Raw genomic sequence first — 57,671 nt, 5'->3', positions numbered from 1 at the left:
GTGCCTTTTGCTGCCAAGGAGACCGGTTATTTTACGGCAGTGAAGGATGATTTGTTCATCATTGCGGACGCAGGGGCTTCGTGTCCCGACTTTTTGCCTGCCCATGCGCATGCGGATTTCGGCAGCTTCGAGCTGTCGGTCGGAACGAGACGATGGATTGTAGATTCGGGAGTCTATCATTATCAAGGGGAATATCGCAACGTCTTCCGGGGAACGGCTGCTCATAACTGCTTGATGATCAACCAGACCAATCAATCCGACGTCTGGGGTAACTTCCGGCTGGCGAGCAGGGCAAAGCCTACCTACGTGCAATGGGAAGACAAGCCGGACATTTGGTCGATTTCGGCTGTCCATAATGGTTATCGTCGATTTGGCGTAACTCCGATTAGAAAGATGTTTTTGCTGAATCGGAATATCTTGATCGTTCTGGACGAGATCACCGGGAAGAAAGGCTTTGAGGCGAACAGTCTTGTACATTTTCATTCGGGTATTGAAGTCGTCCCGTCGGGATCGTTCTTTCAATCAGTGGCAGACGATCGAACGATGTTCATATACCCGTTCGGAAGCGACCGGTTGAATGCTAAGCTGCAGACCGGGATGTATTCGCCTCAATTCGGGAAAAAAGCGGACAACGCGGTATTGAATATCGAGGCTAAGGGGGATGCCGGGCGTCAAGTCGTCGGGTATGTTCTCTCTGCGGAACAGGTTAACGTACGTTTCGCGAAATCCAAGACGGATCATTATTCGCTCGAAATCGGCAACTCCCTGCTAAAGATCAAATTCGGACCGCGGCTCGACTACCGTATTCAAGAATAATGAGGGGTTATCCAATGAAGATCGTCGTGATTTGCCATTATTTTTATCCCGAGATCGGCGCGCCTTCGGCAAGATTGTTCGAGATGGCTAAGAGATGGGTAGATCAGGGCCATGAGGTGCAAGTCGTGACGTGTTTTCCTAACCACCCTACGGGGATAATTCCCGAGAACTATCGAGGAAACCGATATATGGCGGAAGTGGTCGAAGGGATAAAGATTCATCGCAACTACGTGTATGCAACGCCGAATGAAGGGTTTTTCAAAAAAACGCTCGGTCATGTCTCGTTCATGATTTCTTCCATATGCCTGAGTCTGTTCCGCATATCCAAACCGGATGTAATCATCGTTAGCTCGCCGACTTTGTTCTCGGTGATTTCGGGTTATATATTCAGTTTGTTTAAAAGAAAGCCTTACATCTTCGAGGTGCGCGACCTATGGCCGGACGCGATAATTAAGCTTGGCGTGCTTAAAAATAAAATGATCATTAAAACGCTCACGGTCATGGAAATGTTCCTATACAAGAGGAGCAAGAAGGTCGTCGTCGTGACGAATAGCTTCAAGGAAGATCTAGTATCGCGCGGTGTACCGCCCGGCAAAGTCGATGTCATCACCAATGGCGTGGACACCACGATCTTCAATCGAGACGACATGCCGGCGGTAGAGCCATTGCGTCAGGAATTCGGATGGGGCGACAAGAAAGTGCTCTTGTACGTCGGCGCTCACGGAATATCGCAAGGGCTCGGCACGATTATCGAAGCCGCGAAAGAGATGCTCAACGATTCCGATGTTCTATTCGTCTTTGTAGGCGAAGGAGCCGAGAAGAAGAAGCTGATCGATCTTGCGGCCGGTTACGGACTTTCTAACGTCCAGTTCATCTCTCCCCAGGACAAGCATCGTATCCCGCTGTTTTATAAGGCCTCCTATCTGAGCTTCGTGCCCTTGCGGAATTTGCCTATGTTCGATGCCTACATTCCATCTAAAATGTTCGAAATACTCGGTAGCGGATGCCCGATCGTGGCGTCGATTTCCGGTGAATCGGCAGAGATCCTCGAACGCTCCGGCGGTGCGCTGGTCGTGGAGCCGGAGAACGTGTCAGCGATCGTCCAATCGGTTCGAAAGCTGTTAAGCGATTCCGAGCTGAGAGAGAAACTAAGCCATCAAGGCTCGGAATTCGTTAACGGTCATTATTCGCGCATGGCATTAGCGGATAAGTATATCGGTATCATGAAAGAAGTCACGGAGGTGAACAGCCGATGATTCTTGTCACCGGTGCAACGGGTTTCACGGGCAGCCACTTTATTCGCAAATTAGTCGAAACGGATGCAGAGATTCGGTGTTTGGTTCGGAAAGACAGCGATATCTCCCAGTTGGATCCCAAACGCGTCGAAATCGTGTATGGATCGTTCGAGGATAAGGATTCTTACCGCAAAGCGTTAGTCGGAGCGGACAAGCTCGTGAATATCGCCTCGCTTGGATTCGGACATGCGGAAACGATCGTGAACGGTGCCGTGGATGCAGGCGTGAACCGCGCGATATTTGTGAGTACGACGGCGATTTTCACGAATTTGCCTGCTAAAACGAAAGCGGTAAGAATGGCAGCGGAAAAAGCGGTTACCGATAGCCGATTGAATTATACGATATTGCGGCCAACGATGATTTTCGGAACGGAAAAGGACCGCAATATGACAAGGCTGGTTCGATTCTTGAATCGATTTCCCGCGATGCCGATCGTTGGCGACGGGAATTCCAAGCAACAGCCGATTTACGTCGAGGATTTGGCGCAGGGGATATTGAACAGCTTATTGTCGGACCAATGCAACAGAAAGTCTTTCAATTTATCCGGCAAGGAGCCGCTAACGTTTAACGAAGTTATCGATACGATTGCGGGCTTGTTGGGTAAAAGAGTGTTTAAGCTCCACTTTCCACTCGGTATGACGCTTCCGATCGTGAGTTTCTACAATCGCCTTTCGAAGAACCCGAAGATCAAAACGGAGCAGTTGCTTCGTCTGAACGAGGATAAGGTGTTCGATCACTCCGAGGCGGCGCAAACCTTCCAGTTTAACCCTGTCACGTTCAAGCAAGGCATCGCGAAACAAATTGAGCGAATGAGATCGTTACGGATGATTTGATAGGCTGGTGGAAAAAAGTCGTTGTTTTGTTGCCTAATGCAACAAAACAACGACTTTTTTTGTTTTTCCTTTTTAAGCTGTGGGTTTTAGATCCTGAATCATTTTTACGATTCCTACGTTTTGCTCATTCCAAGAAAGCTGCAGTTGACGGATCGTCTGAAGGTGAGTTTCCATAGTAGATTCATTTTCAATCCAAACCCCGAAGTCATTATGCAATCGTTCATCATTGATCGCAAGCATTCTTTCTAAAACCATTTTCCCGACGTTTTTGCGGTAATGCGTGGAATCCCAATAATTTTGCATTTGATTCGTTATGGGTTCGCTGGTAATGCTGTTGTATCCCGAAAAGTCCCACAAAGGCGTGATTTCCACCAGCTTGCGTTTCCATTGTTCATAATTGTCCCATTGTCCGGCTACGCGGATCGATTCCACTAAGGAAGCATGGGAGGGGGAAACGAAGACGAGCAGTTTAATGCGCTTATCTTTGCAAAGCTCGACAATAGCTTTAAAGTCATCTAAATACTGTTCGGATAGCTCGTAAGTTTTATAGGTCTCGGTACTGTTCATAGAGGCAGACCAGTAACCGGCGAATATATCAATCATATTGCGGCCGCCGTTCTCCGCTTGCAATGATTGTTCTGTTCTCTTTCCGTTTCGGTTGAACACATTCTCTGGATAATTGCTGTCTTTATTGGCTTTTATCGTGTTGATGCTTTCCTTGATGGCGTCTAAAGTAATCGTTGTTTTAAAGAAGTCCGGAGATAACAACAACGACGGAATTTGCAGCCTTGCTTCGTCATAGTCGGGAGTTACGGGCCGAAAACGGTTAAAGGAGCGGAAGTCGAGTCCTATGACGACCGTATTCAAGCTTGGTTGATTGTAAAGAGCATGCTTTAAATAAGCCAGCTGCTCGGACATGACCGCACCGCCCATCCCTAAATTGTATGCGGGCTTGCCCGTTAAGCGAAAATAGTCGTCCGGTTCGAGACCGTTTTGCACTTTGGATGATCCAAGAAAGACGACCTTAGGCTTATCATGAATGATATCGGCGGCTTTCAGCATTCTTTGATGCGTAAACAGATTGGGCTTTTTAAGGTTTAGGTTTCGATCGACAGGACTTCTCCAAACCCCGTAAGGATCGACCAGCAGGTTAAGTAGGATAATCACTAGCAGAACGCTGGCGCATCCAACTATAAAAATCCTATTAAAGGATCGATAACGTCTTTTCATCGGGATGCACCCCTTAGAATTGAAAGTATAAAAACTCCGAAACTTTGTTCATTTGAAGCATGCTTATTACCGCCAAGACGATTAACAGCACGGCTCCCCACCTACTGGAGCTTATTCTCTTCACGACTTGCTGCGTATTTGGAACATACACAACCCCAATAAGAAGAACGACAATCAGCAGCAATTCCGTCGGAAACTTTTGCGGCCAAGCCGAACCGTGCATCCCAACCAGAGCCTGAACGATATGCCAGGCTTCGGCAACGGAGTGAGCGCGGAAGAAAATCCAAGCCAGCATGACGGAACCGAAGGTAAGAAGCCACGCGATTATTTTAGGCAGCCGAATATTGAATTTCTTCCAGGTGTGGTTAATAACTAAGTATACCCCGTGCAACGTTCCCCAGATGATAAAGGTCCAGCCGGCTCCGTGCCATAATCCGCCGATCATCATCGTGATGAGCAAATTGCGCATGCGCTTGGCATGGCCTTTGCGATTGCCGCCTAAAGGAATATATAAATAATCTTTTAAGAAAGTCGACAACGTGATATGCCACCTTCTCCAAAAATCGATGATCGAAAGAGATTGATAAGGAGAATTGAAGTTAATCGGAAGCTTGATATTCAATAACAGCCCGAGTCCGATTGCCATGTCGCAGTAGCCGGAGAAATCAAAATAGATTTGCAAGGTATAAGCCAATGCGCCGATCCAAGATTCTATTAGCTGCACGGAAGCGGCATTATCAAAAACCGGCGAGACGGATTGGGCTACGGTGTCGGCAATGATAACCTTTTTGAACAAACCCAGCGCAAAGAACGTCAAGCCCATCGCGAAGTTTTTATGACGGAACAAATAGCTTCTAAGCCGCCTGAATTGCGGGATTACATTCTTGTGCTGCAAGAGGGGGCCGGCGATTAAATGCGGGAAAAAGGTGACGAACAAGCTATAAGAAAGCAGACTGTATTTTTTGGTTTCTCCCCTGTACGCATCTGCTAAATAGGCGATTTGCGTGAACGTAAAAAACGAAATTCCCAGCGGCAGGATGATGCTCGGATTGAGTATTTGCGCATGAAGCGCGGAGTTAAGGTTATCGATAAAGAAGTTATAATACTTAAAATAGCCGAGCAGCAGCAGATCCGTACCGATTCCTAGGAGTAAGACGTATTCAGCGCGCTTATCCGTTCGGCGATCGATCGACCGGGTAGACTCCAAATATCGTCCAACCCCGTAATTGAATAAGATGGAAGCGATCAGCAGCGGAACGTACTTCAAGCTCCAGTACCCGTAGAAGGCTAAGGACGCTGCGACTAGGGACAGCGTGGCTATATCGAATAAACGAAACTTAGCGAGCGAATAATATACGATTAGCACTATCGGCATAAAGATGAATAGGAAAGGATAGGAGTTGAATAACAAAAATAGCATCTCCTTATATTGAATAAATGATGCGACGGCACATTGTAAACGTCTTAAGCCGATAGAAAAACTGTCACATGCAGTGACAGTTCTCTACCTTCTATATTGGGTTAACCATCTAATCGATCATATATCTAACTGTGTAGGGTGGTCTTTATAAAACTTTTTGATATCATCTGCCGTTGGGACGAATGCGTCCTCCCAACCCGTAGCTTCGTTTGGCAACGCGAGGATAAGCTCCTTGGCCGGGACATAGAACAGATACGCGCTAATACCGTGGGACGACCAACTTAAGTTTTTAATGTGAGGGATAGATGCACCTTTGCTATCTACAATTTGCGATGCTTACTCGTGTATTGCTAATGTCCGCTCGGGGGCAGTGCGAGCTGATCGAAAGATATCTTCACGTATTTGATACCCGAAGCTGATAAATCGAGACGCCAATCTAATTCTTCATTCAAAGTTTGGCGAGCGATACCGCTATTATTCTCATCAGGAGTTGCGGAACTGAAGTAGATTTTATTCAAGCAGCTTATTTTCGGATGCTTATCGTCATGAAAATCTTCCGGAAGACATCCGACTTTCTTAGGGTCGAAAGAGCCATAATAAGGGATGTTGAATTTTAGGGCGGTATCGATGATCAAAGTTTCTTCGATTCGTATATGATCTTTTATGGAAGCGGGCTCGTTTTCATCGGAAAAAATAATCGGTTGATAAGGTGTCATGACGATAAAGGATTCGATCCCAAGAGATTTCAACGTGCTAACCATTTTCCCGAACGCTTTGATCGTATCCGGATCTGCATGCTTGTCGGAAATTTTATAAATAACGTTGAAAAATGATGGGGAATCATCATAGGAATCGGGATAAATAAACGATCCGTCATTCAATAGGACGGCGGTAGAAGTGCCCTTTCCACCAACTATAAAAGAAGAGAGAGCAAGCGACGAGAGAGAGTCTGGCTGCTCTAGGCTGTTTAAATTTGTTTAATATGAAGTAAATGGCGAAAGTGACCGGTAAAAACAGAAAAATAAAAGGCAACGTATTGAACAGCAAGCAGTTTTACTTAAATGTCGTTTAGACAATATACAGATTTATTCTTCTAAGACCGTTGGGACATTATCGAGTGAATTTCCTGTGGCAATTCTAAACTGTTCCATCGCGTTATCTTCTGAGATGTTGCCTAGGAGCTTATTATTAATACCATGAACTAATATTCCCCTGCTTTCGTTCTCGTAGACGCTATTATTCCGTACCATGTTACGGTCTGCACCAAAGTCTAAGAATATACCGTTTCCACTGTTATATCTGGCAACGTTATTTTCTATAATATTGTTTTTGGCGTCCGTCAAATAAACTCCGCTTGTTATTCCCGCTATGAATTGATTGTTTGAAATCGTATTTCGTTCGGCTCCGCCCAGCAACCAAATGCCATAACAATTGGGCCGTAGAATCGTGTTGTACGAAATTAGATTTTCGATTCCTCCATCCACGGTTATAGCATCATTGTTCGTTGGTCCGGTATCATTGGCATAATTATTTATGACCTTAGTATACTGATTATTCGTTATATTAATGGGGCCGCTTTGCGTAATGGTATTATCCATGATCTTAGCCGCGAAATTTGCTTGGCTTCCGATCGCGTAATCGCCTTTTTCAACCCTGCCGCTTTGAATGAAAGAATTTCCTGTAATCGATGGAGTTAGAGACTGATCGATAAAGATCGGGGTCGCAGTCACTTTGGTGAAATTGACGTTCTCGATTTTCAAGCGATCCGTATACATGCCTCGAATGGCTGCATGCTGGGGCTCTCCGCTGACTTTGGCTAATGATGTAAAACTCATATCTTGGATGGTTACATCAGGCAATAGAGACACTTTAATGAGCTTAAGCTTTTTAGCCGCCTCGTACTTCTCCGTAATATTGTCCACTAGCGTAACATTATTACCGTCAATGGATCGGATGTAATTATAGCTGAATTTTTTTGAAGTTCCCTGAACGATCTTGACTTGATCGCCGACGCGTAGATTGCGGCTATCCGCGACTTGCAAAACCGGATTCTGATAGTCTAATCCGCCGCCGGGTTTTAGATCGTTTAATATTGTCGTCGCCGTTGATTCGCTGCCCTTCACAACAATAATGCTTGTGTCTGATTTTGCGCCAACCAATACGGTGCTGTTGCCTTGGCCCTTTAAAATCACGTTAGGCTTCGTTATTACGATAGACTTGGAGATATTGTACGTGCCCGACGGGATTTCTACGGTGCCTCCGTTTTTTCCTAGCGAATCAATGGTTTTTTGTATATCGAATTTGGTTTCGGCATTCGAAACGATTGAGAGCAGCGGAAAAAGCAATAGGAACGATAGGATTAGTTTTTTCAACATTAGCACCTCGAAGTTGTTTATTCCATTCGACAAATTATAGCATACAAACTAAACATGAATTTACACAAATGATACATTCAAAGCGCAACAATACTGTCTTAGGCTGCGTATCAATTGAGTAGAATATGTCGAACGGGAGAGATGAAATTGCCTATATCGAGAAAATGGGCCACATGGGGAATGACGGCAGTCTTCGCGATCGGAGTAGGGGCGGCAGGGATATGGACAACTGTACAAGCGGATAGCCCAGGATCGACCCCTGGTTCAGCAGACGATCCAATCGTCACCAAGGGCTATGTGGATAGCTCGGTAGCAAAGTTAGTTCAACAAGAACTTGAGAAGCTCGGACCGATTTCCGGCGGCGGGGAATCCAGCAAGTTGGAAGTCGTCACGGTACCGTTCGGTTCCAAATTGATCGTATCCGACGGTGGGGAGATGATCGTACGGACGGGAAAAGCGATTGCCGTAAGCTCCGACGCGAACGGCTTGTCAGACTTGACGGACGGACTAGACATTAAGCCAGGCAAGCCGATTACGAACAATCACCTGATTCTGAATCCTCGCGATAAGAGGGGAATCGAACCTGACCCGAAGCAGACGAAGGGATTAATCGTTCTCGTTCGCGGCGCTTATACTATTCAATAGATTCGTTACTCGCGGAAGCCTCTTTGCAGGCTTCTTTTTTATGCCCATGGCATCTCTTCGGCTCCGGGAATATACATATAGGATGCCGAATCGTTCGGTAAATGTGGCGTTAAGGTGATTCGTATGAAGATGTATGAAACGAAACTGCAAGGAATATTCCTGATCGAACCGACAGTGTTCGGCGACAACCGCGGGTTCTTCATGGAGAGCTATAACGCGGAGAGATTTAACCGGCATGGCATATCCATGACGTTCGTGCAAGATAACCACTCCCTATCCGTCGAGAAGGGAGTAATCAGAGGCATGCACTACCAGCTTGCTCCGATGGCCCAGACGAAGTTGGTCAGAGTCACGGTCGGTGCGATCTACGACGTCGTCGTAGACATCCGGGTCGACTCTCCCACTTTCGGGCAGTGGGAAGGCTTCGAGTTATCTGTGGACAATAAGCTGCAGTTGCTTGTGCCCGCGGGCTTCGCGCACGGCTTCTGCACGCTCGTTCCGAATACGGAAGTTCAATACAAAGTAGACTGCCGCTACTCGTTGGAACATGATCGCGGGATTGCATGGGACGACCCGGCGATCGGAATCGAATGGCCAACGGATAGTCCAATTCTATCGGCGAAGGATTCAAGACATCCATTGCTCGCGGATGCGGATAATAACTTCGCCTACGAAGAGAGGAGACCGACTTGAGACTACTCATAACCGGCGGAGCGGGATTCATTGGCAGCAACTTCATACGTTATATGCTGGGACGACACCCGGACTATCAATTGGTCAATGTCGATCTATTGACTTACGCCGGCAACCTAGATAACTTGGCGGGATTGGAGAATCATCGGCAGTACCGCTTCGTTCATGCCGATATCGCGGATAGCGCCGCGCTTGAGCCGTTGTTCCAAGAGGGTATCGACGCAATATTAAACTTCGCCGCGGAATCGCATGTCGATAACAGTATTAAGAATCCGGGGGTTTTTGTTCGCAGCAATGTGCTCGGAACGCAAGTGCTTCTGGATCTGGCCTTGAAATATAAGTTTTCCAAGTATGTACAGGTGTCCACCGACGAAGTCTACGGAACGCTTGGCGCGGATGGATTTTTCACCGAGGAAACGCCGCTGGCGCCAAACAGCCCTTACTCGGCAAGCAAAGCGGGAGCCGATCTGCTCGCGAGGGCCTATCATGAAACCTTCGGTCTGCCGGTCTCTATTACGCGATGCTCTAATAACTACGGACCCTATCAATTTCCGGAAAAACTGATACCGCTCATGATCCGCAACGCTCTAGCCGACCAACCGTTGCCCGTATACGGCGATGGACAGAACGTCAGGGATTGGTTGTACGTCGAAGACCATTGCAACGCGATCGATCTCGTGCTTCATAAGGGACGTAATGGGGAAGTATATAATGTAGGCGGCAACAACGAACGCACCAATCTGCATGTCGTGCGTACGATCCTTCGACGGTTAGGGAAACCCGATAACCTGATTCAATTCGTGGAAGACCGTCTCGGACATGACCGCAGGTACGCGATCGACGCGACGAAAATTACGAACGAGCTGGGGTGGTCGCCGAAGTATCGGTACGAAACCGGCATCGAAGCAACGATCGATTGGTACCTGTCGCACGGCAAATGGATGGAACGAATCCTGTCGGGAGCTTATCGCCGATGATTGTCGAATCGAGAACCGATTATACGATTGCGGTGACTGGGGCGGGAGGGCAACTGGGGCAAGAACTGACGCGATTGTCGATGCCGAACGCGCGTATTATCGGGTTTGATCGCTATCAGCTGGATATTACTGATGCCGATCAATGCAAACGAGTCATTGCGGGGATCAAACCCGACGCGATCATACATGCGGCGGCCTACACGGCCGTCGACCGAGCGGAATCAGATCCGGACGGGGCGTATCTCGTGAACGTCGTAGGAACGCGCAACGTCGCCAATGCCGCCGAATCCGTCGGAGCTAAGTTGTGCTATGTAAGCACGGATTATGTATTCGATGGCCAAGGGACTAAGCCATACGGTGAAATGGATATAACGGCACCGCAATCCGTATACGGCAAGACGAAGCTCGAAGGTGAAAGACAGGCGGTTATGCATTGCTCGAGAGCGTTTATCGCACGAACTTCCTGGGTGTATGGCCAATACGGCAATAACTTCGTTCGGACGATGCTGCAATTCGCGAGCAAAAATACAGTGCTGAAAGTCGTTAACGATCAGACCGGAAGTCCGACGTATACATTAGATTTAGCAATGTTGCTCGTACGACTTGTCGAGACGGACTACTTCGGCACCTATCATGCGACGAATACCGGGCAGTGCACCTGGTACGAGTTCGCTAAGGCTATCTTCGAAGAAGCGGGGTTAACCGAGATAGTTGTCCTACCATGCACCACGGAGGAATTCCCGCGCCCTGCGCCAAGACCGTCGTATTCCGTGCTAGGGCAACAAGCCCTCGCGAACGCCGGGTTGCATCCGTTGCGTCATTGGCGCGAAGCGTTAAGCGAATATATTAGCAACGCTCGGACGGATTAGAACATTTTCCCCGATCGACCATTAACTCATACGCCTTGAGCGTGAGGATGCCGCACATACTATGTCCATCACACATCAAGGAGGCACATTGACATCATGGCGAATCGCAGCAAGCTTGTACCGGAGTGCGCGAACGCGCTGAATCAAATGAAATACGAAGTCGCATCGGAACTTGGCGTATCGATGAGCCAGGGTTCGTCAGGATTGGACACGGAATTCGCGGGCGAATTGGGAAGCGTAGGCGGGGTAAGTTATCAGAAGCAATACTTTGGTAACCTAACCTCCAGGGAGACGGGTTCGATCGGCGGAGAAATTACGAAGCGTCTCGTGAGGCAAGCTCAAAATACGGTCGTTTAAAGGCTGAGAGGATCAACGTTCGCACATTGACACCCTTCGACAAACACGGTATCATTTATCCGAAGGTTACACTTAACAGCCTTTTCCAGTCGGAAAAGGTTCATTTTTTGTATATGGAGGTTGAAGACTGTGTCGATTAAAGGACGGCATCTCTTCACATCCGAATCGGTCACCGAAGGCCATCCGGATAAAATTTGCGACCAGATCTCCGATGCGGTTCTCGATGCATTCTTGGAAGCGGACCCGAACGCGCGCGTTGCGTGCGAAGTCTCCGTAGCGACTGGTCTTGTACTAGTTATTGGCGAAATTTCGAGCAAAGCGGATTATGTCGATATCTCGGCGATCGCGCGTCGTACGATCAAAGAAATCGGCTACACGCGCGCGAAGTACGGCTTCGACTCCAGCACGTGTGCCGTGCTTACATCCCTGAACGAACAGTCCGCGGATATCGCGCAAGGCGTTAACGCCGCGCTCGAGTCGCGCGACGGCAAAGATATGAAGCAAGAGAACGAAGACATCGGAGCGGGCGATCAAGGCTTGATGTTCGGTTTCGCGACGAACGAGACGCCGGAGTACATGCCGCTGCCGATCGCGCTTGCGCACCGTCTGTCCCGCCGCCTGTCCGAAGTTCGCAAGAACGATACGCTGGCGTATCTTCGTCCGGACGGCAAGACGCAAGTCACGATCGAGTACGTGGATGGCAAGCCGGTTCGCGTCGATACGATCGTCATCTCCACGCAGCACTCGGAGGACGTATCGCTCGAGCAAATTCAGCACGATATCCGCGAGCATGTTATATCTTCCGTCGTTCCCCAAGAATGGCTTGACGGCGAGACGAAGTTCTTCATTAACCCGACCGGCCGCTTTGTTATCGGCGGTCCGCAAGGCGATGCCGGCCTGACCGGCCGCAAGATCATTGTCGACACGTACGGCGGCTACGCTCGCCATGGCGGAGGCGCGTTCTCCGGCAAGGACCCGACGAAAGTCGACCGTTCCGCGGCATACGCGGCTCGCTATGTAGCGAAGAACATCGTCGCTGCCGGCCTGGCCGACAAGTGCGAGATCCAGCTTGCTTACGCGATCGGCGTAGCGAAGCCGGTATCCGTCAACGTCGATACGTACGGCACGGGCAAAGTGAGCGAAGAGAAGTTGGTCGAATTGATCAACAACAACTTCGATCTTCGTCCGGCAGGCATTATCAAGATGCTGGACCTTCGCCGTCCGATCTATCGCCAGACCGCTGCATACGGCCACTTCGGCCGTACCGATCTCGACCTCCCTTGGGAGCGTCTGGATCGCGTGGACGGGTTGAAGCAAGGTGCGTTGGCTTAACGAGTTCGAATATTTACAATCAGACTCTCGCGATAGCGAGGGTCTTTTTTCGCCATAAATCGTGGAAATGAGTCGCAACTCCCTAAAATTCTCCATCACGGAAGCCGACATATAAGGTACCAGTGTGACTTTCTCGGGAGGTAATACGATTGCAGCTACGAAGAACTCTGATGCTTGCCCTTATCCTGTCCCTTATTGCCCAGCTGTGGGTGTCGGCAGGGATAACGAATGCGGCCGCCGGCGGGCCGGTTAAAGTTTCTACTTATCCCGCGGATAACGATATGACGGTGCCCGCTAACGTTAAGCTTACGCTTACGTTCGACGAGAACGTCGCGAAGGCTAGCGGCGGCACGGTCGCGATCAAAGACGCGAGCACGAACGTTGCCGTGGCCAGTTACAACGTCACGGACTCTCGCGTAAGCCTATTAAGTTCGAAGACGGTTCAGATCGATCCGAACGGCACGCTCGTAGCTGGCAGAAGCTATTACGTAGAGATCAGTCCGAACGCCTTCTTGAACGGAGCCGGTCTAGGATTCGAAGGCGTTAGCAATGCAACCGCATGGAACTTCGGGGTCATCGCGAGCGATGGAACGGCTCCGACCGCAACGCTGACGCCCGCCTATAACGGGAGCATGTTATCGACGGACGCGCTTACCTTGACGTTCAACGAGAAGGTGTTCGCCGCTGCGGGGAGCATCCGCATTATGAGGGTCGATACGGGGGATACGCAGGTGATCTCCGTATTATCTTCCGCCGTGTCGGGCAGCGGCATCGTCAACGGTTCTAACCAGACGGTCATTACGATTCAACCGCCGACCCGCCTCGTCTCGGGCAAGACTTATCAAGTTCTGATCGAGAACAACGCATTCGTGGACGTCGTCGGCAATGCTTATGCGCCTCCCGGTTGGCAATTCACGACCTCTGCGTCTCCGGTTGCCGCTCCGGCGTTCTCGCCAGCGGACAATGCTTCCGGCATCGCTGCAGGCGCTCTGACGGCACAATTAACTTTCGGAGCGAATATGCAGAAAGGGACCTCCGGATTGATTCTGCTGAAGAGAATCGTCGACAACGTTACCGTGGATACGATCGATATGGCGGTAAACTCCTCTAGGGTAACCGTTAGCGGTACGACGGTTTCCATTGCTTTTGCTTCTCTGGCGGCGAGCACGGGCTATTACGTCCTTATGGATCCCGGCACGTTGAAGGACGCTTCGAATAACGCGTACGAAGGGATCGTCGACGCAGTAACGTGGAATTTCGCGACGCAAGCATCGGCGGACTCGACGAACCCAACGGCGATCGTCATAACGCCGGCTAACGGCGGATCGACGACGGCGGTTAACGGCGCGCTGACGATCAAGTTCAGCGAGCCGGTTAAGCCGGGCAGCGGCACGATCGTTATCCGGCATACGGCATCGCCGCAAACCGTCTTCTGTTCGATTCCGATTACGTCTAGTGCGGTCGTCGGGGGAGGAACGGACACGCTTACGATCACTCCTTCGGCTCAACCGGGGTGCGGCAACTTCGTGCAAAATACTTCTTATGCCGTCCAAATCAGCAATCTGGCGATTACCGACATGGCAGGACTTCCGTACGGCGGCATAGCGGCGACGGATTTCACGAGCTGGTGGTTCAAGGTAACTTCCGATTCGGTCGCGCCGGAATTGTTGTCCACGACGCCGGCATCCGGAACGCAGACTGTCAAGACGACGGCAACATTCGCGATGCTATTCAGCGAAGAGATTGCCGTACCCGTCGGTTCGGCGACATTAATTCCCGTCGGCGGCGGCACGACGGTGACGGCCGCGCTTTCCAGGGATGGATCGGATGCGCGCAAGGCGGTATTCACCGCGTCGGGGTTGGTCGGATCGACGACGTACGTCGTTCGCATTCCGAACAACGCGATTACCGACTTGGCCTTGAATCCGTTCCCCGGCATTCTGAACGATTATCGCTGGACGTTCAAGACGATCGGTTCCGATACGACGGCTCCGTTAATCTCGAGCGCTTCTATGGATGGCAGCGCGGTTGTGTTAACGTATGACGAAGAGTTGGATCCGGGCTTCGTTCCATACCCGGGGAACTATTACGTGACCGTTAACGATGTCCCGAGACAAGTCAACGGAGTTGCGGTTATCGGCAATTCCGTTAGACTGACGTTGCAATCCGGCGTGGCGGTCGGACAAGCCGTTAAAGTGTCATATACGCCCGATAGCAATACAGCGCATCAATTAAAAGATTTGACCGGGAATGCGGCAGCTTACTTAAACGCCCAAGCGGTTACGAACACTTCGGATACGACGTTGCCTCGTCCCGTGAGCGGCACATTGAACGGTTCGACGCTCGTCTTGACGTTCAATAAGTCGTTACAGGCGCTCGCAAGCGGCGCTTCGACCCAATTCATCGTCAAGTTGAACGGCTCGTCGCAAGGCATCAGCCAGGCAAGCGCGAGCGGCTCGACGCTGACTCTCTCTCTATATGGCAGCGGTTCGGCGATGCAATCGGTTTCCGTATCTTACGTGCCTGGCAGTGCGCCGTTAAGAGATCAGAGCGGCAACGCGGCCGCCGCATTTACCGACTTCTACGTGCAGAACATTAATGATTCGACGCCGCCGCAGCTCGTCTCGGCTGTCGCTTCGGGAACAAGCGTGAGGCTGAACTATAACGAAGGATTGCTGGCGTCACCTGCGCCGCTCAAGTCAAGCTTCTCCGTCGTAAGCAACGGCCAGCCGGTCGCCATATCGGCGGTGACGGTAACGAACAACACGGTCGACATTACGTTAGCGCAAGCGCCCAGCGCGAACGCGCTCATCTATATCTCGTACATTCCGGGAACGCCGGGAATCGTGGACTTGTCCGGCAATCCGGCGCCGGCGATTAATGCATATAACGCGACCGTCGGCACGTCCGCGGCGACCCAGTTGGTCTCCGCGACGGTCAATAACAACGTATTGATTCTTACTTATGCGGGGTTGTTGAATACCGCTACGGTTCCTTACGCAACGCAGTATTACGTCAAGGCGGACAACGTGTATATCGGCGTGACGAGCGTATCCGTTCAAGCTAACCAAGTATACCTTGGGCTGGCGACGCCGGTATCGGCTAGTCAGAACGTGACGGTCACCTACAGCATCTCGGGTAATCCTCTGAAAGACTATAGCAACATGAACGTCGACGCGTTCTCGGAGCGAACCGCGACGAATACGGTTAACGGCGGCGGCACGGTAACTACGCCGTTGCCGGATTATCTCGAAGCCGACGGCAGCGGCGGCCTGCGCCTCGTCGTCTCCAAGGCGGCTACGACCGAGTGGATTACGCTGGCTTCCGGCCGCTCGACTAACCGTTATAACGTCGACGGCGACAAGCTGCTCGCGGCGTACGACAGAATTCGCACGGGCTCGAATGGAATCTCGAAGCCGATCTTAACGATTAAATTGCCTGCGCTCGATCAGGCAGGACAAGTGAGTATTCCGTTCCGCGCACTGATGGATGCGTCCGCCAAAGCATCCAACTCATCGTTCAGAATGGAATCCGGAGACATGCAATTCACGATCCCGCTTACGGCGATCAACTACAGCAAGGAACTCTATCTCGCGGGCGCCAACGTCGCGAACGCCAAGTTGCTTCTAACGATCGAGAAGACGCAGGACGCGAACCTATCGTCCGCGATCAACTTCCAGACGGCGCAGCTGCTCGCCTCGCCGGCCGACTTCTCGGCGAGCTTGCTTCACGCCGGCGGCACGCGAACGATCGACGCATACGACATGTACGTGACTCGTACGTTCACGATTCAGCCCTTCTCGGGCAGCATGAATGACGTAGCCGTCGTTCGTTACGATACCGATTCGGGCAAGCTGGTCTACGTGCCCACGAATATTAGCGTATCCGGCGGCTCCGCAACCGTTGACTTCAAGCGCAAGAGCAACAGCATCTATACCGTCGTGCGGAAGTCGATGAGCTATACCGACATGGCGAACCATTGGGCGAACCCTAACGTCACGCTGCTCGCCTCCAAGTTCATCGTGAGCGGCACGAGCGCGAAGCTGTTCTCGCCGAACAAGAACATTACGCGCGCGGAATTCGCGGAATACCTGGCTCGCGGTCTCGGGTTAACCGGAGACAAGGCGACGGCGGCACGCTTCATGGATGTAGGCACGGGCCATGCGGCTGCCGCGTACATCGGCGCGGTAAGCAAGGCCGGCATCGTAGAAGGCGGATCCGACGGCAACTTCCGTCCGAACGCCTCGGTAACACGCGAAGAGATGGCGACGATGCTCGTCCGCGCGATGACCTACGCGGGCGTCTCGACGACATCGACGTCCACGGCGCTGAATGCGTTCAAGGATAAATCGAAGGTAAGCAGTTGGGCCAAGGAAGGCATGCAGATTTGCGTCGTGGCCGGCTTCATCAAGGGGGCGTCCGCAACCGAGCTGAAGCCGCAGAACAACGCGACCCGCGCCGAAGCGACCGTTATGCTCGAGAGATTCCTGAAATACGCGGATCTGCTATGAACCACGCCCGTCTCATCGCCGCCGGCCTAAACAAGCCCGGTACCAGCCTTCGCTATCCGTTCGACCCGGACCTGCCGGTGCTGTTCGTCGGCAGCAAGATGTTCGCCCTGTTCGGCAGAACGGGGCCGGACGAGAGCGTGAACCTGAAGGCGGAGCCGGAGGAGGCATGGATGCTGCGGCAGCAGTATCCGGGTACCGTCCTTCCCGGTTACCATATGAACAAGAAGCACTGGAACACCGTCGTGCTTAGCGGAGATGTTCCCGAGACGGAGCTGTTGGCGATGCTGGAGCAATCGTACTTGCTCGTCCGCGGGAAGCTGACGAAGGCGGAACGGGATGCGCTAGCATAATCGAATAGGAACAACCAAAGAGGGGCGCTTGCGCATGCGGGCGCCTCTTTGGTGTATTTCGATCGTCGTTATTCGGATCGGAATTACGCGCGATGGACTTATCAATAGTAATTCTTTTTCGCGGGGCGGTCGGTGATTGGAATCTCTTATCGCATGTAACTTTTGGGCTATGGAAGAGTCTATTACTAATAGAGATAGAGACGGCTTCGACGCCGCCTCTCAAAAAAATGCAGATTTACAGGAGACCATACATATGAAATTACTAAAACCTAGCAAAACCGCTTCCAAGCTCGTGCTCCCGATTCTGGCGGGCATGCTCGTCCTATCGGCGCCAGTGTCGAATTTCGTCTTCGTTCCGACGGTCGCGCACGCGGCGACCGCGGAGGCGAAAGCAGCCGTCACGTATAAGCTCGTCAAGCAATCCGAATCCATGGTCGCTTCCGGCGTTAAGCAAGTCACCTATGCATGGGTGCCTTCCGTAAAGACGCAGGCGACCGAGATTATGCACGTGCTCGAGGCTGATCTGACGAACCCGTACGTCCGACTGGACGCGATGGGCGGCAAGGGCGGCTCCGTTACGGCGCGGCAATCCGTCACGGCAATGGCGAAGGAGACGGGGGCCATCGCCGGCATTAACGGCGACGTGTTCCAGACCGCGTCCACGAGCGAAGGCGCGCCGATGGGCGCGCAGATTACGTCCGGCAAGCTGCTCGTGAGCACGAACAAGCTCGACGGCATGTACGCGTTCGGGGTAACGAAGGACAAGAAGGCGCTCATCGACGCCTTCACGTTCACCGGCAGCGTAACCGCGGCGGACGGTACCGCGTTCGCGTTGACCGGCATTAACAAGTCCGCCTACCGGACCGAGCCGGACAAGGCTTACAGCCACAACAACGCTCTGTACATTTACACGAGCGCATGGACCGGCGCGGAGCGCCCGAAGTCTAGCAGCATCTCGCCGGCCGAAGCGCTCGTCGTGGATGGCATCGTGACGCAGGTATCGGGGGACAAGGCGCTGGACGTGAAGACGATTCCGGCGAACGGCTACATCCTGCGCGGACATAAGAACTTCGATTCGGGCAAGTTCATCGCGAACAACCTGAAGGTCGGCGAACCGGTCGCGACGCAGTACCAGCTGGAGTCGCTGACGAACAAGCAAGTCTACGCGGAGACGGATTTCCAGATGATGGTGAGCGGCCATACGCTGCTCATGGATAACGGCCAGCCGTCGAAGTTCACCCGCGACATCGCGGGCGTCAGCGGCTCCGCGGACCGCGCGCGCACGGCGGTCGGCTACTCCCAAGACGGCAACACCGCCTATCTGATCACGGTCGAGGAGAACGGCGGACGCGAGGGCGTCTCGCTGAAGGAGCTCCAGCAGATGATGAAGGAGATCGGCGTCTGGAAAGCCGTCAACATGGACGGCGGCGGCTCCACGACGATGGTCGCCCGTCCGCTCGGCGAATTCCAAGTTACGCTCGCGCATCCGACGTTCTACGGCACGACGCAGCGGCTCGTCACGAACGGCATCGGCATCTACTCGTCCGCGCCGCAAGGGGAGATCAAGGGCATCGTCGCTAGCGGGCCGAAGACGCTGTTCATCGGTCAGCAAGCTACGTACTCGCTGAAGGCTTACGATACCTACTACAATCCGATGGACCCGAAAGGATTGCAGCCGGAATGGAGCCTGAGCGACGCGCTCGGCCAATTCCAAGACGGCATCCTGCAGGTCGCCAAGGCCGGCAAAACGACGCTGAACGTGCAAGCCGGCGGCGCCAGCTCGACGGTGCCGCTCGAGATCGTGGGCGAAGCGCAGATCGCGAAGCTGATCGTGGAGCCGGGCTCGACGGTGTTGAAGCCGGGCGGCGTCATCTCGCTGCCGGTCAAGGCGCAGCTGACGGACGGACGCGAGCTGTCGGTGCCGGCGTCTTCGATCGATTGGGAGTTCCGCGGATTCACGGGCAAGGCGGAAGCCGGCAAGCTGACCGTGGAGAAGGTGGAGAAGGACATTCTTGCCGGCTACGCGATCGCGCGTTACGACGGTTTCGGAGCGATGGCTGTGCTTACGCCGGGGACAGAGAAGACGGTCGAGGACTTCGAGAAGGTCGGCTACGGCATCGCCTTCTCCGGCAAGCCGGCGGAGACGGCCGGAACGGCTTCGGTCTCGACCGGTATCCCGGGACGGGAAACTTCGAACGTGCTACTCTTGGACTACGACTTCCAGATCGGCTCCGGTTCCCGTTACGCATACGCGAACTTGAACGACGGCAAGGGCGTCGCCATCGCGGGCTCGCCGACTTCGCTCACGCTCGACGTGCTCGGCGATCACAGCATGAACTGGCTGCGCGCGGAAGCGACGGACGCCAGCGGCAAGGCCGTGCTCCTTACCATCGCCGACAAGATCGATTGGTCCGGCTGGAAGAGCGTCCGCGTCGACTTGTCGGCCGCCGGGCTTAAGGGACCGGCCAAGCTGACGAAGCTGTACGTCGTCAACTTGGAGGAAGACCAAGACGAACGGGCGCTCCAGGGCGAGCTGGCGTTCGATAACCTGATGGTACAATACCCGCCGGAGCCGATCGAAGTGTACCATCCGACGATCGTCCTGAAGGTCGGCAAGACGAAGGCGACGGTCGACGGCAAGACGGTTACGCTGCCGGGAGCGCCGTTCACGCTGAAGGGCACGTACACGAACTACTTGCCGCTGCGCTTCGTGGCGGACCGTCTCGGCGCTAACGTGAAGTGGGACCAGAAGCGGCAACGAGTGACGGTCGTCCGCGGCGACACGATGCTCGAGCTGTGGCTCGGCAAGAACGAGATGACGGTGAACGGCGTGCGTACGCCGATCAAAGTGCCGCCGATCATGGTGAAGAACAGCGTGTACGTCCCGGTTCGGGTCATCTCCGAGCAGCTCGGCCAGAAGGTGGACTGGGACGCGAAGACCAAGACGATCACGATTCATTAATATATTTTTATCTCGAAATACCTATAACGTTCTCTCATCGGGATGACGAAATATGGTATGATAAAGGCGATCGCCTTACTGCGATGAGGTATTACGACGGGGAGATCAGGGAATTGCGCGCGTCTGATAAGCAGGGGAGAAGGTAAGATGGATTACCGGGTAGACCAGATCGATCGCATTATTCAGAACGCGATCGGCGTCATGGAAGATAGCAAGATGCAAGTGTTCGAGATTTGCGAGGCAGCGCGCCGCGAATTAATATCCCTGAATCAAGAGCTGGAGACCGTACTGACGGAGACGACCGCGACGATCGACAAGGTCGATCGGCTGGAGCGGGACTACCGGCTCGCGAGAATCCGCCTCACGGAAGTAAGCCGCGACTTCGTACGCTATTCCGAACAAGATATTAAATCCGCCTATGAGAAGGCGACGCAGTTGCAGCTGGATCTGATGGTCTACCGGGAGAAGGAGCATTACCTGAAATCCCGGCGGGACGAGCTGCAGAAGCGCGCGAAGAACGTGGAGCTGTCGATCGAGCGGGCGGATACGATCAACCTGCAGATGAGCATCGTGCTCGATTATTTGGCCGGGGACCTCAATCAGGTCACGCGCATTCTCGAATCCGCGAAAAACCGGCAGATGATCGGATTGAAGATCATTCTCGCGCAGGAGGACGAACGCAAGCGCATCGCCAGGGAAATCCACGACGGTCCGGCGCAGTCTCTGGCCAATCTGGTGCTTCGCACCGAGATAGCCGAACGGCTGCTAGATACGAAGGACTTGCAGATCGTGCGCAACGAGCTCATCGATCTGAAGTCGCAAATCCGCTACGGACTCGAAGAAATCCGCAAAATTATTTTCAACCTTAGACCGATGGCGCTCGACGATCTCGGACTCGTGCCGACGCTTCGCAAGTTCGTGCAGGACTTCGAGGAGCGGACGCGCATTCGCGCCGTATTCGATACGGCGGGCAAGGAGAAGCGGTTGCCGTCCGCGATGGAAGCCGCGTTGTTCCGGCTCGTGCAGGAGGCGTTCAACAACGCCCTCAAGCACGCGCAGTCGACGTTCGTCTCGCTCGAGATCGCCTTCAAGGAGAATACGGTGGAGCTGCGAGTGGAAGACAACGGCGTCGGCTTCAACCTCGAAGCCGTCATGGCGAGGGCGCGGTACGATTCGCACTTTGGCCTGATCGGCATGAAGGAACGGGTGGAGCTGCTGCAAGGCAAGATCGAATTCATCTCCGCGGTCGGCCAAGGCACTAAGTTGAACATAGAAGTACCGATCAAATCAGATCCAGGAAAGGAGCTAATCGCAAGTGGAGACTAAAACAGCGACCCGCCTTATTAAAGTACTTCTAGCGGACGACCACCAGCTCTTTCGCGAGGGACTGAAGCGCATCCTTAACATGGAGAGCGACTTGGAAGTGATCGGCGAATGCGGAGACGGCATTCAAGTGCTCGAGTTCTGCAATAAGCAGAAGCCCGACGTCGTCCTGCTCGACATCAACATGCCGACGGAGAACGGCGTCGTGGCGACCGAGCGGCTGCGCGATATTTTCCCCGAGATTAAGGTGATCATCCTCTCGATACACGACGATGAGAGCTACGTATTCGAAACCCTTCGCAAGGGCGCGACGGGTTACTTGCTTAAAGACATGGAAGCGGAATCGCTAATCAACGCGATCCGTACCGTCGCCGACGGCCATGCGTACATCCATCCGAAGGTGACGGGCAAGCTGATCAACCAGCTCCGCCGGATGACGTACCTCGACGAGATCGGCGCGACTTCGGGCGCGGCGGCGAGCCGGGAGACGATCACGAAGTTCATCCCTCGCGGCAACAACCCGCTGACGAGGCGGGAAGCCGAAGTGCTTCGCCTGATGGCGGAAGGCAAGAGCAACAAGACGATCGGCGAGAACCTGTTCATCAGCGAGAAGACGGTCAAGAACCACGTCAGCAGCATTCTGCAGAAGATGGAAGTGGACGACCGCACGCAGGCGGTTATCAACTCGATCAAGTACGGGTGGGTAACGCTGTAGGGCATCATACATAACGGATTTAGGGAATCGAAGCTCCTTGGGGGCTTCGATTTTTTTGTGCGTTGCGGTGGGCGGATGTCCGGGTCGATCGCCGGAACTCCTGCATAAGCCGCGGCATATATTGATGCACAACCTTAAGAAGTCGAGGGAGGTGGCCGCGGTGATTCCCGAGCTGTTATGGATCATCGGCTGTTACGCGGCGGCTGCGTTGGTCGCGCATTGGGTGTACAAGAGAAGCGTCGCCGGCGGAATTCGCCGTCACTACGTGCTTGTCGCTGGCAATCACGAGTCGGAGATCGAGGGCTGCGTCAGGGCGCTGCAGCGCTATTCCCGGCGCACGGGCACGGACGTCGGCATTACGGTCGTGCTGGACGGCTCGAGCGACGAGACCGGAGCGATCGTGGAGCGCTTCACCCGCGATGGAAGCGGGATCGGCTGGATCCGGTGGGAGGACGAGGAAGCGAAGCTGAAGCTGCATCGTTGGGAGCGCTCTCGCGAGGTGGCGGCGGCGGGCTCGGAGCAGGGTCTGGGCCAGGAGCTAGGGCAAGAGCTGGGGCAGTATGGCGGGCAAGGGCAGGAGCATGCAATAGGGCAAGGGCAAGAGCAAGAGCATGGAGCTGGGCAGGAACATGAAAAAGAGCAGGTCGTGTGGATTGACCTTGGGGTTAGGGAGCATGTTACGAGATTGCCGATGTGGCGGCGTTGGTGAGCATGGATAAGGGATAGATATTGCGCGATCCGAACAACTGGAATACACTGTAAACATAGCGAGAGATTACGGGTGAAGCACACCTCGATTGCCGGAAGGCGATGGGGGTGTGCTTTTTTTGGCGTTGTAATGTTGCGTTAGGAGGGGATGCTCGTGAGAGCAGCGGTGTATGGCTTGCAACCAGAGGGTGCTGTTGGAGCTTGGGAGTTCCGATTCTCGATCGCTTGGAAGGTCGATCGGCATTATTGGCAGGAGCGGGGCGCGGCTGGACTGATTCGGCTGGCTGAGGAAGTTCCGCTTGGCGTGGCGGAGCAGATTTGCGACAGGCTGAAGGTAGAGCAAGCTATTGATAGGTTGAAAGTCGAGCAGGAGGGGGGATGGGGTGAAAAGCGGGCGCGCGATGAGTTGAGTCGCGTTGCAAGAGAGGTCTGGGCGGAAGGGAATGCGCGTTTTGTTGAGATAATGACGCTGTTCGGGAAGTTTGGAAAAGGTTCGGAATCCTTGGATGAACGAGTCATTCGGCTTGCAAGAGAGATCGGCGAGCGATTGTCCGGGCGCTCGTTGCTTGAGGATGAGGCTTTGCAGTTGCTTGGGGAGGTAAGGGAAGTTGGTGGGAGTGCGGTGAGTGCAGGGAGCGCAGGGAGTGTAGGGAATGTTGGCGATGACTATTTGGCGGCGCTGCAGCTCGCCGCCCTCGAGGGCGCGGTGCGGCTAACCGCCGCCGTCGCGCCCGCAGGCGCAGCCCCGCCCCGCCGCCGAAGCGGCTGGGGCCGGCTGCGCGCTTCCCGCCGCCGATCGGCGGCGGAAGAGCTGCGTTGCCGCCGTTGCGGCAGCGGCAACGAGAGCTTGCGGCGCACGCCTTGCGCCGCTTGCGGGGGGCATGCCTGCGCGTATTGCGAGGCATGCGTCACGATGGGGCGCAGCCGCGCGTGCGGGCTGCTCGTCATAGGCGCGGCGCCCCTCGAGGCCGGCGCGCCGGCATGGGCTCCGGCGGCCGCGCACCCTCTCGGCCGCTGGAGCCTGAGCCCCGCGCAGCGAGAGGCGGCTGCCGCCGCGCTGCGGTTCCTCGGCGGCGACCGCGGCGAACCAGCCGCCCGCCGCCATAACAACAAGTTCCTGCTCTGGGCAGTCACGGGCGCCGGCAAAACAGAGATGATCTTCCCGCTGCTCGAAGCTATCCTGTCGCGAGGCGGGCGCGCGCTCGTCGCGACGCCAAGGCGGGACGTCGTGCTCGAGCTTGCGCCGCGCCTAGCCGCCGCGTTCCCCGGATATTCGCGCGCCGTCCTGTACGGCGGCAGCGCCGACCGCTGGGAGAACGCCGCGCTTACGCTCGCCACGACCCATCAGCTCATTCGCTTCCAGGAAGCGTTCGATCTCGTGCTGATCGACGAGATGGACGCGTTCCCGTACCGCGACGACGAGATGCTCCAATTCGCCGCGGCCAAGTGCTGCCGCCCGGACGGCGTTACGCTCTATCTAAGCGCTACGCCGCCGCCCGACATGCAACGCGCCGTCAAGCGCGGACGTCTGCCTTGCGCGCGGGTTCCCGTGCGCTTCCATGGCCATCCGCTGCCGGTACCGAAGCGGATTACCTTGCCTCCCATATCCCGTTGGCTTAGGAGCGGCAAGCTCCCGAAACAGCTGCTTAAGCCTTTCCGAGCTTCCGTCCTGCGAGGCGCGCAGCTATTCGTCTTCGTTCCGATGATCCGTTACGTCGATCCCCTGGTTCGGTTGCTGCGCAAAGCCGGCCCATCCCTCGGCATCGACGAAGAAGCGCAGATTGAAGGCACTTCCTCTAAGGATGCGCTCCGTGCGGATAAAGTATCCGGTTTCCGCGAGAGATCGATCCGCGTGCTGATCACGACGACGATACTGGAGCGGGGCGTCACGATTCCGAAGAGCGACGTGATCGTCTTGGATGCCGACGACGCGCTGTTCGATGCCGCGGCGCTCGTGCAGATGGCTGGCCGAGCGGGGCGGTCGGCCGCGGATCCGAACGGCGCCGTCACGTTCGCAGGGCGAAACTTAACCCAACCTCAACGCGGGGCGATTCGGCAAATCCGCGGCATGAACAAGATCGCGGCAAAGCAAGGGTATCTTCAAACTCCCGCCGAGGAGGCGAGCATACGATGAATCGTCTCGCTGCATGGTTCTCCCGCTTGAATCAAGCTTGCGCGATGTGCGGTCAACCTGGTCGTCCGAAGACTCGGGCTCGTCAACTCCCGGTGCGCCATCCTGCCCCGCGCAAGCATCTTGAATCGTTATGCGGGGCATGCAGAGAGGCGATGCCTTGGATCGTCTATCCGCATTGCCGCGTCTGCGGTCGCGGAGAAACGTGCGGGGACTGCGCGAGAAGAACGGTACGCCATTACGAAGCTTGCCGTTGCGCGGTTCGGTACGACGACGCGATGAAGGATTGGCTCGCCTTGTACAAGTATCGAGGGCAAGAACGGCTTGGCGCGGTGCTGGCCGCGATGGCGGCTTTTGCGTTGGAGCGGCTGGAGGATTCTCTTCTCGCGGATGCGCCTGCTGACCCCACCCCATTAACGTCCGCCCACCCTATTTTCCAAGCGATAACCAGCGTCCCCCTCTCTCGAGAGAGGCTTGCCGAGAGGGGCTTCAATCAAGCCGAGCGGATCGCGCGGCACCTCTCCGAATGGTATCGGATCCCCTACCGACCGCTGCTTCGCCGAGTTCGGCACACCGAGAAGCAAAGCCTCAAAAGCAGACGTAGCCGGGTGACGGACATGAGAGGGATTTTCGCATTGGAAGATACGAATGCCATCGCTCCCCCTGCCGGCAACATCTTGCTCCTCGACGACGTCTATACGACGGGCAGCACGATGAACGAATGCTCGCGGGTGCTCCGCGAAGCTTCCTCGCTTTCGACAGTTTACGGAATTACTTGGGCGCGATAAGAAGGCATCTCTGCCGAATTTGTCAATGGATTGTCCTTCACGCCGCAATTCTCTCTATGTTATGATGTGTGGATGACAGAAAGCGTCGAAGTCTGCGAGATTCGCAGCCATTCGAGAAGGAGGCGCAATTGGAACGTCGCGCGAAGTTAAACGAACTGGATCTCGTCCGGGCGATCGCCATTATCGGCGTGCTGCTGGTGCATTCGACTTCTTTTGCCACGTTGGATATGAAGGAGACGAGCGTATACGGCGTTTATAACTTCTTGAACATCTTCTTCAAAATCGGAACGACGTCGTTCATTCTTCTGAGCAGCTTCGTCTTGTTCTATAACTATTATCCGCAATCGATGACGCTCGACCGTTTTAAGAAATTTTACAGCAAGCGGTTTGCTTATATCGTCATTCCGTACATCCTGTTCTCGGCGCTGTATTTCGCGATCCGGTGGTACGAGAACGACAAGGCATGGGATATTACCGCGATGTTCCCGAGACTATGGGACGATATCCTGCATGGCAAGGCGTATACGCACTTATACTTCGTCTTCATCAACATTCAGCTATACTTGCTGTTCCCGGTATTGCTGTTCCTGTTCCAAAGGTTCCGCTGGTTGGCGGCGATCGCGGTCTTGCTGGGCGTCGGGCTGCAATGGGCGTTCTTCCTGTACAACCGCGAATACTGGCAAGTGACGAACCGCGGAAGTTGGTCGCCGTCGTATTTCGGGCACTACTTCCTGGGGGCGTGGCTCGGCATTTACTTCGATCGGATCAAAGGGTGGCTGATGGTCACGAAGGCGAACGCGACGCCCGCGCGCATCGCCGGATGGATCGTGCTATGGGGTACTTGGATCGGATTCGCGGCTTCGTACGTAACGATCTGGTACAACGCTCGCATGCACGGCACGCCATATAAGCAACTGACGTACGACATCCTATGGGACGGCCACACGATGCTGACCCCGATCATTCTGATGCAAATCGCGTTCTTGATCGGGAATCGAATGAACACGTCGTGGCTCGTCGGACGTATTCGCCATCTAGGTATCGTTTCGTTCGGCGTGTACCTATTCCATCCGCTCGTCTTGATGGTCTACCGGAAGTTCCCGTTAGAGGGCGGCGGCTCGATGGTACACCACCTGTGGTACGCCGGAGGCTTCGTGCTCGCGCTGGGCATTTCGTGGATCGTCGTTACGGCCGTCTGCCGCATGACCGGACTGTCCTGGCTTATCTTCGGCAGCGTGCCGGCGCAGCTTCAGGCAACGTACGGCAAGAAGACGGACAAGGCAACGAAACCGACTGCGCCTTCCGCCTCGGCCTAGTTCTAATTGCGCATGCACAAACTTGTAAAATTTACTATAATGGACTTTAGTAGCAGTCGAAACCTGTCGTATGGGAGGAGGACGAGGCATGAATCTAGTCTATTGTCCCCGTTGCAATAAGTTGTTCTCCAAGCATTTTCGCGAAGTGTGCAACCAATGCCACCAAGAACTCGAGCAAGATTACGAGCGCTGCATCGAGTACCTTCGGAAGAATAAAGGATTGAACATTCAGCAGTTGGCGGACGACACGGAGATCAGCGTCAAGCAGATCACGCGCTGGGTCAGGGAAGGTCGGATTTCGCTCATGGACGCGCCGAACCTGACGTACCCTTGCGAGGTGTGCGGCACGCTCATTCGCGAGAGCAACATGTGCGATCCGTGCAGGACCAGGCTGAAGAAGGACATCCGGAATTCGCAAGCCGGGCCGTCATCCGCTACGCAGGATTACCGCAACGGCGCGGCGTACCAGATCACCGACCGATATAAGGACAGGAAATAATAAGCCTCTAAACAATTCATAAGCATCGACCGATAATAGGAATATATATTATCGGTCTTTTTTATTTGTCGAGGTGATCTCACGTGAAAATCAACGATACCCAGCGCATTGGCGCTTATCGTACGTATCAACAGCAATCCGAGGCTCGCACGAGCCAGGCGGAGGGCAAGAAGCGCAAGGACGAGGTGCAATTTTCGCCGGAGGCGATGCAGCTGTTGGGAGCGCAGCGGTCGGACGAACCTAGCCGCGCGAAGCGCATAGAGGAATTGAAGCAGGAAGTGTCCACCGGCACGTACAACGTAGACGCGGGCAAGCTCGCGGAGAAATTGCTTCCGTTCGTACGCGAATAGCTTAAGATCTCAAGCAGACAGAGGTGACGGCATGTCGTTCCAAGAGTTGACTGACTCGCTGGAGACGTTGCTGCGGCAACACGAGCAAATGATCGAACTCGGATCGAAGAAGAAAGAAGCGTTGATCGTCAACAACGTCGATCTATTGAACGAGACGGTGAACAAGGAAGCGCGCTTGCTCAAGCTGATCGTCGAAGCCGATGCCAGAAGGGTAAAGGCTGCGAACGAAATGCTCAGGGAACGCGGATTCATGCCTACGCCTTCGCTGAAGGTGGCGCAGTTGGTCCGCATGATGACGAATCCCGCGGATAAGCTTGCGCTTTCCGAGATTGCCGACCGGCTGAGCGCCGCGATGGAGAAGCTGAGAGTGCTCAACGACTTGAACATGAATCTCGCGAAGCATTCGATCGAATTCAACGACTACTCCTTGAGCTTGCTCACCGGAGGCTACGACGATCAGGATTACGTATACAAGAAACCTTCCGACTCCTCGTACGGGAAGTCTAATCTTAAAATTTTCGATTCCCGCGCATGACGGCATCTAACTAGAACGAAACGGGGTAAATGACATGCGATCTACCTTCCACGGCTTGGAAACCGCCAGAAGAAGCTTGGTTACGCAACAAGTCGCGCTGCAGACGACCGGTCATAACGTTGCGAACGCGAATACGGTCGGCTATTCTCGCCAGACGGTTAATATGGTCGCTTCCAAACCGATGGAAGCCATCGGCATGACGAAGTCGACGGCGCCGGGCCAACTCGGCACGGGCGTTGAGTTCAGCTCGATCACTCGCATTCGGGAGAACTTCTTGGACGGCCAGTACCGGAACGAGAACCAAAGCTTGGGCAGTTATTCGATACAATTGGATACGTTGACGAAGCTGGAGACGATCGTTAACGAGCCGTCGGATTCCGGATTGCGTTCCGTGCTCGACAAGTTCTGGAACTCCTGGCACGATCTCAGCGAGAACCCCGAAGACTTGACCGCACGCAAGCTCGTACGGGAAACCGCCCGCGCGCTGACCGACGCTTTCAACCAGACGAGCCGTCAGCTCGAGGATCTTCGGTCCGATCTGTCCGAGAATATCGGAGTCAAGGTGGCGCAGATGAATACGTCCGTTCAGACGATCGCGGAGCTGACGCAGCAAATCCGCCGAATCGAAGCCTACGGCGATAACGCGAACGATTTGCGGGACCAACGGGACGTGCTCGTGGACGAGCTGTCCAAGATGGCGAACGTCAAGGTGTTGGAGACTTCCGATTCTTATCAGATCACGATGGGCAATCAGACGTTGGTCGATAACGATACCCCCGCCGTTCTTACGGAAGACGGCGTCATCGGCAGCTTCGGGACGGACCTGACAGGCGGCGAAATATACGGGATGATTCGCTCCCGCGATCAGTTCGTCGTCGATTACCAGAACCAATTGAATACGCTCGTCAACGGCATGGTCAACGGCGACATTACGGTTACGATTCCCGCAGGGTCCGTGTTGCCAGAAGGGACCGTGCTTGGCGGCGTTCCGTATAACGGCGCCAATCGAACGCTAGCTACCGATCTTACCGTCACCGTGAAGGGACTTAACGGCCTGCATCAACTCGGCTATACGGCTCAGGAGCCGTTGAAAGCCGGCGGACCGTTCTTCGTGTCCAGCGACGGCGGCGCTCTTACGGCGGGTAACATCAGACTTAGCGCCGACATCGAAGCCGACGCTTCCAACATCACGTCTTCGCTGCGTACCGTCGTCAACGGCACGACGGAATCGGTCGTCAAAGGCAACAAAGACATCGCGATGTTGATCGCCCAATTCAACGATATGAAGATCGACTTCAGTTCCGTCAGCGCGACGGCCATTACGGGAGAAGGAACGGTCAGCGACTTCTTCCGCTCCATCGTCGGACAGCTCGGCATCCAGACGCAAGAGGCGCAACGCCAGACGGACAATTATCAGATCGTCGTCGATCAAGTCGACTCCCGTCGCCAATCCGTCAGCGGCGTCTCGCTCGACGAAGAGATGGCCAACATGATCAAGTTCCAGCACGCCTACAACGCGGCTGCCCGGTTCATGACGACATTGGACGAGACGCTCGACAAAATCATTAACGGCATGGGCACGGTAGGCAGATAATAGTCCGTAGAGAGCGAGGGTAACCGCCATGATGGGTCGCGTAACGCAAGGAACCATAACCGCGCAATTGCTGCGCAATATAAGCTCGAACTTGGGTCAATCCGCAGGCTTACAGGAGAAATTGTCGACGGGCCGCACCATTAATCGTCCTTCGGACGATCCGGTCGGGATCACTTACGCCCTGCGTTACCGCAGCGACTTGGCGGTGAACGATCGCTATCAATCCAACGTCGATTCGGCGACTTCGTGGCTCGACTTCAACGATACGATGCTGTCGCAGGTCGGAGACGTTATTAAGCGGGCGAAAGAACTGGGCGTGCAAGGCTCGAACGGCACGAACCCCGACGTAGCGCTAGAGAACGTGGCCAATGAGTTGAGCCAGCTGAAAGCGCAACTTCTCGATATCGCGAATAGCCAATTCAAGGGCAAATACATCTTTAACGGACAATTCACCGACAAGGTGCCGTATGATTCGTCGACCAATCCTGCGGAAGCCATTACGGATAACGGCGATATTAACTTCATCGTGAATGCCGGCGTACAGCTTGACGTCAACTTGATCGGCAACGACGTGTTCGGTTATCCGCCTCCCGGGGTTACCGCGCCTAAGAACGAGGACGACAACTTGTTCGACGTTCTCGATAAGATGATCGCGGGGCTGAGAGCGAACGATCATTCGGCCGTTAGCGGTCAACTTGGACATCTAGAAAGCCGCTACAGCAAGGTGCTGACGCAGCAAGCGGAAGTCGGCGCGCGCATTAATCGCATCGAGCTGATGGAAGACCGGTTGAAGGATTTGAACGTCAACCTTCAGACGTTGCAGTCCAAGACCGAGGACGCGGACATGGAAGAACTCATTATTAAAGCGAAGGTGAACGAGAGCGTCTATCAGGCATCGCTGTCTGTCGGCTCTAAGGTCATACAACCGTCGCTCGTCGATTTCCTAAGATAACTTCCGGGATGAGGTGGGATTGAAGTGGTACCATTCATATCGGTTCAATCCCAGCGCGGGAAGATCGGCATTCAATCCGAACGAGGCCAATTCGAGATCCGGAGGCCGCAGCCAACGCTTCATGTTACATCCAGCAAGCCGGAGATTATCGCGCATAATCGACCGGGACAGCTCAACATCGATAACTCCCGAACGTGGGAGGCGCTGGACGGCGGGAACATGGAAGTGTTCTGGAACCGGATTTACTCGCAGTATAAGCAGGTTGCTATTGAGAATCTTAATCGTATCGTGGATGAGGGTAATCGAATGGGCGATCTGCGAATCAAGGGGAATCCGATTCCGGAGTTGGCGTTGAACGAGTTCGTCGAAGGCGCGCCGGATTTGCAGGTGTATGGACCGGCGTCGTTGGACAACACTAGCTTCGATTATATTCCGAACGATCCGGATATTCAGTTCATCCCCGGCGAGCTTAATATCCAAGCGCAGATTCAACGCCCAGAGATCAATTTCCATAGAGGTTCCGTTAATATTTACATGGAACAGTATCCTAAGGTTACAATAACGCCGCCGGTGATCGATATCTCGGCATAAAATCAGCTATAGGCGAGAGTTCCGAGCGCGCTATAGCTGTTTATTTATTTTAAACCATTCGGGGGAACGATATGAACGTACATACCGCAAGGTTCGGCGAGTTGGACATTCGAGAGCAGGACATTGTTCGGTTCGAACAGGGGATTCCCGGGTTTGAGGAATTAAAACGATTTACCTTGATAGAAGTAGAAGAACACGCTCCGTTTTCGTATCTCCAAAGCATCGATGACGGAGAAGTCTCTTTTGTCATCACCGATCCGTTCGAGTTTTATTCGGAGTATGAATGCGAACTTCCCGATCAGGTCGTCGAGGGATTGAAAATAAACTCCGCCGATCAGGTGGCGGTCCGCGTAATCGTGTCAATTAATGGTCAATTGGAAACGGCTACCGCCAACTTATTGGCGCCCGTAATCGTTAATCTCGGTAGCCGACTAGGCAAGCAAGTCGTTCTGGCCAAGACGAGCTATACGACGAGACATTCATTATTCCAAACGAGCGATCCGAAATAGGAAGAGGTGATGGTAGGATGCTGGTGCTATCCCGACGTAAAGGCGAATCGATCGTCATTCAAGATCATATTGAGATCACGGTGCTCGAAGTGGACGGAGACACCGTCAAGATCGGCATTGCCGCACCGCGAGAAATTGAAATTCTGCGTAAAGAGTTGATCGTCGCCGTAAAGGAAACGAACCGCGAATCGGCGACACAACAGTCGGATATAGCGATTCTCGCGCAAAAACTTAAAAAAATTAAAAAAAGTTCCGAAAAGCTATAAAGCATAGACTTCCGAAGCCGATATACATAATATAGCCAGTTCCGGGCGGCCGACCTGACGCTGGCATATCCACAAGGATGTGGACTTACTTAACCATTCAAGGAGGAAATTACAAATGCGTATTAACCACAACATTACCGCACTGAACAACCACCGCAACATGAGCTTGAACAACGTTGCAACGGGCAAGAACATGGAGAAGCTCTCTTCGGGTCTTCGCATCAACCGTGCAGGCGACGACGCTGCTGGCCTTGCTGTATCCGAGAAAATGCGCGGTCAAATCCGCGGTCTCGAACAAGCGCAACGTAACGTTCAAGACGGTATCTCCTTCGTACAAACGGCAGAGGGCGCAATGAACGAAATCAGCTCCATGCTTGGCCGTATGAAAGAGCTGCAAGTTCAAAGAGCGAACGGCACGTACACCACGAGCCAAAAAGCAAACATCGACGTCGAGCTTAACGCGCTGTCCAGCCAAATCGACAGCATCATGGACAACACGACGTTCAACGGCATCAACATCACGAGCACGATCAGCATTCAAGCTGACGACAACTCCGTAACGATCAGCATTACGGGTATTGCAACGACTAGCTTCTACGGCCTGGCAACTTCTGCCGGCATCAGCGGCATCGAATCGGCTATCGAAGCCGTATCCACGCAACGCGCTCAACTCGGTGCAATGCAAAACCGTTTGGAATACACTTCCAACAACCTGGGTACGACGATCGAGAACCTTACGGCATCCGAGTCCCGTATTCGCGATACGGACATGGCGAAGGAAATGGTCGAGCTTTCCAAGAACCAAATCTTGCTTCAATCCTCGCAAGCTATGCTTGCGCAAGCGAACTCCGCGCCACAAGGCGTATTGTCGCTCCTGCGTTAATCATCGCTCGTACCGAAGACCTTGGGATCTCCCAAGGTCTTTTTTATTTTTCGCTAAATAATGTCTTGCTATCCGTCGATATAATAGATAACACTATTCTTTCGGACGGAGTGATAAGATGAAGATACAATCCTCGCCTATTACGAACATCTCGCCTGCTAACAATACCGCAACCGCTAATAAAGCCGCAACGGAGAACGTCTCCACGAAACATGCAGGTTCTGGGTTCGATGCTGAACTCGTTCGCAACGGAAAACAGATGCACAACGCCGAGCTGCAGGGCGTTAAACTGTCCGTAGGAGAAGAACAGCTGATTAAAGCGATCGATCGTGCGATTAAGGCTCTGGAAGGACCTTCTACGACGTTCGAGATGAAAGTGCACGAGCAGACAAGAGCAGTAACCGTTAAAGTGTTTAATAAAGAAACCGGTGAACTCATTCGTGAGATTCCGCCGGAGAAGACGTTAGACTTGGTCGCGAAAATGATGGAATTCGCCGGCATCTTGGTCGACGAGAAAGTATAGGAGGCGAATACAATGGTAATGAGAATAACAGGGATATCTTCCGGTCTGGACGTCGACACGATCGTTAAAAATTTAATGAAGGCGCAGCGCGCGCCGCTCGATAAACTAAATCAACAAAAGACGATGCTAGAATGGCAGCGTGAACAATATCGGGACGTTAACATCAAGATGGTTGACTTCCGCAACAATAAATTGTTTAATTACGGCTTGCAAGGCATGGTAAGCGCCAAGCAAGTTAACGCCTCTGGCAATACGTCTGCCGTGAGCGCCAAAGCCGATTCTTCGGCGATCGCGGGATCGATGTCTATCGAAGTCAAACAGTTGGCTACTTCCTCTTCGGTGGTCAGTACGACCGGCGTCGGTACTGTCGATAAGACTAAAAAGCTGAACCAATTGAACGGCAGTACCTTGAATTATACGGCAGTCGGCGGCAAAGTGGATGTCACCATTAACGGTAAGACGATTCAATTAGACGAAACGGTCGATACGTTAAATTCCATGGTCGCTAAGATCAATGCGGATAAAGACATGAACGTTACGGCATTTATCGATGGGACTACCGGGAAGTTGTCGCTCACTTCCAAAACGGGTGGAGCAACGTCCATCACGACCGGGGGAACCTTATTGGATGATTTTCAACTTGGGGGATTATCTAGCTCCAGTGGAATCGGTGCAGTAACGACGAGTTCCGATACATTGGCTTCCTTGAAAGCAGATGGTAAACTATCGTATACGCCTGTCGGCGGCAATGTTAGTTTTACAATCAACGGGAGCACGATAACGGTTGGAGAGAACGCCACACTGGATGACTTGCTGAATACCATTAACGCCGATGCAGGTGCCGGCGTTACGGCGGCCATTGATGCTGCTACAGGCAAGCTTACGATCAAATCCGACGGTTCGGGGTCCGTTGCCATAAGCGGAGATTTATTCGCTAAATTCAACTTGATCGGCGAGACGATCGGTCAGAACGCCAAAGTCGTCATTAATGGTATCGAGACGGAGCGCTCAAGCAACTCGTTCACGGAGAACGGCGTCACCGTCACGTTGAATGCTCTGTCTGCGGGCTCCGTAACGACGCTTACCGTTAAATCCGATACGGATAAGGTCGTAGATTCGATCAAGACATTCATTAAAGAGTATAACGATCTGCTTGAGACTGCAAATAACAAGATCAACGAAGAACGTTATCGTAAGTTTTCGCCGCTAAGTTCGGAGCAGAAAGCCGAAATGAGCGAAGATGAAATCAAAATGTGGGAAGAGAAGGCCAAGAGCGGACTTATTCGCCGTGATCCAACGCTTACCTCTATGGTAGATAGCATGCGACTTGCCGCTATTACAGACGTTACGATCGATGGAGTCAAGGTTAACTTAACTTCTTTAGGCATAGAAACCGGAGAATGGTCGCAACGAGGCAAGCTGGTTATAAAAGACGAGGCGAAGTTGCGCAAAGCGATCGAAAGCAACCCGGATCAAATCGAAAAGTTCTTCACGCAACAAACGAGTCAGACAGACGCGAAGTTGAAGACTTCGCCGAGCAATCCGGATAACGGTCTGTTTAATCGGTTGTCGAATACGCTGATGTCAGCGATTGAAGAATTGTCTGCTAAAGCAGGCACGTCGAAATCGAGTATCAGCAAGGACGCAACGTTCTTGGAGTCAAGCACGATCAGCGAGCTATTGCGAAGTTTGGATTCCAGAATCGTTAGCGCGAACGATCGGCTGAATCGTCTTGAAGTGAACTATTACAAGCAATTTACCGCGATGGAAACGGCGATGAACCGCTATCAATCTCAGTCTAGCGCCCTGTTCGGATCGAACTAATTCGCTATGGAAGAGCTGATGATACAAGTATTGGCGGTAACATTGCGACTGGCGGATCCCGAACAGGATCCAGGATATGAAGAATACGTTTCGTTAACGGACCTTCGGCAAACGCTAGTAGACGAAGTGCAACGTCGAGGTTCATTAACCGAGAACGAGAAATTATTGTTGAAAGAGCTCGCCAAATATGATAAAGCTGTTTATAGCAGGATGTCGGCATTAAAGCAGGAGGCTGAGGACGGCATGCAACGTATGAACGCAACGAAGAGACAACAAAACGCATACGGTCAAAACGGCCTCGGCGAAAGCATTATGTTCGATAAAGGGGTATGAGATGATTAACAATCCATATCAGAAATATCAGCAAGCAGCCGTGCAAACTTCCGGTCCGCAGCTTATCCTCATGCTATATGACGGAGCAATCAAGTTCGTTCGGGCGGGGATTGAGGGTATTGAGGGACGGAACGCGGAGAAGGCGAACGCGAACTTGCAGAAGGCGCAGAGAATCATAAACGAGCTTATTGCATCGTTAAACTTCGACTACGAGGTTTCAAGCAATCTCGTACTGGTGTATGAGTATTGGATTCACCAACTCATTCAAGCAAATTCGCGCAAAGTCGTGGAACCTGCTCGCGAGGTGTTGAATTATCTCGTCGACGTACGAGAAACTTGGGCTACGGCGATGAAGAAGCCGACGGTGGAAAGCATGCAATAACAGGCTCGAGAACGACAAACCGCTAAAGGGAAAATCCTTTAGCGGTTTGTTAATTTTTATAAGGCTTTCAGAAGAGACAAGTCGGCATATTCGGGATAGCGTTCGGTCAGTGCCTCTTTTATTGGAGCGCGGCGCTCCGAATCCGGACAATGAGTTAAATATTGAATGTAGAATCTTGGGACGGCAGGCTTTAGCTCAATCGCATGCGACCAGAAGGACAAGGCGTCTTCCGGATCTCCTTCGATGCTCTGGAGGTGTCCCAACTGGTCGCAGCTTTCAGCGGTCAACTCGTCATTGTCCAGTAGGTGCTGGTAGTATTGCAAGGCAGGCTCTTTGTAATGTTTGAGAAGAAAGAAGCTAGCAAGTTGATTAATCAGGGCCGGAGAGCCATAGGTTTCGATTAATCGATCGTAGGCATCCCATTGCTTTAACACATAGAGTTGGCTTAACGTTTCAAACGCAGCGTGATCGAATCGAGCAACATCCACAGGCGGATTCTGGACCTCTAGAACAGTGTTCGCGAATTGCAGGTAACCTTGCGCTTCTTCATTCGTGGAGTGAGCATAACGTTGGAGCCAATCGGGACGGGACCAGACAATTCCGCCCATGACAACGATTTTGATGACCGTCAGATCCTCGAGTTCTTGCTGCGAACGGCTCAGTAAGGCAAGTTCGAAGTCATGCTGACTCTGCGTTAATAGAGCATACTTCAACTGGTCGGCAATGCCGAATCGGTTAATAGGCGTTGCAACATAGTGTCGAGCAAGCTCTTTGTTGCCGATGGATATTGCGATTTTTCTTATTATCGTCGTTTGGGTCTCATCGTCATCGATATGCAGCAGTTTGTTAAGGAAACCGGCAATATTGGTCGCGCCATCCCTCAAGGATAGAATCTCTATCAGTTTGATCAGGGCGCTTAGATCTTTGCCGTTAGCCACGAGAAGGCGGGTTAAATAGGCGACCGATTCATTCAGTTGGTTCTCTCTTTCGTAACCTATTGCCAATTGCCAGAGCGGCATCCTCATCCCATAATCCGGATTGGCGATGGCGATCTCTTGGTTGGTCGCTGATCGTTTCTCCGCCTCTTGATAAGCTGCAAGAAACTCTCGCTTGCTCAGCTTGCGGAAGCCTAGTTCAAGCATAATTACGCCGCGCAGGCACTTGATGTCGGGGTATTGATGATAAGGCTGGAGATATTGTTCCACCAGATTAAAGGCCTCGACGAATCTTCTGTGTCGCATGTGGATTTCAATCATGGCGAACACCGTGTTTTTGTACCATACGGCTTTGGTATCGCCGGATTCGAGAGCGATCCGAAGATGCGGCATCGCTTCGTCATCGTTCTTCATCATAGCCAGTTGGAGACCGATCATGCAATGATCGTATGCGTTGAATTCTCCTTGCTCTTTCATATCGTTGAAAATGTTCAAGTTGCGATCATGTTTGTTCTTAGCTGTCATTACATGGTTTAAATAGCCGGAGTGCAATATCTGATAAGGGATCGCGACGACTCGCGGAGCGACACCTTTCGCGGTCCGCGGTTGTTCATGTAAGGCGCGATGATAATGAATCTTCATTCGGTTTGCAAATACGCGCGCAACCTGCGACTCTACGACGGTAGGGTTCTTCTGATCCCCCTGAAAGTTTCGGACGCCCAATTGATAGAGCTTGCTGTTTGTCGGTCGTTCCTTGGTTAGAAAATCGCGCAATCCGCGGATTTCTATCTCTTCCATATACTCGTCGGCATCCATGACCAAGATCCACTTGCCAGTCGCATGCTTGAGCGATTCGTTGCGCGCGGCGGAAAAATCGTTGATCCATGCGAAATCGTAAATTTTATCAGTAAATGACTTGGCGATTTCTTTCGTTCGGTCGGTGGAGCCGGTATCCACGATGACGATTTCGTCTACGAACGCGCGTACGCTCTGCAAACAGCGTTCTAGGAATGCTTCTTCATTTTTAACGATCATGCATAAGGAAATGAGCTTATTCATAGCGCCTCCGCCAAGCAGTGTTGGAAAGTCTATTCCTAGCTTATTATAAATAGCCGAAAAGGCCAAGCAGTATTGAAGATGCGCGAAAAATAAAGGATTTTGTCGATTGGCTGACGAATTAATTACAATACTTCAGTAAGGCAATTAGCAAATATTTCAACTCGCATTACCGCCTTCATTACTACAGGTTTTTCGCAAATAACCGATATAAGTAGTAACCCTATCATTGAACGGATGGAGGTACTCATGAACGATTCATACAAACGAATGCCTCCGGAAGATTTGCGACGGCTTCAGATGATTCAGCTCGAGATGTTGTTGGAAGTGGATCGCGTTTGCAAGAAAAACGACATTAAATACTGCATTATCGCGGGAACGACTTTAGGCGCTGTACGCCACAAAGGATATATTCCATGGGATGACGATGCCGACGTAGCCATGATGCGCCCGGAGTACGAGCGTTTTCGAGAGGCTTGCATGAACGATCTTGATCAGTCTAAATTTTACTTCCAAGATCATAAGTGCACGCCCGGTTACCGATGGGGTTACGGGAAGGTCAGGCGAGTCGGTACGGAGTTCGTTCGCAAAGGTCAAGAACATATGCCGTATCCAACCGGTGTATTTATCGATATTTTCCCGATGGACAATGTTCCGGACAATTTGTTCCTCCGTCGCATTCACAATTTCGCATGTACCGTCGTGAGGAAGTTGTTGTGGTCGGCCGTGGGTGCGAAGTCCGATCGCAACCCGTGGATGAGGGCGGTCTATGGCAGCGTCGCATGGATCCCGCGAGACTTCATTTTCGCGATGTATGACGGACTCAAGCGTATCTGCAATCGTAAGGAAACGCGAATGGTGAGGAAGCTAACCTTCCCGACGCCTAACAACGGACAGTACGGTTACTATCGGCAATGGTACGTCGACTTTGCGGATATCCAGTTCGAAGGGCATCTATTCCCGGCGGCTAGAGAGTACGATGAATATTTGACTTTCAAGTTCGGCGATTATATGAAGTTTCCGCCCGAGGAACAGCGGAAGGGTCATCCGGCTACGCGTTATCATTTATTGCAGGAGGGGACATGCGAATGAAAAAAGTCATCACATACGGCTCATTCGATCTGTTCCACGAAGGGCATTATAAGCTGCTCGAACGTGCGAAAGCGCTTGGCGATTATTTGATTGTTGGCGTCACGACGCAGCAATATGACGAATATCGCGGCAAAATGAATGTTGTCCATTCGCTGATGGAGAGAATCGAGAATATTAAGCGGACAGGTTTTGCCGACGAGATCATTATCGAAGATCATGAAGGGCAGAAGGTCGAAGATATTCAGCGGCTGGGGATTAATGTCTTTACCGTCGGGTCGGATTGGAGAGGGAAGTTTGACTTCCTGAAACAATATTGCGATGTCGTTTATCTTGAACGTACCAAGGGGATTTCCAGCACGATGATCCGCGAGCAGGATTATAGCATCGTTAAACTCGGTGTAATCGGTACTGGGCGAATCGCCAAACGGTTTGCACCGGAGGTGAAGTTCGTAAGCGGCACGAACCTGGAGGGCGTCTATAATCCTCGAATTGAGAGTGCAAATGCTTATGCGCAGCAGTTCGAGTTGAAGTTTGCTACGAATGACCTTGACGACTTCTTTAAACGAATCGATGCGGTGTACATTGCTTCTCCTCATATTACGCACTACGAATATATTAAGCGTGCGCTGAATGCTGGCAAACATGTGCTATGCGAGAAGCCGATGGTATTGGAGGCAAGACAAGCTACGGAAATGTTCTCGCTAGCGAAGGGAAAAGGGCTTGTTTTAATGGAAGCGATCAAGACTGCTTATGCACCGGGTTTCCTGCAACTGCTGGCGATTGCACGCAGCGGGAGGATCGGTCAGATTCGCGACGTCGAAGCGACGTTCACGAAGCTGGTCGAAGGCGATGTTCGCGAGCTTCGACCGGAGGAGTGCGGCGGCAGCGTAACCGAGCTGGCGAGTTACCCGCTGCTTGCGATCGTGAAGCTGCTCGGAACGAACTATAAGGAGATACGTTTTGAGCGCTTCGACGATGAAAGCGGCGTTGATGTATATTCGAAGATTCATTTAAAATATAACGGGGCAGTGGCTACCGCCAAGGTAGGCTTGGGCGTCAAGTCGGAAGGACAGATGGTTATTTCCGGCACGCAAGGTTACATCTATGTCGAAGCCCCGTGGTGGAAGACCCAGCATTTCGAAGTGCGTCACGAGAATCCGGAGCATAACGAGAAGTTTTTCTCCAAGTTTGCAACAGAAGGGATCCGGTATGAACTTGGTGACTTTATCTCGCGGATATACGGGCATGAGAATAAGGGGTTTAAACTGACGGAACAGGAGTCGGTGGCAATCGTACGAATTATCGAGCAGTTTTTGGCTGGTAAGTCCAAGGCGGTCGTAAGAGCGTAGAGCGAGGTAACGAGATGGATAAGATCAAAGTCTTGCATATGCCGCTTACCAATTCAGGAAGCGGCGTTACGCAATATGTACTGCAAAACTGGCGATTCATTGACCGTGATCGGTTTCGGTTCGACATTGCGACGCGAAGTCCATCTTTGGATTTTGCGGACGAGATCAATTCCCAGGGTGGAAAAATTCATTATCTGAGTTGTTCTTCGGATGAGAATGAAGAGCAGTTTATTCAGGAAATGAAAGCGATTTTGGATGAGGGATACGATGCGATACACTTACATACTTCCTATTGGAAAAGCTTCATTGTTGAAGAATTGGCGATCGAGCGCGGTGTTCCTAAAATCATAGTGCATTCTCACAGTACGATGGTAGACGTTGCGGACCCGGTTAAAAGGGAAGCTTTAGTAGAGGGACACTATACCCAACGATCCAAGTTCAGTCGCGATTTGGCAACGGACTTCTGGGCATGCTCGAATCTGGCGGCAGAATGGTTGTTTGGTACTCAAATCCCTCGCGACCGAATTCGAATATTGAACAACGCAATCGATGTTCAAAGTTACAGCTATAACCCGCAAGTCCGTGAACAATACAGACGAGAATTGGGATTGAATGATTGCGTCGTGCTCGGTCATGCGGGCAGATTCGTTTATCAGAAAAATCACGAATTGCTCGTTGATATATTTCACGCAACCTACCGACATCTTCCGAACGCCAGACTCATGTTAGTAGGTAACGGGCCGTTAGAGGATAACATCCGTCAGCGCGTGAGCGATTACGGATTATCGGATGCGGTGTTATTTATGGGGAGACGCGAAGATGTTCCTGAACTGATGCAAGCGATGGACATGTTTTTGCTGCCATCGCGATTTGAAGGTTTAGGTTTGGTACTAATTGAGGCACAAGCAGCGGGGCTCAAATGTCTAACAAGTTCGGCGGTGCCAATTGAGGCGCAAGTAACTTCGAATCTTGATTTCATTTCAGGAGGCATCTCTGATTGGGTGAAACAGGTGTTGACATACGCCAACGGTTACGAGCGTATTCGTTACGATAGGCAACTCGAATTAGCGGGCTACGATCTAAGAAAACAGATTAAAGTAATAGAGAGGTTGTACGTTACGAAATAATGCTAGAGTTAGGGGGGGCCTCGGTGTTTGACAATAAAGTGCTTCTGATTACGGGCGGAACGGGGTCGTTCGGCAATGCAGTACTGGATAGATTCATTGATTCTGGTGTTAGGGAGATTCGGATCTTCTCTCGCGATGAAAAAAAGCAGGATGATATGCGCCGTCACTATCGCAACGATAAAATAAAATTTTACATCGGTGATGTTCGAGATCTGCACAGCGTTCGCAATGCGATGTTCGGGGTTGATTACATATTTCATGCCGCAGCGCTAAAGCAGGTCCCCTCGTGTGAGTTTTTCCCGATGGAAGCGGTCAAGACAAACGTTATCGGGATGGATAACGTATTGACCGCAGCGATCGAAGCGGGCGTGGAGAAGGTTATCGGGTTGTCAACCGACAAAGCTGCGTATCCGATCAATGCGATGGGGATAAGTAAAGCAATGATGGAGCGGGTACTTGTCGCGAAATCTCGAACCACGGATAAGACGATTATTAGCGGCACGCGTTATGGAAATGTCATGTGCTCGAGAGGCTCAGTAATCCCATTATTCATTGAGCAGATCAAGGCGGGCAAGCCGTTGACGATTACCGACCCGAGCATGACACGGTTTATCATGAGTTTAGAAGAAGCCGTAGAACTTGTGCTGTTCGCCTTCGAGTACGCAAAACCTGGCGACATAATGGTACAGAAGGCACCGGCCTGTACAATAGGCGTTCTTGCGCAGGCAATTATGGAGTTGTTCCCGTCGAATTGCGAGATTCAATACATCGGGATTAGACACGGAGAGAAGTCCTTTGAAACGTTGTTGACGCAAGAAGAATGCCTTCACGCGCATGACTTAGGCAACTTTTATCAAGTTCCATCGGATAACCGTGATTTGAACTATGAACAATATTTCGAAGAAGGTAAGACAACTGCTCCGCGCTTGCAGGAGTTCAACTCGAATACCACTACCGTTTTGAATGTGGAGCAGGTGAAGGACAAGCTGCTAAGCCTAGATTATATTCAAAGAGAGCTGAAATCATGGAGGTTTTAGTCCTCGGTGCAAGCGGGATGGCAGGTCATATGATTACCATGCACTTGCAAGAGCAAGGTCATAATGTCACCGGGTTTGCCAGATCATCGTTGCCGTATTGCGATACGATTGTCGGTAATGCCTTGAGCCAAGAGAGCGTGCGAAACGCACTCACAAGCAAGCCGTTCGACATTGTCATTAATGGCATTGGCGTTCTGAATAAGGATGTGGATCGGAACGTTGCGGATGGAATATATCTCAATAGCTATTTCCCGCATTATATTGTGAATTGTTTGCGAGAAACACCCGTTCGTGTCATTCATCTGAGTACGGACTGTGTATTCTCCGGGAAGACCGGTAACTATCACGAGCATAGTATAAAAGATGGAAAGACGCTATACGACCAGACAAAGGCGCTAGGCGAGATTGTCGACGACAAAAATTTAACCTTTCGAGCGTCGATTATCGGACCTGACATCAGAGCGCATGGCGTAGGGTTACTGAATTGGTTTCTTCAACAAAAGTCCTTGGTTAACGGTTACACGGGAGCCGTTTGGACAGGGGTATCCACATTCACATTAGCGCAAGCGATTCATTATGCCATGAAGGAAAAATTGACCGGCCTTTACCATCTTGTGAACAATCGAAAAATTACGAAATACGATCTTCTTCTGCTGTTCAATCGGATCATCAGAAGGGAACCGATTGAAATAATGCCTAGCGACACGGTTCAAATTGACAAGTCACTCATCAATAATCGTACGGATTTCAGTTTCCAAGTTCCAACCTACGAAAAAATGGTGAACGATATGAAGACATGGATCGATGATCATCGTGAACTATATCCGCATTATGAATAAGGAGATTGTCGGATATGCAGAAGCTTAAAGTTATGACTATCGTTGGTACCCGACCGGAGATGATCAGGCTTTCTGAATTCATTAAGAAGGCTGATGTCTATTTCGACCATATATTCGTTCATACGGGTCAGAATTATGACTACAATTTGAATGAGATTTTTTACGATGATCTGAGCCTCCGCAAGCCAGATCATTTTCTTAATGTGGTAGGGGATCATCTTGGAGCCACGATGGGGAATATAATCGCCAAGTCATATGAATTAATGGAGGCAACGCAACCGGATGCGCTGCTCATTCTTGGCGATACGAACTCCGCATTATCAGCGATTTCTGCGAAAAGGTTGAAGATTCCGATATTCCACATGGAGGCGGGCAATCGATGCTTTGACGAGAACCTTCCCGAGGAAACTAATCGGAGAATCGTGGATCACATTTCGGATGTGAATTTGCCATATACGGAGCATGCGCGCCGGTATTTGCTCGCTGAGGGCGTACGCAAGGAGCATATTTATGTAACCGGCTCGCCGATTGCTGAGGTTCTTCATGTACATAAGGATCGCATTCATAATAGTCGAGTGCTGGATACATTGTCTCTGCAGAAAGGCAAATATATCATTCTCTCCGCTCATCGCGAGGAAAACATTGATATAGAGGCGAACTTTTTCAGTCTGATGGATGCGGTCAATACTATGGCCGAGAGATATCAAATGCCGGTCATTTACTCGATGCATCCTCGAAGCGCACGAATGATCGAACGGCGCCAGTTTAAGTTTCATCCGTTAGTGCGGAAATTTCCACCGTTTTCTTTTACGGATTATAACTGTTTGCAAAAAAATGCATTTTGCGTGTTATCCGACAGCGGGACGCTTCCCGAAGAAAGCTCAATCTGTCGGTTTGCCGGTGTGAGCATACGTACCTCCACGGAGCGTCCGGAAGCTCTTGATAAGGGCTGCGTTGTTGTTGGCGGCATACTCGGAGAGCAAATCATGCAAGCGGTTGAGATCGCGACCGGGATGGCGAAGTCAGGGGACGTTGGATCCATTGTGCCAGACTACGCGGAACTTAATGTGTCGTCGAAAGTTGTGCGTATTATTCAAAGTTATACGAGGATTATCGATAAGAAAGTATGGGGGAAGTAAGGAGCGGTGGAAATGGCTCATCATGAATTTCCGTTGGTATCGATTGTCATTCCTGTGTATAACGGTTCCAACTATCTTCGCGAAGCGATTAACAGCGCTTTAGCGCAAACATACGAGAATATCGAAGTTCTTGTCGTTAATGATGGTTCCCGTGACGACGGTGCTACGGAGAATATTGCGCGGTCTTACGGTGATCGTATTCGTTATCTATATAAGGAGAATGGTGGCGTTGCAACCGCTCTTAATCTCGGGATTCAGCTGATGCAAGGTGAGTACTTCTCCTGGCTGTCTCATGATGATATATATGTGCCGAATAAAATCGAGATGGCTATTGCGGCGTTGCTGCGGGATGGAGATGTGACACGCCTTGTCTTTAGCGAATATGAATTGCTGAATGTAGATTCGGGAGTTTCGTCTCCGGTTCGATTGGGCGCTACTTATTCGGAACAACAACTAACGAATGGTGTATTCCCTGTAATACAGCATTTAATTCACGGTTGCGATGTGCTCGTTCATCGCTCGCATTTCACAAGAGTAGGAATCTTCAATGAGGAACTTAGAACCACGCAGGATTATGACCTGTGGTTTCGCATGTTTAGATTTCAGAAGGCGCTATTCATTCCAGAGCCGTTGGTCATTTCACGTCTTCATCCAGAGCAGGGCAGCAAGACCATTAACCGCTTTGAATTGGAGCGGAGCGAATTGCATATCGGGTTCATGAATCGTCTAACGGAACAAGAGATGGTGTCTATGTATGGCAGCCCGTACAACTATTATTATCAGCTTAGCTGCTTTTTCAAAGGGAGCGGCCTTCAAATGGCTTATGAATTGGCGAATGAGAGATTTCAGGCAGCGGTGATTCCCGATATTCTGGATGTACAGCTTGAACAGTTTCGTGAGAAAATTGAACGGTTTTCGGAGGGCAAGGCAAGACGATTATGTATTTTCGGCACAGGCAACTACGGACTGCGCTTGTTGCAAGAGTTACAGGGCAGACGGGTACAAGTAGATTGTTTCTCGGACAATAACCCCAATAAATGGGGACAAAAGTATGATGAAGTTGAATGCGTGGCTCCAAAGGTATTGGAAGAGCAAAAGGAGACCACATTGATCCTAGTTGCGGCACGAACTCCGGCTGAGATGATTGAGCAACTAACATCGGCTGGATTCCCTTATGTTCATACGAAACAAGAGCTAGATGAGATATTCATTCAGACTCCACCGGATCGGCGGTAAGACGAATGAACATTGTTCATGTTAATAACACTGATTTGAGCGGTCGCCGATTTAATGGTCATGATCTGCAACTGTCACTTAACGAACAAGGACATCGTGCGCACCAGCTCGTGGTTGAGAAGCAAGGGAATGAAGTAACCACGGTTTCTTTGCTGTCACCGCATGAACTGTTCGTAAGAAGTAGTGTTAGGGGGCTTGAGCAGCAGTTAAGCCTGAATAATTTACTGTTTCCTTTCGGAAAGAAAATCGCCGAGCATCCGATTATAACAGAAGCAGATATTGTGCACTATCACCTCATTCATAACCACTTTATCTCTTTATTCGATTATCCCGAATTGTTTGGAAGAAGGCCTTCCGTATGGACTGTTCATGATCCTTGGACAGTTACGGGGCATTGCGTGCATCCACGCGAATGTACAGGATGGCAAAACGGTTGCCATCATTGCCCGCAGTTAGATGATTCGGCGTTTCCGATGCAAGTGGACAAAGCTTCCCAAATGTGGGAGATTAAACGGCGTGTATATCAAAATATGGATGTCCATGTTGTCGTAGCTTCTCGATTCATGGAGTCATATATTCGTACAAGTCCTCTAACGTCGCACTTAACGAATATCTATCGCATTCCGTTTGGAATAGACGTCGACGTTTTTTCAAATCGAGATCGTGAAGCTGCGAGACAACGTTGGGCGATCCCAATCGAGAACTTTGTTATTGCCTTCCGAGCCGAAACAAATGAGAATAAGGGACTTCATTATATACTCGAAATGTTGGAGAAGTTGTCTGCCGTCCACCCCGTTACGCTCTTGGTTATTGGCAATGCTCATCTTCCTTCCGAGTTAATGGGTAAATACCATGTAATCGAGCTGGGATGGAGCAATGATCAATTCATTTTGTATGATTTTTATGCGGCTTGCACAGTATTTCTTATGCCGTCAATTGCGGAATCTTTCGGATTAATGGCGATTGAAGCAATGGCATCAGGACGCCCGATTATCGTATTCGAGAATACGGTATTAGAGGAAATTACATTTGCTCCCGAATGCGGATTTGCCGTGCCTTACAAAAATAGCGACATGCTAAGGGATGCAGTAGAGTGGTTAATGCATCATCCGGAAGAATGCGATCGGCGTGGCACCCAGGGACGGGAGCTTGCCGCGAAATACTATCGATATGAAGATTATGTAAGGCGACATATTACTTTGTATGAAGATATACAGGATAAACGTCGAGAATCCGATTCATTAAGGGAGGGGAGATAATGGAGGAGCTTCGATACGCAGATTTTTCAGAACAGCTTCAACTGTTTAAAGAGCATATTCGTCATGTGTGTGGAGATCAAGTCGATCGACTTTGTATATTTGGAGCAGGGGAATTCGGTTTGAGGTTATATCAAGAGTTGCGTAATAAGCTTATACCCGTAGCCTGGTTTTCGGATAATAATCCGGATAAGTGGGGGTATCTGGTGGACAATATTTATTGTGTCTCCCCTTCCGAAATCGAAAAGGAAAAGGAACGTACGCTTGTCATTGTTGCAAATCGTACTCCGGACGGAATTGTGAAGCAGTTGAAAACGCAAGGATTTCCGCATGTGATGACGAAACAGGAGATAGACGGAAGGTTAGCCGACATTCCTTCAGTGGCTTTGATTGCGGGAATGGATCGGGTAGAGAATGTGGATTATTCATCTGAAGATGTTCAGATGTTAGCGAAGAGATTTACGCAGATCATATACGAAATTTGCAGTTATTACGAGAGCCGGTACAGTAGATAGCGCCAAGTAGTATAGGAAGGGGAGCAAGTCAATGCGAAACAACCTGAAGAAACGATTAATAGAATTGCTGGATACGGTAATGGAAATGGTTTCTGAAATGAAGAAAATGAGTAGTCCCCAGGCTGCGGCGAATGATTGCGTAGATGCGTTGAATGCAATCTTGTATCAACTAGATCAAGATGGGGATTATCCAAAGTCGAAAGAACAGTTAGAGGGTGCTAGAGATGACTTTATTCACTTTACTAATGGCGACATCGTCATTCATCAATCTTCTTTAAGTCTGGTTTATAACAAGGTTAAAGCTGCGCAATCCGTAATGAAGCATGAAGTTAAAGGCAAGCTCAACGTACTGTTTCTACCCTATAAGGCTTCTATGTGGGATAGTCTAGAGTCAATATATAAAGCCGCCTCCCAGGATTCTGATTGCGAGGCGACTGTCGTTCCGATCCCATACTATCAGTTGACACAAACCGAGGCTATTCCTACATACGAAGGTCACCTGTTGCCTCCGGATGTTCCCGTCACGCATTATAGCAAATATGACTTAGAATATGAGCGGCCCGATATCATTTTCGTTCATAATATCTACGATCAATATAATACGATTACACGTGTTCAGGAAACTTACTTCTCAAGCAATTTGAAGTCGTTTACCGATATGCTCGTGTATGTTCCGTATCATGTTTCTTCATTTATCTTGCCGGAAGACAACAAAGGCGATCGTTCCTACGATTTGCTTTCGATTCAAAACGTGGATCGTGTCGTCGTGATGAATGAAGCGTTAAAAAACGCAGCAATTAAGTTTGGAGTACCTCGAGACAAAATACTTGCATTAGGTTCTCCTAAACTGGATGCTATGGTTAACACTTTGAAACAAAAAAATGAAATTCCGATCGAATGGCAAGAAAAAGTGAAAGATAAAAGGGTCTATTTAATTAATACCGAATGCTTATTTTTCGCAACTGAAACCCATTTAAGAGTAGAGCGACTAACGGACTTCTTGAATATTCCGCGCATTGATGAGAATAGCGTGGTTATTTGGCGGCCGCATCCGCTTACGACGAGCACCATAATGAAGTATTCTCCAAGCTTTTTGCCGTATTACTTGAATCTTGTTAACTATATCAAAGAGGGGGATAATCCGTTTTATAAACATATTATTTTCGATGATAGTCCTGATTATTTCCCGGCTTTGCAACTTGCAGACGTGTTGGTTACGGCAGATGGTTCATTGCTTCGCTCGTACCTGCTAACTGAAAGAAAGGTGCTTTATTGGAGCAATACGCTGCCCAAGACGTCGCTAGTTCCCGAGAATGCCTTTTACTATATATTCGATGAAACAACGCCATGGTTCGAAAGCGTAAGGATGTTTGCGAAAGGCTTGGATCCGTTATCCGAGAATCGCAAGGGTCTGGCAGAGAAGATTTATACCAACGCAGACGGAACAAGCGGGGAGAAGATTTATCGTAGCGTGAAGGAAAGCTTGCCAAATAAATGATTCATAAATGGAGGAAGTAGAATAATGGCCTACGATAATAAGCTGAATGAAGATCAATGGGGCGAAATATTCAATATCGAAAAGTACGCGAAGACCCTAATAAATTCCATTGAGCAGAAGAAATATTATACGCAAACAAAAGAGATGTTGAAGATTGCTACACCCGGAAGCAAAACGTTGGAGATTGGTTCAGGCAGCGGGCAAACGTCTCTTTGTTTGGCGCAATTGGGGTGCGAAGTAACCCTGTTGGATTACTCAAAGGAAACGCTAGCTCTTGCAGAATATGCCGCGGATAAGCTCGGCCTGAAAATTAAAACAGTGTGTATGGATGCGACCAAAGATCTCCCATTTGGGGAGAAGGAGTTCGATTTTGTATTTCATTCGGGGTTGCTTGAACACTTCGAACCATCCGAACGGGTAGATATGCTGACAAATTGGAAACGGTACGGTAAAAAGCATGTCTCAATGATCCCTAATGCAGCTTCCCTGTGCTACCGCATAGGCAAAGAGCGCCAGGAGCATGATGGAACTTGGCAATGGGGCAGGGAGTTGCCGGATTATACGCAGATACGCGAGTTTATGTTGTCGGGTTTTGAGATAGAGAAAGAATACACAGCAGGCGAGATCCAATCGCTGGATTTCTTGGAGAGAGACCACCCGCTGAAGGCATTGCTTCGGGATTTTTGGGAACAACGGCAACAACAAGGTATAACTGAGAACTTTAATCAAGGATATCTATTAATTACCGTCGGGAATAACCCAAATTAAGGATGGGAACTGAACTATGCCTAGCGTTTCAATCATATTACCGACTCATAATGGGTCTAAATACTTGGCATCTGCCGTCGACAGCGTTTTGGCCCAAACCTATCGAGATTTCGAGTTAATTATTGTAGATGACGGTTCAACTGACGATACATGGGGCATTATTTCACATTATGCAGGAATCGACGAACGAGTTAAACCGATTCGGCATCTAGTAAATAAAAATCTTCCTGCGGCATTGAATACGGGATTTCAAGCTGCTAAGGGGGAATGGTATACCTGGACAAGCGATGATAATCTGCTTAATCCTGATATGATCGAAAAGCTAATGGTGGTTTTCGAAACCAACCCCGAAGTCGATATTGTTTATTCCGATTTTGACAAAATACGCGAAGACGGAACATTGATCGCAACGACGAAGACCGGTCCTGCAAATGAACTACCTATCATGTGCAATATCGGCGCGAGTTTCATGTATCGTCGCAAGGTTGATCAAGAGTGCGGAGGATATGAAGAAGACAGATTCTGCGCGGAGGATTACGCTTTTTGGCTCAAAGCGTATCATAATCGATTTTGCTTTTATAAGCTGGATCACAGTCTCTATCAATACCGCGTACACCCGAATACTCTGACAGGGCAGAAGCTTCGGACCGTGTTTCAAGAAACGTTGCGTTTATTGATGGAGAATAATGTAAAACATGCGGATGAGATCCCTGAACTGATTCGGATGCGTTCCTACTTAAGGTGCATCAAATTGGCTCAGGATGTGGACAATCCGCAACTAGCCCGCGAATGTTTATATCAAGCTCGATCCATTCGCGCGAATGCGGACGATTGGACACGTCCTGAACTCATTCGATATGCTTCCAATGAAGTCAAAACACCAAGGCGCTTGATTTTATTTGGTGCCGGTGTTGCAGGTATTGCAGCGCTAAAGTGGATGCAAGAAGAGGGTATATCCGTATCGGCATTTTCTGACAACAATCCTGCTAGGTGGTATCAAGAAGTCGAAGGATTGCCGGTGCTGAAACCCAGTATGTTAACTGGCATGGACTCTCCGTTGGTTATCGTAACGACGGCTTATTCTGCGATTTCTTCGCAACTTCAAACCCTAAATGTTAACGACTATCATGCTTTTTATTTGTACCGTTCCAAGTTTCTACGCGACAAGTACGGAGCGGAAGCGCAACGAATTCCAACCACGCAGCGGGCTTTAAATTGGATATTAGCGAACCGCCTTAACGGCGGGCTAAGGGTAAGTGCGCAAGATGATTTGCCATATCCCGAAGTAACCGGCTATACGATTCCTACACTGCTGGACTATGGTTATGTGGCTGAAGCCGTTAGAATGGCGGAGTATCTAGTGTCCGTACAAAGCGAAGAAGGTGCATTCAGCGGGCCGGGAAGCGATATGCAACTTTATTTCGATACAGCACAGGTATTGCGCGGTTTTCTTGCAATCGAGAAAAAGGAGCCCCGGTTTCATGAAAATGCCGTTAGAGCTGCAGAGTGGCTTTTTTCGGCGCTTCGCGACAACAATGGTTGTTTCCCGAACCAGTACCCAGATTCGCCTCTAATTCCGGAGGCCGTCAATTTGTTTGCATTACCGCCAATGCTTGAATATGCGAGGCTAATTGGTAACGACGATTATATTACGCTTGTTTCTATATGCGCAACTCGTTTGTTAGAGACTCCCGACGCGTTATCTACAACTAAGATTACCCATTTCCTGGCTTATCAAATTGATGGACTGATTGATATCGGGATGGAGGATGCGGTGAGATTAGTTATGCAGGAACTCGCTGAATCGCAGAACGAAGATGGATCGATCCCTGCGGTAAATGGTGCACCGTGGGTAATCCTGACTGGATGTGCGCAGCTTGCGATCAGCTACTATAAGCTTGGTCAGCATACGATCGCTAATCGATTAATGGATTATTTAGATACAGTGCAGGAGGTAGGGGGAGGATTTTTCGGGAGTCGAGGTCCGGACGCACATTACTTCCCGGATAAAGAAATCTCTTGGGGAGTCAAATTTTATCTGGATGCTCAGAGAGAACGAGTTAAAGCTTTCTTTCAGGACAACGTAGCGATATTTCCCGAGCGCGTAGATCCGAGCGACGGTCGACTGCGCGCTATTGCGGATTTAATTAAAGACGGAGATGCTGTTCTGGACGCAGGAAGCGGAAAGGGACGTATGATTCGTTGCCTAGCGGAAGAATTTCCGAGAAGTACTTTTACCGCTTTGGATATTTCCCGTGCGATGCTTGCGTTTGTCCCAAATGGCACAGTTGTTATTGAAGGGTTTTTGGAAGATATTCCGCTGCCGAATGACGCCTATGATGTTACTTATTGCGTGGAGGCAATCGAGCATTCAGCAAACGCAGCGGCTGTGGTACGTGAACTTGCACGGGTAACGAAAGCAGGCGGTCATATTATCATTATTGATAAGCACGCCGCTGAATGGGGCCGTATGGAATGTCCGCCATGGGAGTCGTGGTTGGAACGGAAAGAACTGGAGGCCCTGCTGAACGAACATTGCGAGCGAGTGATGTCCGAACCCGTAACATACGAATTAAGCGATAAGAATGACGATTTGATTATCAAATGGGTCGGAGTAAAACGCGGGTCTTGAGAGGGGATCAACATGAAGTATATTATTTTCGGCGCGGGGAAGTATGCGGAGAAAACGATTCAAGCCATGAGTTCGCGGGACTTCTTAATAGAGTGCGTGGTTGATAATAATCAGGCTAGATGGGGATCTTCTTTATTTGGACTTCAGATTAAGTCGCCTGCCCTCTTGAATGAGTGGCAGAAACAGAATATGGTGGTCTTCGTCTCCGTAGCGGGAGCCGTGCCTTATAGGGAGATTGCAAATCAGCTTGCGGAGCTTGGGATGGCGGAAGATCGCGATTTCTTCAGCGCGGTGAAGATGTTTAACTTGGCAGACGTACCTAACGGTTGGGTTTCCGGGCATGTTAGCCTTCCTGAAGAGTTCGAATCGATTAAAACATTCGACAACCAATCGCGTTTAATTGTTCGAAAAGATGAAAAGAAAATTTATCGTGCAGTGAATACGAAACATGCGGATCTATACCAAAAGGTGTACGAGAAATGTTTCGAGTACGGCTTGCTTCAGGAGTTTGTCGTTGATACGAAAGTAGCGGATCGTATAACCGGTATTCCGTTCGATTACGTATTGGAACATCAATTCGTTGAGCCGATCTCTTATTGCTCTGAGTGGTCTCCGCAAACATTCAGAGCCTATGTTAACTTCATGATCCGCTTTATTAAGAAGCTCGATGAGGCTTCATTAGCGTTAAAAGACGGTCACACATTAAATGCCACCTTCTATAAAGGGAAATTTGTATTTCTAGATTTCGGAGCTTTAGACGAAGGGAAAACCACTTATCCAAGCATGATGGATTTTATCAACACGCATATTACTCCATTATTACTAATAAATAAAAACCAGATTGCCAAGGCATATCTATTCCTCAAGAATCCCGGTTTGACTTATACGTTGACTGACATTATCGGATATCTGGACCAAGAGGAAATCGAAGAATACAATAAGTTAATAGGCGACTGCTTTACATTAGTCACGGCCGGTCGCATTGCGGAGTTTTGTGATCGTTTACTGCACTATTGCACGGGGTTGCCGTTTAATCTGTTATCTAGTAAATGGGCTGGATATCAGGATGAGGAATGGGGGAGTTTGCATAACGAAGACGGATGGGTCGAGAAATCGAGAAATACCGTTGAACTTGTGCGGCAGGTTCGTCCAAGGACGTTGATCGATCTTGCAGGAAACATGGGATGGTATGGCGCTGTATTGAGCGATCAACTGGAATATTCGATTATAGCTGATTTAGATTATAGCTGTATCGACTATTTGTTCAATAAAATTGTAAGCTCGAATGGCGAGTTTTCCAATATTATACCGACCAACCTTAACATCATAACGCCTACACCCAATTATTACAGAGATGATGTAATTGGGAGTACAGGAATTATTCCGTGGCGTAAGAGCGCCTTCGAGCGTTTCCGCTGCGAGATGGCGATGGCGATCAGCGTTGTCCATCACTTGGCTTTCTCTCAACAGCTAACGTTCATGGAAATTATACAGCAATTCAAACTGTTCACGTCTAGGTATTTGATTGTCGAGTTTATCAAGCAGGAAGATGAATATATATCGGACTTCTTAAAGGCTGGATTTGATTGGTATACTGAGGATGCGTTCTTACAAGCGCTGGAAACTGAATTTACGATTCTGACAACACGGCCATCGACCCCAAGTATCACCAGAACATTGTATCTATGCGAAATTAAGCTTCAATCTTAATACCGTAGAGGAATAGAAAAGACACACCGGATCACGGACTAGCGATGATCTGGTGTGTCTTTCTGTTCAATTAGAAGATTTACGTCTGAAACTAATGGATAATATGCGTTACTTGTAACATCATTATTTAAAATATCCGAAAGCAATCTGTTGAATTTTAGTATAATGGATATCTTTGATCGTACCATAGTGTCTTTCAATATGCTTAATAAATGCACCTTTACTGAATCCTCGCAAATGGGTTGGATCTGGCATAAATCCAATCGGTGTAGAAACGATAAAGCAACTACCAGGTAAGCTTAAATTTCCACGTATATTATTCAAAAAGGCGACTTCTTTACTCAATGGAATATGTTCGATAATCTCAGATAGCATTACAGTATCGAGAGTTATGTCATTTGCAAATGATAATTCGGCTATATCGCTTTGAATGACCTTGATCCGATTTTCATCGTAGAATTCGCTATTCTCCATTATTTCTAGCGGTCCTCTAAATAAATCAGATGCGTAAATGGTATGTACATTATTGTCTTCAACAAGAAATTTAGTTATATTGCCGCAACCGCAACCTACTTCTAATATATTCCCTTTGGCATATGCAATGGTATGCGTTAGGCGCTCCCAATAGTGAGGATAATTCGCAATTAACTCATCTTTATTCATTCTCATCAAATCATTATATATTTTGTGATTGATCTCGTTACTCTCCGCTTCACTCCATTGATCAGGGCCAACATAATCGGTGGGAATAGGATTTCCTATATCCAAAATCATAGAAATAGCTTTTGGATCGGAATAGACTAATTGTTCTTCATCATTTAAATGTTTTATTCGCCAGAAGCCTAGTTCATCGCACTGCGCCAGAATTTCTATGTACTTGTAACTCGCGATAAGAATCTTCGTGCTGTTTCTGTTAAGAGCATTCAACTCGTCTAATGGAATGACGCGAGTACCCTCAATATACGTATTCCAAATCGATTTATCGTTATCGTAAAAGCAAACTTCATCAATTTGATACAGTTCGTTTGCACCTTCAAAAGAGTTTGTGATCTGCAGTCTTTTCAAAAGATTGATGCCCCTGGCCCTGGCTCCAAAAATAACTAAGACATTCTTATTCATATCCTTATTCAAATTGCGCTCCTCCTAATTGTATATGGACGTTTAATATCATCATTATACTCCAAATAGTGATAATGTACGTCTTACTTACGGACAAATAGAGTGTGCTTCTTTTCAAATATAGCGTGAATTGACATCCGACGTGAATGTGTTCAAAATTGCAGTTGAGGCAAAGTGTATCCGCTTACAAAAAACCGTTGACACCAAACTTTCCCTGATGTTATATTCGAATTGTGAGGCAGGCCGAATCGCCTATGTCTAACGTCATTTGAATATGAAGGGAATGTTTAGTAGATGCAAGGTAAAGTTAAATGGTTCAACGCAGAGAAGGGTTATGGCTTCATCGAGACAGAACAAGGCGGCGACGTGTTCGTTCACTTCTCCGCAATTCAAATGGACGGTTACAAGGCGCTTGAAGAAGGCCAAAGCGTTGAGTTCGACATCGTGCAAGGCGCACGCGGTCCTCAAGCTGCGAACGTAACTAAAGTGTAATCATTCCGGCGCATCGGCGCTGAGGAATTATAAAAAGCAGTTTTCTGCTGACACGGTAATCTTAGCGCAAACCCTGGAGAAATCCAGGGTTTTTTGTTGTCCGCTTTTGATGTACTCTGAGTAGTAGAATACACTTCAAGGAACCGGGGCGAATATCATTGATCTCCTTAGCCATGATCGTCAAGAACGAAGAGAAATACTTGGATCGATGCCTGAAAAGCGTCGCTCATGCGGTGGATGAAATCATCGTCGTAGATACGGGTTCGACGGATCGTACCGTCGAAATCGCAGCGGGATACGGCGCGAAAATTTTTCATTTCGAATGGATCGACGACTTCGCGGCCGCGCGTAATTACTCATTGGAACACGTAACCGGAGATTGGGTGCTCGTACTCGATGCGGATCAGTACTTTACCGAAGATCCTACGTCAGCGATTAAAGAATTCATCAAGCCCAATGCCAAGCGAGCCGGCTTAATCGAGATCATCTCGAAATACGAGCAGGACGGTCAAACGCTCCACTCCATCGACTATATGGCCAGGCTATTTCCTCGGGGCGCGTGGTTCGAAGGACGCATTCACGAGCAACTGATGCCGCTGATGCCTACTACGGTAGTAACCGGAATGCAGTTATTGCACGATGGGTATTTTCAGACGGACAAAGGCACTCGGAACATCCCGTTATTGCTGAAGGCGTTGGAGGAAGAACCCGATGACGCTTATTTGAATTTCCAACTCGGGAGACAGTACCGGGGGGCCGACGAATACGATCTCGCGCAAAGGCATACGGAGAAAGCATACAGGCTAGTGCAGGCCTCCAACCCTCCGTTCAAACTAGAGACGATTATCGAGTTGCTCGAAATCTATACGAAACGCCAAGAATACGAGAAGGCGCTCGAGCTAGCGGGCAACGAGGTCGAATGGTTGGAACGATCGCCAGACTTCAGCTTCTCCGTCGCGCAATTCCTGCTGGATTACGCGATCG

52 protein-coding genes and 2 pseudogenes (2 of these 54 cut by a window edge) are annotated in these 57,671 nt (G+C 50.5%); 47 read left to right on the top strand and 7 right to left on the bottom strand.

The window, feature by feature from the left end; translation table 11 throughout:
• The 3 genes in view from ACFQZG_RS19325 to ACFQZG_RS19315 are tightly spaced (at most 14 nt apart) and all read left to right on the top strand, a layout consistent with a single transcriptional unit that may run on beyond the window.
• A protein-coding gene (locus ACFQZG_RS19325) for a heparinase II/III family protein (RefSeq protein ID WP_378155457.1) crosses the window boundary here: on the top strand, positions 1–816 show its end. It extends 1,146 nt beyond the left edge of the window; only the last 816 of its 1,962 coding nucleotides appear in the window; the start codon falls outside the window, past its left edge; the stop codon is at positions 814–816.
• Positions 817–830: 14 nt separating this feature from the next.
• Positions 831–2,072, top strand: coding sequence for a glycosyltransferase family 4 protein (locus ACFQZG_RS19320; protein WP_378155455.1), 1,242 nt, complete (start codon positions 831–833; stop codon positions 2,070–2,072).
• Positions 2,069–2,944 carry an SDR family oxidoreductase gene (locus ACFQZG_RS19315; protein ID WP_378155454.1) on the top strand — a complete coding sequence of 292 codons (876 nt, stop codon included), beginning with the start codon at positions 2,069–2,071 and terminating at the stop codon, positions 2,942–2,944. The genes ACFQZG_RS19320 and ACFQZG_RS19315 overlap by 4 nt, the downstream gene beginning before the upstream one ends.
• A 72-nt stretch (positions 2,945–3,016) precedes the next feature.
• Here the strand turns inward: ACFQZG_RS19315 and ACFQZG_RS19310 are convergent, their stop codons facing one another.
• The 5 genes and pseudogenes from ACFQZG_RS19310 to ACFQZG_RS19290 form a co-directional block, all read right to left on the bottom strand.
• Positions 3,017–4,174: a hypothetical protein gene (locus ACFQZG_RS19310; protein WP_378155452.1), complete on the bottom strand. Its 1,158-nt coding sequence runs from the start codon at positions 4,172–4,174 to the stop codon at positions 3,017–3,019.
• Positions 4,175–4,187: 13 nt separating this feature from the next.
• Positions 4,188–5,441: an MBOAT family O-acyltransferase gene (locus ACFQZG_RS19305; RefSeq protein WP_378155450.1), complete on the bottom strand. Its 1,254-nt coding sequence runs from the start codon at positions 5,439–5,441 to the stop codon at positions 4,188–4,190.
• Between the two features lie 503 nt (positions 5,442–5,944).
• Complete coding sequence (locus ACFQZG_RS19300; RefSeq protein WP_378155448.1) at positions 5,945–6,355, bottom strand: hypothetical protein; 411 nt, start codon at positions 6,353–6,355, stop codon at positions 5,945–5,947.
• 145 nt (positions 6,356–6,500) lie between these two features.
• Positions 6,501–6,641: pseudogene (locus tag ACFQZG_RS19295) on the bottom strand (MBOAT family protein); the annotation flags it as partial.
• 38 nt (positions 6,642–6,679) lie between these two features.
• Positions 6,680–7,966 (bottom strand): right-handed parallel beta-helix repeat-containing protein, encoded by a 1,287-nt coding sequence (locus tag ACFQZG_RS19290; protein WP_378155446.1) that lies wholly within the window; start codon positions 7,964–7,966, stop codon positions 6,680–6,682.
• Between the two features lie 381 nt (positions 7,967–8,347).
• On the opposite strand from ACFQZG_RS19290, the gene ACFQZG_RS19285 reads away from it, so the two are divergent.
• The 28 genes from ACFQZG_RS19285 to fliS all read left to right on the top strand — a co-directional run bounded on the left by ACFQZG_RS19285 (position 8,348) and on the right by fliS (position 36,887).
• Positions 8,348–8,614, top strand: a complete 267-nt coding sequence (locus ACFQZG_RS19285; RefSeq protein ID WP_378155445.1) for a hypothetical protein — start codon at positions 8,348–8,350, stop codon at positions 8,612–8,614.
• A gap of 123 nt (positions 8,615–8,737) precedes the next feature.
• Complete coding sequence (gene rfbC, locus ACFQZG_RS19280; protein ID WP_378155443.1) at positions 8,738–9,307, top strand: dTDP-4-dehydrorhamnose 3,5-epimerase; 570 nt, start codon at positions 8,738–8,740, stop codon at positions 9,305–9,307.
• On the top strand, positions 9,304–10,284 hold the full coding sequence (gene rfbB, locus ACFQZG_RS19275) for a dTDP-glucose 4,6-dehydratase (RefSeq protein ID WP_378155441.1): 981 nt from the start codon (positions 9,304–9,306) through the stop codon (positions 10,282–10,284). Before rfbC ends, rfbB begins: the two co-directional genes overlap by 4 nt.
• Positions 10,281–11,153 (top strand): dTDP-4-dehydrorhamnose reductase, encoded by an 873-nt coding sequence (gene rfbD / locus ACFQZG_RS19270; RefSeq protein WP_378155439.1) that lies wholly within the window; start codon positions 10,281–10,283, stop codon positions 11,151–11,153. The genes rfbB and rfbD overlap by 4 nt, the downstream gene beginning before the upstream one ends.
• 96 nt (positions 11,154–11,249) lie before the next feature.
• Positions 11,250–11,510 carry an alpha/beta-type small acid-soluble spore protein gene (locus ACFQZG_RS19265; protein WP_378155437.1) on the top strand — a complete coding sequence of 87 codons (261 nt, stop codon included), beginning with the start codon at positions 11,250–11,252 and terminating at the stop codon, positions 11,508–11,510.
• Between the two features lie 129 nt (positions 11,511–11,639).
• On the top strand, positions 11,640–12,842 hold the full coding sequence (metK, locus tag ACFQZG_RS19260; protein WP_378155435.1) for a methionine adenosyltransferase: 1,203 nt from the start codon (positions 11,640–11,642) through the stop codon (positions 12,840–12,842).
• Between the two features lie 149 nt (positions 12,843–12,991).
• Entirely contained in the window at positions 12,992–17,353 is a 4,362-nt protein-coding gene (locus tag ACFQZG_RS19255) for an Ig-like domain-containing protein (protein ID WP_378155433.1), read from the top strand.
• Positions 17,350–17,703, top strand: a complete 354-nt coding sequence (locus ACFQZG_RS19250; protein ID WP_378155431.1) for an MmcQ/YjbR family DNA-binding protein — start codon at positions 17,350–17,352, stop codon at positions 17,701–17,703. The genes ACFQZG_RS19255 and ACFQZG_RS19250 overlap by 4 nt, the downstream gene beginning before the upstream one ends.
• 253 nt (positions 17,704–17,956) lie before the next feature.
• Positions 17,957–20,665, top strand: a complete 2,709-nt coding sequence (locus ACFQZG_RS19245; RefSeq protein WP_378155429.1) for a stalk domain-containing protein — start codon at positions 17,957–17,959, stop codon at positions 20,663–20,665.
• 147 nt (positions 20,666–20,812) lie between these two features.
• The gene (locus ACFQZG_RS19240; protein WP_378155427.1) at positions 20,813–21,991 is read left to right on the top strand and encodes a sensor histidine kinase; all 1,179 of its coding nucleotides are present in this window, start codon (positions 20,813–20,815) and stop codon (positions 21,989–21,991) included.
• Entirely contained in the window at positions 21,981–22,703 is a 723-nt protein-coding gene (locus ACFQZG_RS19235; RefSeq protein WP_378155425.1) for a response regulator, read from the top strand. Before ACFQZG_RS19240 ends, ACFQZG_RS19235 begins: the two co-directional genes overlap by 11 nt.
• Positions 22,704–22,863: 160 nt before the next feature.
• On the top strand, positions 22,864–23,412 hold the full coding sequence (locus ACFQZG_RS19230) for a glycosyltransferase family A protein (RefSeq protein ID WP_378155423.1): 549 nt from the start codon (positions 22,864–22,866) through the stop codon (positions 23,410–23,412).
• Positions 23,413–24,033: 621 nt separating this feature from the next.
• Positions 24,034–25,545 carry a helicase-related protein gene (locus tag ACFQZG_RS19225; RefSeq protein ID WP_378155422.1) on the top strand — a complete coding sequence of 504 codons (1,512 nt, stop codon included), beginning with the start codon at positions 24,034–24,036 and terminating at the stop codon, positions 25,543–25,545.
• Complete coding sequence (locus tag ACFQZG_RS19220; RefSeq protein WP_378155420.1) at positions 25,542–26,330, top strand: ComF family protein; 789 nt, start codon at positions 25,542–25,544, stop codon at positions 26,328–26,330. The genes ACFQZG_RS19225 and ACFQZG_RS19220 overlap by 4 nt, the downstream gene beginning before the upstream one ends.
• 128 nt (positions 26,331–26,458) lie before the next feature.
• Complete coding sequence (locus ACFQZG_RS19215; RefSeq protein WP_378155418.1) at positions 26,459–27,646, top strand: acyltransferase; 1,188 nt, start codon at positions 26,459–26,461, stop codon at positions 27,644–27,646.
• A gap of 88 nt (positions 27,647–27,734) precedes the next feature.
• Complete coding sequence (locus tag ACFQZG_RS19210) at positions 27,735–28,145, top strand: flagellar protein (RefSeq protein ID WP_378155416.1); 411 nt, start codon at positions 27,735–27,737, stop codon at positions 28,143–28,145.
• A gap of 83 nt (positions 28,146–28,228) precedes the next feature.
• Complete coding sequence (gene flgM, locus ACFQZG_RS19205; protein WP_378155414.1) at positions 28,229–28,495, top strand: flagellar biosynthesis anti-sigma factor FlgM; 267 nt, start codon at positions 28,229–28,231, stop codon at positions 28,493–28,495.
• Between the two features lie 31 nt (positions 28,496–28,526).
• Positions 28,527–29,030: a flagellar protein FlgN gene (locus ACFQZG_RS19200; RefSeq protein ID WP_378155412.1), complete on the top strand. Its 504-nt coding sequence runs from the start codon at positions 28,527–28,529 to the stop codon at positions 29,028–29,030.
• Positions 29,031–29,064: 34 nt separating this feature from the next.
• On the top strand, positions 29,065–30,624 hold the full coding sequence (flgK, locus tag ACFQZG_RS19195; protein WP_378155410.1) for a flagellar hook-associated protein FlgK: 1,560 nt from the start codon (positions 29,065–29,067) through the stop codon (positions 30,622–30,624).
• A gap of 28 nt (positions 30,625–30,652) precedes the next feature.
• On the top strand, positions 30,653–31,576 hold the full coding sequence (gene flgL, locus ACFQZG_RS19190; protein WP_378155408.1) for a flagellar hook-associated protein FlgL: 924 nt from the start codon (positions 30,653–30,655) through the stop codon (positions 31,574–31,576).
• Positions 31,577–31,600: 24 nt separating this feature from the next.
• Positions 31,601–32,167, top strand: a complete 567-nt coding sequence (locus ACFQZG_RS19185) for a DUF6470 family protein (protein WP_378155406.1) — start codon at positions 31,601–31,603, stop codon at positions 32,165–32,167.
• A 71-nt stretch (positions 32,168–32,238) separates the two neighbouring features.
• The gene (gene fliW / locus ACFQZG_RS19180) at positions 32,239–32,676 is read left to right on the top strand and encodes a flagellar assembly protein FliW (RefSeq protein ID WP_378155405.1); all 438 of its coding nucleotides are present in this window, start codon (positions 32,239–32,241) and stop codon (positions 32,674–32,676) included.
• Between the two features lie 17 nt (positions 32,677–32,693).
• Positions 32,694–32,942 carry a carbon storage regulator CsrA gene (csrA, locus tag ACFQZG_RS19175; protein WP_378155403.1) on the top strand — a complete coding sequence of 83 codons (249 nt, stop codon included), beginning with the start codon at positions 32,694–32,696 and terminating at the stop codon, positions 32,940–32,942.
• Positions 32,943–33,057: 115 nt separating this feature from the next.
• On the top strand, positions 33,058–33,825 hold the full coding sequence (locus ACFQZG_RS19170) for a flagellin N-terminal helical domain-containing protein (protein WP_378155401.1): 768 nt from the start codon (positions 33,058–33,060) through the stop codon (positions 33,823–33,825).
• Positions 33,826–33,943: 118 nt separating this feature from the next.
• The gene (locus ACFQZG_RS19165; protein ID WP_378155399.1) at positions 33,944–34,348 is read left to right on the top strand and encodes a flagellar protein FlaG; all 405 of its coding nucleotides are present in this window, start codon (positions 33,944–33,946) and stop codon (positions 34,346–34,348) included.
• Positions 34,349–34,360: 12 nt separating this feature from the next.
• Positions 34,361–36,172 carry a flagellar filament capping protein FliD gene (gene fliD / locus ACFQZG_RS19160; protein WP_378155397.1) on the top strand — a complete coding sequence of 604 codons (1,812 nt, stop codon included), beginning with the start codon at positions 34,361–34,363 and terminating at the stop codon, positions 36,170–36,172.
• 6 nt (positions 36,173–36,178) lie between these two features.
• Positions 36,179–36,505, top strand: coding sequence for a flagellar protein FliT (gene fliT / locus ACFQZG_RS19155; RefSeq protein WP_378155395.1), 327 nt, complete (start codon positions 36,179–36,181; stop codon positions 36,503–36,505).
• 1 nt (position 36,506) lies between these two features.
• Positions 36,507–36,887, top strand: coding sequence for a flagellar export chaperone FliS (fliS, locus tag ACFQZG_RS19150; RefSeq protein WP_378155393.1), 381 nt, complete (start codon positions 36,507–36,509; stop codon positions 36,885–36,887).
• Positions 36,888–36,943: 56 nt separating this feature from the next.
• Here fliS and ACFQZG_RS19145 read toward each other — a convergent pair whose 3' ends face one another.
• Positions 36,944–38,881, bottom strand: coding sequence for a tetratricopeptide repeat-containing glycosyltransferase family 2 protein (locus tag ACFQZG_RS19145; protein WP_378155391.1), 1,938 nt, complete (start codon positions 38,879–38,881; stop codon positions 36,944–36,946).
• Positions 38,882–39,178: 297 nt separating this feature from the next.
• Here ACFQZG_RS19145 and ACFQZG_RS19140 point away from each other — a divergent pair, with 297 nt between their 5' ends.
• The 14 genes and pseudogenes from ACFQZG_RS19140 (at position 39,179) to ACFQZG_RS19075 (ending at position 55,076) form a co-directional block, all read left to right on the top strand.
• Positions 39,179–39,970, top strand: a complete 792-nt coding sequence (locus ACFQZG_RS19140) for a LicD family protein (protein ID WP_378155390.1) — start codon at positions 39,179–39,181, stop codon at positions 39,968–39,970.
• Positions 39,967–40,344 (top strand): annotated as a pseudogene (locus ACFQZG_RS19135) (FAD synthase family protein); the annotation flags it as partial. The gene ACFQZG_RS19140 and the pseudogene ACFQZG_RS19135, both read left to right, overlap by 4 nt.
• Complete coding sequence (locus ACFQZG_RS19130) at positions 40,330–41,319, top strand: Gfo/Idh/MocA family protein (protein ID WP_378155594.1); 990 nt, start codon at positions 40,330–40,332, stop codon at positions 41,317–41,319. The pseudogene ACFQZG_RS19135 and the gene ACFQZG_RS19130, both read left to right, overlap by 15 nt.
• Before the next feature lie 14 nt (positions 41,320–41,333).
• Positions 41,334–42,446 carry a glycosyltransferase gene (locus ACFQZG_RS19125; protein WP_378155388.1) on the top strand — a complete coding sequence of 371 codons (1,113 nt, stop codon included), beginning with the start codon at positions 41,334–41,336 and terminating at the stop codon, positions 42,444–42,446.
• 23 nt (positions 42,447–42,469) lie between these two features.
• Positions 42,470–43,483: a polysaccharide biosynthesis protein gene (locus tag ACFQZG_RS19120; protein WP_378155386.1), complete on the top strand. Its 1,014-nt coding sequence runs from the start codon at positions 42,470–42,472 to the stop codon at positions 43,481–43,483.
• Entirely contained in the window at positions 43,471–44,322 is an 852-nt protein-coding gene (locus ACFQZG_RS19115) for a sugar nucleotide-binding protein (protein WP_378155384.1), read from the top strand. The genes ACFQZG_RS19120 and ACFQZG_RS19115 overlap by 13 nt, the downstream gene beginning before the upstream one ends.
• Positions 44,323–44,336: 14 nt before the next feature.
• Positions 44,337–45,461 carry a non-hydrolyzing UDP-N-acetylglucosamine 2-epimerase gene (gene wecB / locus ACFQZG_RS19110; RefSeq protein WP_378155382.1) on the top strand — a complete coding sequence of 375 codons (1,125 nt, stop codon included), beginning with the start codon at positions 44,337–44,339 and terminating at the stop codon, positions 45,459–45,461.
• 12 nt (positions 45,462–45,473) lie between these two features.
• Positions 45,474–46,697, top strand: coding sequence for a glycosyltransferase (locus ACFQZG_RS19105; protein ID WP_378155380.1), 1,224 nt, complete (start codon positions 45,474–45,476; stop codon positions 46,695–46,697).
• Between the two features lie 5 nt (positions 46,698–46,702).
• Complete coding sequence (locus ACFQZG_RS19100) at positions 46,703–47,956, top strand: glycosyltransferase (RefSeq protein ID WP_378155378.1); 1,254 nt, start codon at positions 46,703–46,705, stop codon at positions 47,954–47,956.
• Entirely contained in the window at positions 47,956–48,468 is a 513-nt protein-coding gene (locus tag ACFQZG_RS19095) for a hypothetical protein (RefSeq protein WP_378155376.1), read from the top strand. The genes ACFQZG_RS19100 and ACFQZG_RS19095 overlap by 1 nt, the downstream gene beginning before the upstream one ends.
• Before the next feature lie 31 nt (positions 48,469–48,499).
• On the top strand, positions 48,500–49,966 hold the full coding sequence (locus ACFQZG_RS19090) for a hypothetical protein (RefSeq protein WP_378155374.1): 1,467 nt from the start codon (positions 48,500–48,502) through the stop codon (positions 49,964–49,966).
• Positions 49,967–49,990: 24 nt separating this feature from the next.
• Entirely contained in the window at positions 49,991–50,734 is a 744-nt protein-coding gene (locus ACFQZG_RS19085) for a class I SAM-dependent methyltransferase (protein ID WP_378155372.1), read from the top strand.
• A 16-nt stretch (positions 50,735–50,750) separates the two neighbouring features.
• On the top strand, positions 50,751–53,366 hold the full coding sequence (locus ACFQZG_RS19080) for a glycosyltransferase (protein ID WP_378155370.1): 2,616 nt from the start codon (positions 50,751–50,753) through the stop codon (positions 53,364–53,366).
• A 12-nt stretch (positions 53,367–53,378) separates the two neighbouring features.
• A complete protein-coding gene (locus ACFQZG_RS19075) occupies positions 53,379–55,076 on the top strand; it encodes a hypothetical protein (protein ID WP_378155368.1) in 1,698 nt (565 codons plus the stop codon).
• Positions 55,077–55,199: 123 nt separating this feature from the next.
• Here ACFQZG_RS19075 and ACFQZG_RS19070 read toward each other — a convergent pair whose 3' ends face one another.
• Positions 55,200–56,207: a methyltransferase domain-containing protein gene (locus ACFQZG_RS19070; RefSeq protein WP_378155366.1), complete on the bottom strand. Its 1,008-nt coding sequence runs from the start codon at positions 56,205–56,207 to the stop codon at positions 55,200–55,202.
• A 282-nt stretch (positions 56,208–56,489) separates the two neighbouring features.
• Between ACFQZG_RS19070 and ACFQZG_RS19065 the strand changes: the two genes are divergently transcribed.
• Positions 56,490–56,687 (top strand): cold shock domain-containing protein, encoded by a 198-nt coding sequence (locus ACFQZG_RS19065; RefSeq protein WP_027087264.1) that lies wholly within the window; start codon positions 56,490–56,492, stop codon positions 56,685–56,687.
• Positions 56,688–56,845: 158 nt separating this feature from the next.
• Positions 56,846–57,671: the 5' portion of a tetratricopeptide repeat-containing glycosyltransferase family 2 protein gene (locus ACFQZG_RS19060; protein ID WP_378155364.1), read on the top strand. 236 nt of this gene lie beyond the right edge of the window; the window shows 826 of its 1,062 coding nt (coding positions 1–826); its start codon is at positions 56,846–56,848; the stop codon falls past the right edge of the window.

The sequence above is a fragment of the Cohnella sp. GCM10027633 genome (genome assembly GCF_042675445.1).
Lineage (GTDB): Bacteria > Bacillota > Bacilli > Paenibacillales > Paenibacillaceae > Cohnella.
Note: the sequence above shows the minus strand (reverse complement) of the source record. Positions and strands in the feature narration are given on the sequence as shown.

Excerpts from the sequence above, each read along its gene's own strand:
- ACFQZG_RS19320 (WP_378155455.1), top strand. The coding sequence starts at position 831 with ATGAAGATCGTCGTGATTTGCCATTATTTTTATCCCGAGATCGGCGCG.
- ACFQZG_RS19315 (WP_378155454.1), top strand. The coding sequence starts at position 2,069 with ATGATTCTTGTCACCGGTGCAACGGGTTTCACGGGCAGCCACTTTATT.
- ACFQZG_RS19310 (WP_378155452.1), bottom strand. The coding sequence starts at position 4,174 with ATGAAAAGACGTTATCGATCCTTTAATAGGATTTTTATAGTTGGATGC.
- ACFQZG_RS19300 (WP_378155448.1), bottom strand. The coding sequence starts at position 6,355 with ATGGTTAGCACGTTGAAATCTCTTGGGATCGAATCCTTTATCGTCATG.
- rfbC (WP_378155443.1), top strand. The coding sequence starts at position 8,738 with ATGAAGATGTATGAAACGAAACTGCAAGGAATATTCCTGATCGAACCG.
- rfbD (WP_378155439.1), top strand. The coding sequence starts at position 10,281 with ATGATTGTCGAATCGAGAACCGATTATACGATTGCGGTGACTGGGGCG.
- ACFQZG_RS19265 (WP_378155437.1), top strand. The coding sequence starts at position 11,250 with ATGGCGAATCGCAGCAAGCTTGTACCGGAGTGCGCGAACGCGCTGAAT.
- ACFQZG_RS19250 (WP_378155431.1), top strand. The coding sequence starts at position 17,350 with ATGAACCACGCCCGTCTCATCGCCGCCGGCCTAAACAAGCCCGGTACC.
- ACFQZG_RS19245 (WP_378155429.1), top strand. The coding sequence starts at position 17,957 with ATGAAATTACTAAAACCTAGCAAAACCGCTTCCAAGCTCGTGCTCCCG.
- ACFQZG_RS19240 (WP_378155427.1), top strand. The coding sequence starts at position 20,813 with ATGGATTACCGGGTAGACCAGATCGATCGCATTATTCAGAACGCGATC.
- ACFQZG_RS19220 (WP_378155420.1), top strand. The coding sequence starts at position 25,542 with ATGAATCGTCTCGCTGCATGGTTCTCCCGCTTGAATCAAGCTTGCGCG.
- ACFQZG_RS19210 (WP_378155416.1), top strand. The coding sequence starts at position 27,735 with ATGAATCTAGTCTATTGTCCCCGTTGCAATAAGTTGTTCTCCAAGCAT.
- ACFQZG_RS19200 (WP_378155412.1), top strand. The coding sequence starts at position 28,527 with ATGTCGTTCCAAGAGTTGACTGACTCGCTGGAGACGTTGCTGCGGCAA.
- flgK (WP_378155410.1), top strand. The coding sequence starts at position 29,065 with ATGCGATCTACCTTCCACGGCTTGGAAACCGCCAGAAGAAGCTTGGTT.
- flgL (WP_378155408.1), top strand. The coding sequence starts at position 30,653 with ATGATGGGTCGCGTAACGCAAGGAACCATAACCGCGCAATTGCTGCGC.
- fliW (WP_378155405.1), top strand. The coding sequence starts at position 32,239 with ATGAACGTACATACCGCAAGGTTCGGCGAGTTGGACATTCGAGAGCAG.
- csrA (WP_378155403.1), top strand. The coding sequence starts at position 32,694 with ATGCTGGTGCTATCCCGACGTAAAGGCGAATCGATCGTCATTCAAGAT.
- ACFQZG_RS19170 (WP_378155401.1), top strand. The coding sequence starts at position 33,058 with ATGCGTATTAACCACAACATTACCGCACTGAACAACCACCGCAACATG.
- ACFQZG_RS19165 (WP_378155399.1), top strand. The coding sequence starts at position 33,944 with ATGAAGATACAATCCTCGCCTATTACGAACATCTCGCCTGCTAACAAT.
- fliD (WP_378155397.1), top strand. The coding sequence starts at position 34,361 with ATGGTAATGAGAATAACAGGGATATCTTCCGGTCTGGACGTCGACACG.
- fliT (WP_378155395.1), top strand. The coding sequence starts at position 36,179 with ATGGAAGAGCTGATGATACAAGTATTGGCGGTAACATTGCGACTGGCG.
- fliS (WP_378155393.1), top strand. The coding sequence starts at position 36,507 with ATGATTAACAATCCATATCAGAAATATCAGCAAGCAGCCGTGCAAACT.
- ACFQZG_RS19145 (WP_378155391.1), bottom strand. The coding sequence starts at position 38,881 with ATGAATAAGCTCATTTCCTTATGCATGATCGTTAAAAATGAAGAAGCA.
- ACFQZG_RS19140 (WP_378155390.1), top strand. The coding sequence starts at position 39,179 with ATGATTCAGCTCGAGATGTTGTTGGAAGTGGATCGCGTTTGCAAGAAA.
- ACFQZG_RS19130 (WP_378155594.1), top strand. The coding sequence starts at position 40,330 with ATGATCCGCGAGCAGGATTATAGCATCGTTAAACTCGGTGTAATCGGT.
- ACFQZG_RS19125 (WP_378155388.1), top strand. The coding sequence starts at position 41,334 with ATGGATAAGATCAAAGTCTTGCATATGCCGCTTACCAATTCAGGAAGC.
- ACFQZG_RS19115 (WP_378155384.1), top strand. The coding sequence starts at position 43,471 with ATGGAGGTTTTAGTCCTCGGTGCAAGCGGGATGGCAGGTCATATGATT.
- wecB (WP_378155382.1), top strand. The coding sequence starts at position 44,337 with ATGCAGAAGCTTAAAGTTATGACTATCGTTGGTACCCGACCGGAGATG.
- ACFQZG_RS19105 (WP_378155380.1), top strand. The coding sequence starts at position 45,474 with ATGGCTCATCATGAATTTCCGTTGGTATCGATTGTCATTCCTGTGTAT.
- ACFQZG_RS19100 (WP_378155378.1), top strand. The coding sequence starts at position 46,703 with ATGAACATTGTTCATGTTAATAACACTGATTTGAGCGGTCGCCGATTT.
- ACFQZG_RS19095 (WP_378155376.1), top strand. The coding sequence starts at position 47,956 with ATGGAGGAGCTTCGATACGCAGATTTTTCAGAACAGCTTCAACTGTTT.
- ACFQZG_RS19090 (WP_378155374.1), top strand. The coding sequence starts at position 48,500 with ATGCGAAACAACCTGAAGAAACGATTAATAGAATTGCTGGATACGGTA.
- ACFQZG_RS19085 (WP_378155372.1), top strand. The coding sequence starts at position 49,991 with ATGGCCTACGATAATAAGCTGAATGAAGATCAATGGGGCGAAATATTC.
- ACFQZG_RS19080 (WP_378155370.1), top strand. The coding sequence starts at position 50,751 with ATGCCTAGCGTTTCAATCATATTACCGACTCATAATGGGTCTAAATAC.
- ACFQZG_RS19075 (WP_378155368.1), top strand. The coding sequence starts at position 53,379 with ATGAAGTATATTATTTTCGGCGCGGGGAAGTATGCGGAGAAAACGATT.
- ACFQZG_RS19065 (WP_027087264.1), top strand. The coding sequence starts at position 56,490 with ATGCAAGGTAAAGTTAAATGGTTCAACGCAGAGAAGGGTTATGGCTTC.